The organism is Limosilactobacillus gastricus DSM 16045, from assembly GCF_001434365.1.
Taxonomy (GTDB): Bacteria; Bacillota; Bacilli; order Lactobacillales; family Lactobacillaceae; genus Limosilactobacillus; species Limosilactobacillus gastricus.
The window spans coordinates 1-41,751 of record NZ_AZFN01000020.1 but is presented as its reverse complement, the minus strand read 5'-3'; the positions used below and the strand labels follow the sequence as shown (position 1 = coordinate 41,751).

Sequence of the window (41,751 nt, the reverse complement as noted above, 5' to 3'; positions counted from 1 at the left end):
AGTGTCCAACTTTAAGGGTTCACTTCAGAGGAGCCTTTTCTTAATAGGATTAGTGATTGAGTTCATAGGCGACCCGGCGAGGTTCGATTAGGTCAGTTGGCACCTTAACGTAGCCACGTTGTTGAAAGCCTAATTTAGTGATTAGGTGCTGCATGACGACATTATTAAGACCAGTATCAATCCGATAATCTAAAATACCTTCATTCAGTGATTCTTGGATGAGGAGTTGCATAAATGGCGTCACCAGGTGTTTTCCTTGATGGGATTTTTCCACTGCAATCCGGTGAATCGCTACATAAGGTTGATCATTGATTTTCCAGGACCCATCAATTTTTTCATACGAAGGGTCGGGTCCGATAACCATAGCAGCATAACCAACTACTTGTTCTTGATGAACTAAGACCCAAGCGTGGTGCGCTGCTAAATCGTCGTTGATGGTGGATTGATTAGGATATTCACCCTGCCACTGAGTACTACCCGCCGCCTTTAAAGTTTGGCGGGCATCCTCGATGATGCCCATGATGGTAGCTAAATCAGCTGGTTGAGCTAATCTAATATATGTTTCCGTCATTCGACGACCTCCTTGAATTTTTTAGCTTTTCTATTATAAGAGATTCATTGCAGAAGGTCATTAGTTATGGCTTAAAATTTGATAAAATGTTGATAATATTTTAAGGGACAACCAATATGAAGTACGATAATTTAATTTTTGATTTGGATAATACCTTATTTGATTTCGATGCTGGGGAACACCAAGCACTTACGGAATTATTCCGGCGTCATCAGTGGTCGTTACCCGATGATCGGCGGCAACGCTATTTACAATATAATAAGGGGCTATGGCGGATGACCGAACGTGGAGAACTCACTAAAGATCAGCTCTTTCAAAACCGCTTTAAGGATTTTATTTGGGCGGAATTTGCGATCAAAATCGGCCCCGAAGTTGACCAAGAATACCTAAACTTATTAGCTCATCAAGCTCAATTACTTCCAGGAGCGATGGAAACGCTACGGCTCGCCAAGGAATTAGGATTTGAAATGAATGTGATTACTAATGGGGCTAAGTTGACCCAAGCCCAACGGTTAGAATTGTCAGGGATTAAACCCTATTTCAATACGATCATCATTTCAAGTGAGGTCGGAATTGAAAAACCGGACCCGCAGATTTTTGCGACCCTGTTTGAACAACAGCACTTACAGAAGCAGGGATCCTTAATGATTGTTGATGGGGTGGCTTCGGATTTGACCGGTGCACAACAGTTTGGGATTGACAGTCTTTGGTACAACATTCATCAAGAAACATTGCCAAAGGAGCTGTCGGTGAAGTATCAGGTCATGAATCATGACCAGCTGCAAGCGACCCTGCGGAAAATTGCGAAAAGCAATGCTTAAATGCGGTATAATAAAACATGAATTGAAATTAGAAAGGATCATGCATTATGGCAAAAATTGAAACCGAAGTTGAAAGTTTTGAATTAGATCATACGAAAGTAAAAGCTCCTTATGTGCGATTAATTACCGTGGAAGAAGGGCCAAAGGGCGATAAGATTTCTAACTTTGATCTACGACTGACCCAACCAAACGAAACAGCCATTCCAACGGGTGGTTTGCATACAATTGAACATCTTTTGGCCGGCTTATTACGTGACCGGATGGATGGGGTGATTGATTGTTCACCATTTGGTTGCCGGACTGGTTTCCACTTAATTATGTGGGGCGAACACTCGACAACTGAAGTGGCCAAGGCCTTGAAATCATCATTAGCAGCGATTGCTAATGATATCGAATGGTCAGATGTTCCAGGAACGACCATTGAAAGTTGTGGGAACTATCGGGACCACTCTTTGTTCTCCGCCAAGGAATGGAGTAAAGCGATCTTAGCTCAAGGCATTAGTGATGATCCATTCACGCGGCACGTGGTCGACTAAGCTGAGCTATGAATGATGAACCTCGAAGGATCGTGGTAGCCTCCGGGGTTCTATTATTGAATGAGGAATGCAGATGATAACATGGGTTGTGATCGTCGTTTTATTGGTTGGCTTTTTTACCATGATGATCGGAATTAATCGAGAATGGTGGCGAGGGCTTGACCAATGGGCTTTTTTGCATGTTACTAATCAACAAGATCAACGGTTCTGGCATCAAGTGGCTTTTTGGGGCCAGCCTTGGTTGACGGTAGCCTGGATCATTGCCATTAGTTTATGGTGGTTATTACAGGGGCAATGGCTGTTGACCACCTGGACTTTGGGTGTCCTGGGAATCGCCAATGTAATTGGGATCATTACCAAAAAAGTAGTTAGTCGTACCCGACCAGTGGGTCATTTGCCACATGATGATGATTTTAGCTTTCCCAGTGGACATGTCCTAGGACTAACACTTTTAGTGAACCTATTAATTTTTTATTGGCCATCTTGGTGGGTTGTTTTACTAGCTATCTTGTGGTGGCTGTTGGTGGCCAGCTCACGGTTAGTGTTGCGAGCGCATCATTTATCAGATTTAATCGGAACCCTTTGTTTTGCCCAGGCATGGTTCTTAATCTGTGATAAACTGTTATCATTAGTATGGTTAAAATTTTAAGAGGTACAAGATGGAAGCACAATTAGTCCAATTTCATATCGAACTAAATTATGGAAATATTCAAATGCCCCATGGCCCCCAAGGGATTAACCTAGAATTTTTGGCAGTTGATAAGTATGTTGCCATTAATCAGCAGGGAATTCCGCAATTTAAGGAGGCCTATGGTGAAAAATTAACTGCCATTATCAAAAAATTTGAAGAATTCTGTGGCTTTCAACTTAAACAAGCCCCAGATGTTCATCCAACTCCATCCTTTCACCGCTTAGAGATTTATAATGACTTGTTAAAATACATCGTGAACTTGATTCAGGATCAATTTAACGTGGCGAACGAAATGGAATTGATCGACGTTCACTTAATTGGGGACTTTTCCGTCTACCAGGGAGGGCAAGCGACATCATTGCAAAAAGAGGCTAACCGTCTCCGGGTTGCTTCGATCCAGGCGACCCAGCAACGTTTAATGGCTCTAAAAGCCCAAGCTAATCAAGCGAAGACCAACTAAAAGGAGTTGCCATTCGGCAACTCTTTTTTTAAATGAATTTTGTAATATTGACGCCAAAAATGTGGAAGTTTAAAATAGCGTTGGTATATATTTCTATATATTAATTAGGATTTGATAATCAATATAAAATGGAAATTGGGGATAAGAAGATTATGAAATATTGTCGGAAATGTGGAACGAAACTGGCAGAGGGAGATGCTTTTTGTACCCATTGTGGTGCAGTAGTGAATCCAAGTAAATCTCAATCAACTGGTAAAATAAATGTCGGTCGACGATCAGTAAAAAAATTATGGTGGATTACTGGACTGCTTGTCATTGTAGTAATACTAGCATTAATCCTTTTTGTTCGTGGAAATAAAGGATCCAGTAAGATTAGCCAAAATACCAGCTCCACTGAGATAAGTTCAAGTATTACTAGTAAGACATCAACTAGTTCCGATAAGACTAGTCAAACATCTAGTTCAAGTAGCAGTACAACAACGGCCGTTGATGACAAGACGGTTGGTGTTTTAGTGGCTTTGTTATATAGCCCAGATTGGTTTAAGGAATGGGTGAACCAAGGAGAGATGACGTATGGTGTAGCGAGTTCAGATTTTGGTGACCTCGAAGGTTATAGCTATATAACAGCAGGGGGGACGGCATCTAGCTATATGTACTACAAATTAGATGGCGATACGGTTACCTATAAATACTATCCGAGTGCTGTTGAAAGTATTACTAAAACTGTTTCCTTAGCTCAATTGGAAAAGGATTATTATGTAACCCAGTCGCAAAAGGATGAGGTTAACGGTTACGTTAATAAGTTGAAGACCGAGTAAAAAACGCTAAATTAGGTTAACTAGATACTAGTANTTGAAGACCGAGTAAAAAACGCTAAATTAGGTTAACTAGATACTAGTAAAAAAGAGTTGCCGATCGGCAACTCTTTTTAGTTAAGTTTCTTCATCACATCCGCCGTAGCTTGGGCGTAATCTTCAACCAAGTTTTCACCATTTTCTTGCGTGGCATTGTTATCAGTATAGATAGCAATGACGTAGTTTTGACCATTTGAAAGGGTGACCTGACCAATACTATTAATGATCCATTTAGTTTTGGCATTGTAGTATAGCCAGCCGTTTTTATTGTAATAGGATTTACTACCAGCAGAGATTCCCCAACGCTGGTCGGCTTCCACATTGTACATCAGGTCCTTAATGTAATCTTGAGAATCATCATTTAAATAAGATGATGAGTAAAAGATTTGGCGAAGGACCCGTAATTGGTCGGCTGCTGTAGTAGTGGTAACTCCAAAAGTTTTTCCAGCTTTTGAATTGGTCATTCCTAATTCGGTAAACATTTCTTGGAGCCCGGTACGATTGAGATAATTTTTACCATAAAACATTGAGGCCGCGTCATTATTAGAATTAACGATCATGGCCTCAGCACTACTTTTCTCACTATCAGTTAATTTACCATTTTGATTGTGAAGCACGGCGGCTAAGATATCAACTTTCACCGAACTAGCGGTATAAAATTTATGGTTTTTACTATTGGTGTAACTGTAGGTATTTTTAGTGGTAGGTGAATAGATGGCGATCGAAACACGTTGATTCGGGTTGGCTTTGGCTACTGATCGCCAAGCACGATGTAATTGAACTGATAATGTTAGATTGGTAATCGGCGAAGTGGTCTTTTGACTTGACTGCGATTTAGCACTAGAACTAGTACTAGTACTTGATGCTGTTTGGCTAGTCGAAGAGATGCGTGGCAAAGATGGATTAGTTAATACAAATGCGAGAATTGTTGCGATGACAATAAAAAGACCGCTGATAATATAGGGGAGTCGATGTGGAGTTGCACTCCCCTGAGCGGAATTCCGAGATCGTTCAAAGGGGCTTTTTGGCAAGGTTTTTTCTTCCTTCATTTTAGACTATTAAATTAGTTTATCACGAATATATTTGGACAATGGTAAAATAAGTTTGAAACTTAAATGAATTCCGGTGAGAGGATTGGGCATGAAAAAGAACTGGACACATTTTAAAAGAGTCCTATGGGATAATTTTATGGTACTCATGCAGCTGTTTGCTGGTGAGGATGATTTTATTCGCCAGGGTAGTAAAAAATGGCAACAACGCCAGCAAAAAAAGTGAAGAGCATGCGCTCTTCACTTTTTACATATCTGATAAGGGCCACCAAGTTCCAGTCGCTTGAACAGGATGGTCAAAAGCGAGCAGCTGATTGGCCTGGTTGTTAAAGTAACGCAAGGTCATCACCTTGGCCCCGTCATTAATAAAGACTTCTATGAGGGAATGATCAACGAAAATATCAAGGTTTAAGGCTTGATGGGCTGGTAAATCAACCGTTCGACTAGTTCCGTAGTCGAGGTTTGTTGGTTGATCGGTATGACCTCGATCAATGGTTAATTTTCCAGCTTGCGTATCAAAGTTGATGGCGACGCTCTTAGACAAATCTTCCTTAGCAGCCACATGTAGGGTACCGGTTTGATCGGCTGGTAAGGTAAGGTTTAATTCGAATTGTTGACCAGCTTCAGGATTGATGGTTTCGACTTGACCGTCAATATTTATGGCTTGGTCAGTCTGTCGTAGATCACGGATAGCCGGGACCGGATTTTGATAGAGTTGACCATCATGGTAGTGGAGTTCTTTCACCTGGCTCATACAATTAGCCCAGTTTTGATTATCCGTGGGATATTCTAAATCGGGTAAACCAACCCATGAGATCGCATAAGCTTTCCCATCTGCCGTATTCATGGCCTGAGTAGCGTAAACATCAAAACCATCGTCCAGGTTTTGCATGTGCGCATCTGGATTAATCATAGCCGGGTGATCGTAATCAAAGCTTTCGGCCGTTAAGTACATATCAGGGTAGATATTGTCGTACGGTGCCACTTGGGGGTCTAACCCTTGCGGACAAAAGATCATTACCTGACGACCATCCACGGTGATTAGGTTTGGACATTCAACCATATAACCTAGATCATCTTGTCCCAGGTCAACGTGACCAAGTTCATGCCAGCCGTGTTCAAGCTGATCACTTTCCCAGAGATCGATGTGTCCACGCTTGTTTTCAGCATCTTGAGAACCAATAATGGCATAAAAACGACCATCGTGTTCTAGTAATTGAGGATCCCGAAAATGTTCGGTGATGGTCGATGGATTGACGAATAATGGTTGATCGAATTTCGTGACTTGGTAATTATGGTCCATCCAAGCACCTAGTTGATAGGGGGTCCGAACCCAATCATCATCGCGGTGATTACCAGTATACATAAGGCAGAGCCGTCCATTTACCACCCGAGCAGATCCCGAATAAGCCCCATGACTGTCATATTCAGTATCAGGAGCTAGAGCAAGTCCATGGCTGCGCCAATGAACTAGGTCGGGTGATGTCATGTGCATCCAAGATTTCAAACCATGGGTGGCTCCAAAAGGAAATGACTGGTAAAAAACATGCCATTCCTTGTTAAAGTAGGAGAAACCGTTGGGGTCATTTAATAATCCGGATGTCGGACGAATGTGATATTTCAATTGTTCAGGTGAATTGTCAGCTTGTCGCTGTAATTTTAGAAGTTCTAGAGCGCTATGTTGGTCATAAGGTCGATAGCGCTGTTCACGAGTCCATTCCATGAAAATCCTCCAGTAAATTAAACATTAAATATGATTTAATTTTACTTTTTAACGAATGGATGTGCAAATGGTCTGTTGATAAATAGTGATACAATAAAACATATATAATTTATTTTTTAGGGGACAACAATGCAAACTGTGATTAAAAATGCCCACATTTACACGGGAGCAGAGGAATATCCGAAAGGCTATCTACGCTTTAACCAACGAGTAATTGATGTGGGACCGATGACCGATTTTATACCATCAGAGAATGACCAGACAGTTTTGGATGTCTCTGGACAGGTCATGGTCCCAGGATTTATTGACATTCATTGTCATGGCGGGTATGGGATTGATACTATGGATGCTGATCCCGATCAAATTGATCGGATGGTGAATCAGATGACGGTGAATGAGGGCGTAACCACGGTATTTCCCACAACCGTCACTCAATCGGTGGATCGCTTTGATCGTGCCGTGAAAGCCGTATCACAAGCCGCCTTAAAAAATCCGGTCATTCAGGGGATTCATTTAGAAGGACCGTTCATCAACGAGAAATATAAAGGTGCGCAACCGGCTCCCTTTATGAAAAATCCCGATCCAACCTTGTTAAGACAGTGGCAAAAATTAGCGAACGGGATGGTTAAAATTATTACTTATGCTCCGGAAATGCCGCAAGCGCGAGAATTAGAAAAGGCGTGTTTTGAAGATGAGGTTATTGCTTCGGCTGGGCATACGGATGCAACATACGAGCAAATGCAAAATTCTCAAGCAAGTCATGTGACCCATTTATACAATGCCCAACGGGGGCTACATCATCGTCAACCCGGGGTAACCGGATATGCCCTTTTAAATGATCAGATTACGGGAGAAATCATTGCTGATGGTTTTCACGTCGTGCCCGAGATGGTTAAATTAGCCTACTTAGTGATGGGTGCTAAACGACTGGAGTTGGTGACAGATGCCATGCGAGCCAAAGGATTACCAGATGGTGAATCTGAATTAGGAGGCCAAAAGGTAATTGTTAAAGAGGGTCAGGCCCGCTTAGAAAGTGGTAATTTGGCCGGATCGGTTTTACTCTTTAAGCATGCCTTTAAAAATATTATTGCTTTCACGGGCTGTTCGATTAACGGGGCGGTTCAGATGGCCTCAGTTAATCAAGCACGAGAATTTAATCTACCCCAAAAGGGTATTTTAGAATCTGGTCGTGATGCCGACTTTAATTTGTTAAGTGCGGATTTAGAATTAGCAGCTACCTATAGCTATGGTCAACTTGTTTAACATAAAATATGTTATCCGGTTGACTTTTTTTCGTTAATCGGCAATAATAGTACACAGATAAAACGCTTACATGCGTAAAATAGTAAGGAGAATGTATTATGGACCATAAGCAAGTTGCTGCTGATGTGGTAAAAGCGGTCGGTAAAGATAATATGATTGCCGCTGCTCACTGTGCTACACGGTTGCGGTTAGTATTAAAAGATGAGTCCAAGGTGGATCAAAAAGCCTTGGATGCCAATGATGGAGTTAAAGGGACATTCAGTACCAACGGTCAGTTCCAAATCATCATTGGACCTGGTGATGTTAACAATGTCTACGATTATTTAATTAAGGAAACTGGATTAAAAGAAGTTTCAACTGATGATTTAAAACAAATCGCAGCTAAGAACCAAAAGTTTAACCCAGTGATGGCCTTTATCAAACTCTTATCGGACATTTTCGTCCCGATTATTCCAGCCTTGGTTGCCGGTGGTTTGTTAATGGCTTTAAACAACGTCTTTACTTCGAAGTTTGGTTCTGAATCGATCATTCAGATGTACCCAGCTTTGAAGGGGATTTCATCCATGATTTCGGTCATGTCGGCGGCGCCATATACCTTCCTACCAATTTTGGTTGGGGTATCGGCGGCTAAGCGGTTTGGGGCTAACCAGTACTTGGGGGCCTTTGTCGGAATGATGATGACCATCACCGCTACCAATCCGGATGCCATTAAGGGAATAGCTTACTGGAATTTATTTGGTTTGCACGTTTCATATGCGGCATACACCAGCCAAGTTATTCCAGCATTAGCCGCAGTTTGGCTATTGTCAGTCTTTGAAAAGTGGTTCCACAAGCACTTGCCATCGGCCGTGGACTTTACCTTTACGCCACTGCTATCAGTGCTATTAACTGGTTTCTTGACCTTTATCATTGTCGGACCAGTCATGCGGGAACTTTCTAACTGGTTGACAGATGGAATTGTTTGGGTATACAACACCTTAGGATTTGTCGGAACCGGTATTTTTGGGGCGGTTTACTCGCCAATTGTTTTGACCGGGCTGCACCAAAGTTTCCCAGCCATCGAAACACAATTGGTATTAGCCTTTGCTAACGGTAAAGGTTCTGGTGACTTTATCTTCGTGGTGGCTTCCATGGCCAACGTTGCGCAAGGGGCTGCTACCACAGCGGTTTACTTCTTAACCAAAGATTCCAAGATGAAGGGACTTTCGAGTTCTTCAGCGGTTTCCGCTTTACTTGGGATTACTGAACCAGCTATCTTCGGGGTTAACTTGAAGTTGCGGTTCCCATTCTTCTGTGCCTTAGTTGGATCATGTGTGGCTTCAACTTTAGCCGGATTATTCCACGTTATTGCGGCTTCTATGGGTTCAGCCGGTTTCATTGGATTTATTTCCATCTATCCAAAGTCCATTCCATTCTACTTAATCTGTGAATTAATTAGTTTTGCGATTGCCTTTATCATTACCTACCTTTACGGGAAATCACATATGCAATTAGTTGATGGTGATGTGGTTGCCGGTGCGGATGACAATGCCGCTACGGTAGCTGCAGCTGAAGAAACCACGACAACAGCTCCAAGTGCTGGTGCCGATGTTGTGACAATTGCCAGTCCAGTTTCTGGTCAAGTGGAAGATCTTTCGCAAGTTAACGATGAAGTCTTCTCCCAAAAGATGATGGGGGATGGGGCAGCCGTAGTACCAAGTGATGGGACGATTTATGCTCCAGCTGATGGGACTTTATCAGTAGCATATGCTACCAAGCATGCTTACGGAATTACGGCTGATAACGGGGCCGAAATTTTAATCCACGCTGGGATTGACACGGTTAATCTAGAAGGTCAACACATGGAAAGTTTCGTCGAACAAGGTCAAACCGTTAAGAAGGGTGACAAGCTCGGAACGATTGATCTTGAGGCTGTAAAGGCGGCTGGTTATGACACTACAGTGATGGTTATTTTAACTAACACCGCTAACTACCAAACTGTTTCACGGGATGCTGATGGTGAAGTTACGCATGGTGATGACTTATTCACCGCAGCAAAATAGTTGATAATTAAAGCATTTGATTGACTTTTTAAGAAAGTTAGTTAAATGCTTTTTAATTCATTTTTAATTTTTCTCTTGATTTTATAATTTAATTCTGTATATAATACTCACCAATCAAAGAAAGGAGTTCGACTCATGACGAAAGTTTCCAAATTAGCTCAAACATCTGCGACTGTTGTCGTCGTCTTATTATTATCATGAGTGGACTCTACATTTTATGTCGAGTCCTGTTTGTGTTGATAACGAACAAGGCGACGACGAATAAATTCTCAAGCGTCTTGTTCAATTGAACGAGGCGTTTTTATTTTGCGAAAAGAAAGTGAGAAGTGACGATGACAAAGATTATCAAGAAATTCCATGCTGCTACAGATGTTGATCCACATGCTGAAATTTACTATGTCGACCCAACGGATTTTACGCAACAATTTTTAGGTTCACCAAATGAAGGTTTAATTTCGGGATCAGAATATATTAAGTTTTTTGGCTATCTGCGCCAACAAACTAACCAGCCAATGATTGCGGATGGACAATCAGGATTTGGAAATCCCCTGAACACTTACTTTACCGTCAAGGAATTTGAATATTACGGGGCGGACATTATTACCATCAATGATCAAATTTTTCCTTCATCTACTAACCAGCCCAAGGCTGCTGATAAATATGATTTTGCTGGTCGAATTAAGGCAGCGATTGATGCCCACCAGGCTGCCAGTAGTGAAATTTGGGCGAAGTTCGACTGCTTTGAAGAATATGGTGAAGCAGGCTTAATGGAACGGTTTCAAATGGCAGAGCAATTAGGAATTGATGGAGCAATATTTAACCGGATACCGACGGATACTATCAATAAAATTACGAGCTCCATTAAGATTGCCACAATGAATGGTGACCAGGCCGGTCAGTATCACTTTGAATAGCGAGGTAAGATCATGCGAACATTCGAAAAAGAACGACAAACTTTCAAGCAATTAATTGATGATCCCCAAATTTTAAATATGGTGGTCGTCCCGGATGTCTTAGCGGCCAAGGTCGCCGTGTCGGTTGGTTTTGATGCCCTCTTCATGGCTGGTTATGCGGCCAGCGCTGATTTATTAGGGCAACCAGATCGCGGAATCTTGGATTATGGTCAAGTCTTAGATCAATTACGCCGCATTATTGCCGCAGTTGATGTGCCAGTTTTCGCCGACGCTGATACTGGCTATGGTGACATTGAAAATGTAAAACGGACCGTTCGAGAATTTGAACAGGCCGGGGCAGCCGGTTTATTCATCGAAGATCAGGTCTGGCCAAAACGTTGTGGTCACATGGCAGGTAAGAGCGTTGTTCCAACCGAAGAATTAGTTGCAAAAATCGAAGCCGCGGTTGAGGCACGCCAAAATGATGACTTCTTAATTATGTCTCGGACCGATGCTCGCCAGGTTTATGGACTTGAAGAGGCGATTGCACGGAGTAAAGCTTATCATGAAGCTGGAGCTGACATGGTCTTTGTGGAAGCACCACAAAGTAAAGATGAGTTACGTCAAGTTGTTGCGGCCTTTCCGGACGTCCCTTTGATGGCGAACATGATTGAAGATGGTGATACTCCCCTTTGTACCATTCAAGAACTGGAAGCGATGGGCTACGCCTTAGTAGTTCACCCGAATGCCTTAACTTATGCTGATACTTATGCGGATCGGGAATTGATGACCGAACTATATCAAACTGGTAAGACGGAACATGCCCGGGAGCACATGGTGCAATTTAATGACTTCAATAATTTCGTGAACTTACCAGGCTTAAATCAATTGGAACAAAATTATTCTAAAGAAAGCATGGCCCAGATATTTGAGAAATGAGGTAAAGAATGATGGATCTTAGTGCTGAACAAATAACTATAACTCGCTTGAATAATGCTAAAGAAAGTCCCACCTTTTATAAGGTTTTTACCTTGGTGGGCTTAGGATTAATGATTGATGCGGCCGATGTCTATATGGCTAGTTCAACCAATACAGCTATGATTACCTCCAAATTTGCGACCGAAGCCCAAGGTTCAACCTTTTTGTCGGCAGGTTTTCTGGGTCTCTTTATTGGCTCAATTATTGCTGGTTACTTTGGGGACTACTTTGGTCGCCGCAAAGCCTACCAGGCAAATCTCTTTATTTTTGGAGCAGCTACATTATTAGGTGGCTTTGCTCCCAATATTGCGATTCTGTCGATTTTGCGATTTATTGCGACGATCGGTTTGGGGGCGGAAATTGTGACCGCCTTTGCGACCATTAATGAATTTGCTCCCACTAAACACCGGGGACGGTGGAGTGGTGCGATCTCTGTGATTGGTAATATTGGTTCACCCCTTGGCTTTCTCCTTTGTATGTTGATCATTCCTGATTTTGGCTGGCGGCCACTCTTCTTCATTATTGGGATTGCCGCTTTGATTCTTTGGGCTGTTCGGCGCCACAATTTTCCAGAGTCACCGCGGTGGTTGATTTCCAAAGGACGCCATGAGGAAGCAGAAAAAATAATTGAAGAAATGTCGATTAATGGTTACTATGACCCGATGCAAGCACAGGAAACCAATGGAAAGGAAAGTCGAACTATTCATGTAGGACTGAAACGGGCCTTTATTGTTGGTATCATCGTGGCCATGGCGACAACCGTTTGCCAGTATACCTTCACCAGTTGGGTACCGACGATCTTGGTTAAAGAAGGGGTTGATATTTTCCATTCCTTGATGTACTCCACGGTTATGATGATTGGGGCCCCATTAGGAGCTTTGGTCGGAGCGAGCGTCGTTGATCGGGCTGGTCGGAAGTGGACAATCGGCATCGGTTTCTTGGTCATTGCCATTCTTGGTATTATTTATACCTACCAAAAATCGGATGCGGCCGTAATGATAATTGGTTTTTGCTTGACGATGGCGATGTACGCGATGAATGCAAGTATCCTGTCAGTTTACGTTCCAGAACTTTTCCCGACTAAATATCGGTTCCGTGGCGAAGGGTATGCAGCTGGGGCTGGGAAATTAATGAATGTTTTGATGCCCTACTTTATTGTTTGGCTGATGACGAATTTTGCAACTTCTTACATTTTTTATAGTATTGCAATCTTAGCGATTATTGCTTCAATCGTTACCTTTGCCTTTGGACCAGAGACTAAACAGCGCTACATTCGTTAGATTTAATCGAATAACTGGAATTAAGGCCCGCTCCTTTGATATGATTAAATCATCATAAATAAAGAGGTAAGATTAATGAGTGAATTTCCACAGTTATCATTAGAAGTGGCCAATGGTCCAAAAGCAACCATCAAGACTAATCAGGGGGACATCACAGTTCAATTATTCCCTGAGCAAGCACCCAAGACGGTGAAGAATTTTGTCGAACTAGCCCAACAAGGCTACTATGATGGTGTAATTTTCCATCGGGTGATTCCAGAATTTATGATTCAAGGTGGTGACCCAACCGGGACTGGTACAGGGGGTGAAAGCATTTATGGAGCAGCCTTTGAAGATGAATTTTCCAATGAATTATTCAACTTTAATGGGGCCCTTTCGATGGCTAATGCCGGTCCGAATACCAATGGTAGTCAATTTTTTATCGTTACGAGTACTGAGATGCCTGCATCGATGATCGATCAAATGCGCAATGCTGGCTACCCAGAAGAAGTAGTTAGCCAATACCAACAAGGGGGGACCCCTTGGCTTGATCATCGGCACACAGTGTTTGGACAAGTGATTGATGGGATGGATGTAGCTGTAAAGATTAGTCAGGTTCAACGAGACTATGCTGATAAGCCCGTTGAAGACGTTGTAATGGAAACGATCGAGATCAACTAAATAAATTTAACGGATGGTGAATCATTTTGATTGATCATCCGTTTTTTATAACAGTAAGAAAAAATATTTTTACTTATCAGAAAAAGATTGTGAAAAGGTGAATTAACTATTCGTTAAAGTCACTAGTGACAGTTAAGTCAAGCTTCTCTATAAGTGAATCAATAGCTTTTGTTAGCTTTTGACAATATTATTTAATACAAGCTATTATAAGCACATAGATGTGTAATGCTTCACAAAGTAAAAACCATTGGAGGTTTATCATGGTTGAATATCGTACTGAAGAAGATACTTTAGGTTCAGTTAAGATCCCAGCAGATGCATTATGGGGACCCCAAACGGAACGGAGTCGGCATAATTTCCCAACCGGCCAATACATGCCACTACCAGTAATTCGAGCCTTGCTTAACATTAAGAAGGCAGCAGCCCAAGCTAATTTGGAACTAGCTCAAATTGACGAAGTACGGGGCAACTTAATCATTGAAGCAATCGATAGTTTGCTGGCTTTAGATGATGAAGAATTACGTAAGGACTTCCCGTTAAAGGTTTATCAAACGGGTTCGGGGACGCAAACCAATATGAACACGAATGAAGTCGTCGCTCATAAGGCCCACGAATTAAATCCAGATGTTGAAATCTTACCGAATGACCACGTTAACATGGGACAAAGCTCGAACGATACCTTTCCAACTGCTATGAATATGGCAGCGGTGGATGCGGTCGCAAAGCTTGAAAAAGCTACCCAACATTTAATTGATGAGTTGAAGGTAAAGCAAGATCAATACTGGCGGACAGTTAAGGTAGGGCGGACGCACTTACAAGATGCCACGCCATTAACCTTTGGTCAAGAAGTTTCGGGCTACGTCTCAGCTTTAGAACATGACTTAACTTATTTAGAGAATTTACGACCAACCTTATTAGAATTAGCAATTGGGGGAACGGCCGTGGGGACCGGCTTAAACGCTGCTCCAGGCATGCCCGAAAAGATTGCTGAGAAGGTTTCAGCAGTTTATGGTCACGAATTTACTGCCAAATCTAATAAATTTTACGGTTTGGCCCATCATTCTGGCTTGAACGTTGTGCATGGGGCCATTAAGACCTTAGCAGCTGATGTCTTCAAGATTTCTCAAGATATTCGCTTTTTAGCTTCTGGTCCACGGGCCGGTTATGGCGAATTAAATATTCCGGCCAATGAACCAGGCTCTTCCATTATGCCAGGGAAAGTGAACCCAACTCAGGCCGAGGCAGTTACCATGGCCGCTATGCGGGTCTCTGGTAACGATGTCGTGGTTTCGATGTCGTCATCGCAAGGTAATTTTGAAATGAATGTCTACAAGCCGGTATTAATCGATGCTTTCTTAGAATCAGCTGATTTATTGGCTGGAACGATGACGGGCTTTGCAGACAAGATGATTCATGGTTTAACAGTTAATGAAGAACGGATGGCTGAACTGTTGGATAACTCCTTAATGACGGTTACCGCTCTTTCACCACATATTGGTTATCACGATAGTGCTGTGATTGCCCAAACAGCAGATCGAGAAGGCACTACCTTACGAGAGGCAGCCTTGAAATCAGGAAAGGTAACCGAAGCACAATATGATGAATGGATGGACTACACGAAAATGACCAACATTGATCGGGAAAACTAAGAGGTATTAGACATGGCAAGTGAATTTCAAACTACTCCCCATGACCAAATTAAAGCGACCTATGATGCCGTGATTGTCGGTTCAGGTGGAACTGGGTTGACGGCCGCCATCCAAGCGCATGAATCAGGCTTAGACGTTGCCGTTTTTGAAAAAAATGTCGAATTAGGTGGCAATACTAATCGGGCTTCATCAGGGATGAACGCGGCGGAAACCAACGTTCAATTACATCATGGGGTGATTGATAATGTGGCGGACTTCTATCGCGAAACTTATAAAGATGGCGGAAAGCTCAATGATAAGGATATGCTTGGCTACTTTGTCTATCATTCAGCCCCCGCAATCAGTTGGTTGGCCGATCATGGGATTAAACTGGATGATATTACGGTTACTGGTGGAATGTCTAAAAAGCGGACGCACCGACCAGCTAGCATGGCGCCAATTGGTGGCTTCTTAGTGAAGAGCTTATTAAACGTTGCGGCGCAACAAAATATTCCAGTATTTAATGAGACCAAAGTGGATCAATTATTGCAGGATGCAACGGGGCGCGTTAATGGAATTAAGCTTTCCTTAGATGGTCATAGTCAAGAGGTTAAGGCCAAAGCCGTTATTCTTGCTACAGGTGGGTTTGGAGCCTCAAAAGCCTATATGAAGCGTTACCGGCCGGATCTGATTGATTACAAGACGACTAACCAACCCGGTGCCACTGGTGATGGACTTGAATTAGCCGAAGGGGTTGGGGCGGAATTAATGCAAATGGATTTGATTCAAGTGCATCCAACCGTCCAACAAGATAATCCACATGTTTATTTAATCGGCGAAGCGGTACGGGGTGAAGGAGCGATCCTTGTAAATGCGCAAGGACAACGTTTTGTCAATGAGTTAAATACACGCAAGATCGTTTCGAATGCGATCACGGCCTTGCCAGAACAAAGCGCTTATTTAATCTTTGATCAAGGGATCCGCGATCGGGTGAAAGCCATTGAATTCTATGATAAAACGGGTCTGGTAGAGCACGGTGACACGATCGAAGCCTTAGCACAAACCTTAAAGATGGATCCAACGGTCTTAAAGCAAACCGTTAGTGATTGGAATCAAGCTGTTCAGGATCAAAATGATGAGCAATTTGGTCGGACTACGGGGATGGAACGAGACATTTCTCAACCGGGCTTCTTTGCCATTCATATTGCGCCAGCCATTCATTACACTATGGGTGGTCTTCACATTGACTCCAAAACCCATGTGTTGGATGGGAACGGGGACGTGATTGAAGGCTTGTACGCCGCTGGTGAGGTTGCCGGTGGTTTGCATGGAAATAATCGGGTTGGTGGCAATTCCATTGCCGAAACGATTATCTTTGGGCGTCAAGCTGGACTGCAAGTAGCCCTATGGAACAGTCAAAAATAATTTAAAAATGTTAAAAATATAGTTAGAATTTTTAAATAATTAAAACAAAGTTGAGATTTGTGGTATGATCTTTGTGAATAAAGTTTCAAACGTTGAAACAAATTTACAGAATGAAGGTAGCAGAAATTGAAGAATCGGAAGGTAGTTTTAGTCGGTGATGGTGCAGTGGGTTCAACCTTTGCCTACTCGTTAATCCAAAGTGTTAAAACGGTTGAAGAATTAGTGATCGTTGATCTGAATAAAGAACGTTCGCAAGGCGATGCAATGGATCTACAGGATGTAACCCCATTGACCGCAGATATTGATATCCATATTGGAGATTATCAGGATGCGGCGGATGCGGCAATTGTAGTCATTACTGCTGGAGTACCGCGCCGGCCTGGAGAAACCCGGATTGATCTCGTTAATAAGAACGTCAAGATCTTACGCTCGATTGTAGAGCCAATTGTGGAAAGTGGTTTTAAAGGAATTTTCGTCGTTTCCGCCAACCCAGTTGATATTTTGACGACATTAACGCAAAAGATTTCCGGCTTCCCACGCGAACGGGTCATTGGGACGGGGACTTTCTTAGACAAAGCCCGCTTAAACGTCATTCTTGGTGATCATTTTGGCTTTAAGCCGAGTGAAATTGACGCCCTAGTCTTAGGTGAACATGGTGATACTTCGTTCGTCAATTTTGATGAAGCCAGGGTCAACGGACGGCCTTTAAAAGACCAGGTTGATTTGACTCCGGAAGTGAAAAATCAAATTGAAACTGAAGTTCGTCAACGGGGCGGTAAGATTATTGGCACTAAAGGCGCAACTTTCTATGGCGTGGCTTATGGGCTGTCCACTATCTGTCGGGCCATTCTCGAAAACAATTACAAGATGATGGTGATTTCAGCGCCTTTGAGTGGTCAATATGGGATTAAGGATCTTTATCTGGGGACTCCAGCAGTAATTAATTCCAGTGGCATTGCGCAAGTCATTCAAACCCACTTATCTCCAGAAGAGCACGAAAAAATGAAACGTTCAGCAGAACAAATGCAAGCAGTCATTGATGGGGTTTCATCAATGGATGAATAGCAAGAGATGAATAACCAAATTCATCAAGGAGAAAATAATGAAAACCATAGAGAAGGTTAATTATAAAGGCTTTATTTGGCCTTTAGTGGTTGGGGTAATTATGTGGTGCATGACACCAATTCGCCCCGATGGTTTATCGGCAATTGCATGGCAAATGTTTACGGTCTTTGTGGCAACGATTATTGGTTGTATTACCAAACCCTTACCAATTTCAGGGACCACCTTGTTGGGGTTAGTGGTTACCGTATTGCTTGGTTTAGCGCCGGTTGAATCGACAAAATCAGCGAGCGGGGTTGTTACTAATAGTGGGATCTTATCCGCCTTTAGTAACTCGGCTTCCTGGTTGATTGCGATGGCTTTTATCATGGCAGCGGGGATCACCAAGACAGGCTTAGGAAATCGGATTGCTTACAATATGATTAAGCTATTCGGAAAACGCTCCATTGGGATCGCTTATGCCATTACCGGCCTAGAACTAATTATGGGTGGCTTAATTCCTTCCAATAGTGCTCGGTCAGGTGGGGTGGTTTGGCCAATTGTGGAATCTATTTCGGAAACTTATGATTCCAAACCTGATGAAAAGTCACGGAAGAAAATTGGGGCCTTTCTAGATTTCATGGCTTTCCACGCCAACATTATCTCTACGGCCTTATTCGTTACGGGGGCTGCACCTAATATTGTGGCACAAGCGATGGCCGCTAAAGCTCATTATCAAATGACTTGGATTGGCTGGTTTACGACCGCCATTGTTCCAGTTGTTATTTGTGCGGTTGTCATTCCGTGGTTAATCTATAAGATGTTTCCACCAGAAATTAAAGAGACACCCAATGCTAAAGCCTGGTCGGAAGGTAAGTTAGCTGAAATGGGAAAGATGTCCGTGCCCGAAAAGATTATGACGGCCGTCTTTGTGATGGCGATCTTAATGTGGGTCTTAGCAGGATTCTTTGATATTCAACAATTCGAAGCGGCCTATGTCGCCTTTCTAGCTGTGGTGATCTTACTGATTACTGGGGTGCTGAAAGTGGATGATCTCTTAAAAGAAAAAGGTGCCTGGAATATCTTAATCTGGCTTTCCATCCTGGTCTTCATGGCAAGTAAGTTAACGGACTATGGTTTCATTGTCTGGTTTGCGAAGACGGTTCAAAGTGGTTTACACGGCATTAGTTGGGGCGTAGTCTTGGCAGTCTTGGTGCTGGTAATGTTCTACAGTCACTACTTCTTTGCCAGTGGGACGGCCCATGTGACGGCTCTTTACTTACCATTCTTGACGGTTTCCGTTGCTGCGGGAGCACCGTTAGCACTGTCAGCAATGATGCTTGCATTGACGACAACGATTATGGCTTCTACTACGCACTATGCGAATGGACCTGCATCAATCTTAGCTTCGACGGGTTACGTAAGCCAGAGTGAATGGTGGAAATACAACTTTATCTTAGGTCTGGTTTACTTAGTAATCTTTGGAGTAACCGTTCCACTTTGGGGTAAAGTAATTGGTCTCTGGTAACATGTTGGAATAACAATGAGGGTAGCAAGGAACCATAAATGAGTTTCTTACTACCCTCTATTTTTAATCACTTATTTCTAATTCATGGCAAATTAACAAGGCAATCGATTCGGTGATTATTAAATCGGTGAATAGCTCGCCACGTAAAGCACCAAGGGCTGCTTGGTATTTTGATTTGCGTTTGATAATGCCAAACCGTCGTGGTACCTGCCGGATTGTTTCTAGTGGAATGGAAAAAGTCGTGTCATGTCCTAAGTTTAAAAAATTACCATTTAGGTCAAAGGGGCGTCCATAGGCCATGCCGGCAATTTGATCAAGGTCGACTTGAGGGAAAATTTGGGCTTTGTGATCACGCCAGGGTTGAATCGAATCAATGGAAGCAAGAGTTCCCAAGCCACAGACTACGAGATCCATTTGGTTAGCTACATTGAAAACCCGTTCCATCGCTGGTTCATGAACTAGTTGTTGACGAACCTGATCGCTTACAATATATAAAGGAGCCGGGATAATATAGTAGGGCGCATTATACTTAGCCGCCGCATTTTGCACCATCCGCATTGAGCCAGCTTGGGAACGATATTTCATGTTTTCACCGGTGAATTGCGTGAAGGTAATTTCAGGTTGGACGGATTGCTTAAACTCCGTAATAACATCCGCCACCGTTTCTCCCCAGGCGATCCCGACGGTGGTGCCGGGTTTAATGGCGGCCTGGACTTGAGTGGCGGCAAAAGATGAAATGATCTTTTCTTGCGTGATGGTATTATCGGTTTCCTTAATTACATATAGATTCTTAATTGCGAACTCTTGGTGTAACCGGCGCTCCAATTCTGGATTGCGATCTAAGCCGGAATGAATATTGATGGTAACAATCTGTTTATTAATGGCCTCATCCAGGTATTTCATGATGAGGTAACGACTGAGATTATATTTTTTTGAAATGTCGTTAATTGACATCTTACTAAGGTAGTAGTCTTCAGCTAGTTTTCCGAGTAATAGGTTGTGATCAATATCCATCGTCAAGGCCCCCTGATTGCATTTAAATTATTATATCATGATTAAAATATGGAGATTCTTTTTAAATTTTTAAAAATATCAATTATAATTTGAAAAAGTTAAAATAAGTGGTATGATGATCAATGAAAAAGGGGGGCAACGAAAATGACAGATGAAGAAATTCTTTCGCTCCATGCTCAACATCATGGGGTCTTAAATATGGCTCCGCAGATGGCCGTGCATAATCGTGAAGAACTTGGTAAAGCTTATACACCAGGTGTGGCGGTAATTTCGAAACTAATTGAACGGTATCCCGAATTAAAGGACAAATATACCTTAAGTGGGAAATTAGTAGCGATGGTTACTGATGGTTCAGCGGTCTTAGGGTTAGGTAACATTGGCCCGGCAGGTGGGTTGCCGATTGTCGAAGGAAAAGCACTTTTATATAAAGATTTAGCGGGGGTTGATGCGATTCCTTTAACCTTAGATCAGGTTCCGGTAGCAGAGTTTGTCCAAACCTTAAAAAACATCTCCAAATCCTTTGCCGGTTTTCATTTAGAAGATATTGAGGCCCCCCGTTGTTTTGAAATAGAAGAACAATTAAGGCAGGCGGTTGATATCCCGGTTTATCATGATGATCAAGAAGGAACGGCGATTGTGGTGCTGGCCGGTTTGATTAATGCGGCGAAAGTCGTGCAAAAGCCCTTGACCGATTTAAAGGTGGTCTTGAATGGCCTCGGGGCTTCGGGGGTTGCCACGGCCCGGTTATTAATTAAAATGGGAGTCAAGCAGCTCACCCTCTTTGATATTGATGGGCAAGTCCATCCAGATAGTCCCGAATATAATCAGTATCAACGTGAAGTAGCGCAAGAAAGCTTGGTACAAGAGCATTTTGATGATTTATCAAGTGCTATGGTGGGGCAAGATGTCTTCATTGGGTTATCTACTGCGGATGTTTTGACGGCTGCGGATGTGCGGACGATGGCGAAGGACCCAATTATTTTCGCTTTAGCCAATCCTAAACCAGAAATTGATCCAGCTGTGGCCAAAGATGGTGGAGCGACGATAATCGCGACAGGATCGAGTCAGTACCCCAATCAAGTTAATAATATCTTAGCTTTTCCGGGCTTATATAAGGGCCTGTTACAAACCGATTTGAAACAAGTAACCTGGGAATTGGAAGCCCAAATTGCCCAAGCCTTAGCACAAATGATTTCACAACCTGAGCCCGCTAAGATTATTCCAGGAGTATTTGATGATGGGGTGGTGACGACGGTGGCCCAATCTGTCATTGATTTTGCCAAGAGCCAACATAGAAAGGGTGATTGATTGGAAATCCAAACGCTAAATCTAAAGATAAAACGTCATTATCAAAAATGGCGTCATTTTCTGGAAGTAAATGGGATTCAACATTTTGAATCCAGTGAAGTTGATCAAATTGAGCAGACTTTTGTTTGGATCGAAGGTCAAGCGATTGCGGCAACTGGATCGCTAGCCGGCAAGGTGTTGAAGTATATTGCAGTTGACCGGCGATATGCAGCGGAAGGGGCACTTTTTAACCAAGTCATTAGTCAGTTGATGCAAGCGGCTGCTACGAATGGTCAGTATCATTTATTTGTCTTTACCAAGCCTCAGTATCAAGCAAGCTTCGAGTATGTTGGTTTTCATACTTTAGCTGCAACCAGTGATGGGGTGATTCTCGAAGCAGGGACTCCTGATATTAACAGCTTTATCAAGGAAATTCCTAAAGCAAAAGCGCATCAGCAAGTAGCCGCGATTGTCATGAATGCCAACCCCTTCACCTTAGGTCACCGCGCTTTAGTTGAGGCGGCGAGTCAGGAAAATGATTTGGTATATCTTTTTATTGTCCAGGCGGAGCGATCGCTGTTTACCTTTCAGGAACGGTGGCAGTTGGTTAAAGAAGGGGTAGCAGATTTAACTAATGTTAAACCGGTCGCGAGCGGTGATTATCTGATCAGTGCAGCGACTTTTCCGGCATACTTCTTGAAGGACGATCAGGATTTAGGTACTTATCAAGCGGCTTTAGATATTACTTTATTTAAAAATCAATTTGTCCCTGCCTTGCAGATTAAGCGCAGGTATGTGGGTACGGAACCATTATCAAAAACCACGAATAGCTATAATGAAGTCATGAAGCGATTGTTACCACCAGAAGTTAAAGTCGTCGAAATGGCACGAAAGCTGGACCAAACTGGTCAACCGATTTCGGCCACACGAGTCCGACAAGCCATTTTAACTGGTGATCAACAAAGCTTACAGGCATTATTGCCGACCAGTAGTTATAACTATATCAAGGAACACTTAGCGACATTACAAGAACGAATGTTAAAGATAGGAAGGAAGTAAAAGATGGAGATTAAACAAACTGCTCTAGCAGGGACATTAGAATCATCAGATGTCCAGATTACTTTAAGTCAAGGTCAAGGAATTACGATTGATCTGGATTCTTCTGTGGCAGATCTATATGGTGATCAAATCGAGCAAGTGATAAAAGACACTTTAGCTGCTTATGACATTACCGATGCACAAGTTAAGGTTGTTGATAAAGGGGCGCTAGATTGTGTCATTAAGGCGCGGATGATGGCTGTTATCCAACGGTCTTTAGATACCGTGGATCAACCAAACTGGGAGGTGCTTTAAAAGATGGAAGAACGATTACGACGGACGATGATGTTCGTACCTGGTAATAACGCCGGGATGGTGAAAGATGCTGGGATTTACGGCGCTGATTCGATCATGTTTGACTTGGAAGATTCGGTTTCCATGGCCGAAAAGGATGCCGCTCGGATGTTGGTTTATGAAGCGTTACAAACCCAAGATTATGGGGATGCTGAATTAGTGGTCCGGGTCAATGGCATCGATACCCCATACTTTCGTAATGATGTCTTTGCGATGGTAAAAGCGGGGATCGAGGTAGTCCGTTTGCCAAAGGTTGAATCTGCTCAAATGATGCAGGACCTGGTTAAAGTAGTTGAAGAAGCAGAAGCAAAATTCGGCCGTGAACCAGGCAGTACCCATGTTATGGCTGCTATCGAAAGCGCCCGAGGAGTTTTAAAGTCCTTAGAAATTGCGGAAAGTACGGACCGCATGATTGGGTTAGCGCTCTCGGCTGAAGATTATACGACCGATATGAAAACCCACCGTTACCCGGACGGAGCGGAATTGGAGTTTGCCCGGAATATGATTTTGCATGCGGCGCGGGCAGCAGGAATTGCCGCCTTTGATACGGTCTTTACTAATATGAATGATGTTGAAGGTTTCCAACGCGAAACGGAACATATTCATCAACTTGGTTTCGATGGAAAGTCACTGGTTAATCCACGTCAAATTGACTGGGTCAACAAAGTTTATGAACCAACCCGCAAGGAAATTGAAAATGCGCTGGATGTGGAAGCGGCTATTGAAGAGGCAAACCAAAAGGATTCAGGAGTAATCTCAATGAATGGTCAGATGGTCGATCGTCCGGTTGTCTTACGGGCACAACGAGTTATTCGATTGGCTAAAGCATCACATTTGATTAATGAGGAAGGTGAATACATTGAAGAATAAGGTCGGACGCGAAATTTCAGACGAAGTTTTAGCACAAACTGATTACCAACCATTTGAAACGACTGAAATCGGTCACCCAGTGGTTACCTACACTGATCACCAAGTAAGGGTCACTAAAGGTGATGACAAGCTAGTTGATTCATTAACGCAAGTGATTAAAGATACCCTTAAGGATGGCATGACGATTTCCTTCCACCACCATTTCCGGAATGGAGATTATGTCTTTAACATGGTCATGGATCAAATTATCAAATTAGGCTATCAAAACTTGACGCTAGCTCCGTCCTCATTAACAGGAGTGATGAATGATAAGGTGATTGAAGCGATTAAGGCCGGAACAGTTACTAATATTACTAGTTCGGGGATGCGGGGAAGCCTTGGGGAAGCGATCTCCCATGGTTTAATGAAGAATCCAGTGATCTTCCGTTCCCATGGGAATCGGGCCCGGTCAATTGAAAATGGTAACATTAAGATTGATGTCGCTTTCTTAGGGGTACCGAATGCTGACCGGATGGGAAACGCCAATGGGATGGAAGGTGAATCCGCCCTTGGTTCATTAGGTTATGCCTTAGTTGATGCGAAGTACGCTGATAAAGTTGTCCTTTTAACTGACACCATTGCCGATTACCCGAACACCCCGGCTTCCATTCAACAAACCCAAGTTGACTACGTCGTGAAGGTCGACAAAGTTGGGGATCCTGACCGAATTGGGAGTGGGGCAACGCGCTTCACTAAGAACCCGAAAGAATTAAAAATTGCTAAGATGGTCAATGATGTCATTGTTAACTCACCTTATTTTAAGCAAGACTTTTCTTTCCAAACGGGGACTGGTGGCGCATCCTTAGCGGTTGCCCGTTTCTTACGACAATCAATGTTAGACCATGATATTACTGCTTCCTTTACTTGTGGGGGGACGACCTCGCCAATCGTGGAATTGCTAGAAGAAGGTCTTGTCAAGAAAGTCATGGACGTCCAAGACTTTGATAAAGGGGCCGCTGCAAGTATGAAGAAGAATCCTGGTCAAACTGAAATTGACGGTTCCTGGTATGCTGATCCAGATAATAAAGGTGCAATGGTGGATCAATTAGATATTGCAATCTTATCGGCCTTAGAAATTGATACCGACTTTAATGTCAATGTGTTAACTGGATCGAATGGTGAAATTCGGGGTGCTGTTGGTGGACACCAAGATGCGGGGACGGCCAAGATGACCATTATTTCGGCCCCATTAACCCGGGGACGGATCGCTACGATTGTTCCGGCAGTTAATTCCGTGACGACACCAGGATCGTCAATTGATGTGGTGGTGACTGAAGTTGGGGTTGCCGTTAACCCTGCTCGTCAAGATTTGATTGAAGCTTTCAAAGCTCATCCATCAATACCGTTAGTATCGATTGAAGAATTACAGGCGCGGGCCGCTAAGATTGTTGGTCAACCCAAACCAGTTGAATATACTGATCGGACAGTAGCATTAGTTGAATACCGTGATGGTACCTTAATTGATGAAATCAAGCAGATTAAGGATTAACTATTAAGTCCCTAAACATTCTAGGTGAATGCTTAGGGGCTTTTTGTTGTATGATAGAAGCATTATTTAAAAAGAGGAATTGTCATGGAAATTTTTAACCAATCCCCAGCGGTCAACATTGAGCAGGTTTTGGCTAATCGAGACCGACGGGTTAAATTGCAAGCCAGCTTTTTAACGGATGGGTATCCTACCGTCATTGCTATTAAGTTGAATATTCCGGGCCCCGTCAAAAACGGGCCAACTATTCGTCAATATTTTGAAAAAGTTAATCGTCAATTTGAGATGGTCTTAAAAGCGCAAGGTTGGCCTTATAAATTGGCCTTAATGGATTTGGGATCTGTAACGGGTCCCGAAAGTTTTTATCAGCTACATGCTGATCCTAAAGCTGCCAAGAAATTAACAAGTCAGTTTGAAGAAGATTCAGCTGATCACCGACTCTTAGATATGGACGTCATATATCAAGAGGGATCGCAAACGCGGTCAATCTCACGAGCAGATTTAAATTTGCCAGCGCGAACCTGCTTGATTTGTGGTCGCTTAGCTAAAGATTGTGGTCGGTCACGACGACATACGGTGGCTGAACTACAAGCCAAGGTTGCTGAACTAATTGAAGGGGCTCTCCAGTGACAATTAAATTACGTGATGGTAAGCGGTTGAATATTCATCGAGAAGGAAATGGAATTCCGCTAGTTATGATCCATGGCTTTGGAGGTTACCAACAGATCTGGACGGATCAATGGCCATTGATTGACCAATTATCCTTAATGGGGATTAGCTATGATCTTCGGGATCACGGGGCATCAAGTCGAGATCCACACTTAACCAAGGTTAGAACACTCGTTGATGATTTAGCAGAATTTTTACAATCTTACCAATTAGATCGGCCAATTTTGATGGGGCATTCAATGGGGGCTAGTATCATTTACGGTCTAATGCAGCTTTATCCCGAGATTGATCTACGCGGGGTGATTGCGATTGATCAATCACCGAAAATGATTAGTAGTCCGACTTGGGCATATGGATATTGTGGGGCCACCAGGGCTAATTACCGTCTGTTACTGCAAACAAGGGGAAACGTTTCTGAAACCTATCAAGGACTGGACTCAAAGGTCTTAAATCAATTAGCAATCGTCAAAGCCCAATTTCCTTTTGATCGGCGTGACCACCTGCCTTTACTCTATGATCATGCTCGCCAGGATTGGCGAGCCGGGTTGGTGACAACTACTACGCCAACCCTTTTGGTTACTGGTCAACATAGTCCTTATTTTAACGGGGATTTTGTAGAAGTATTAAAAGCGCAAAACGCGTGCTTGCAACATGTTGTAGTTAGACAAAGTGGTCATTGTCCGATGGCTGAGCAGCCAGCAATCTTTAATGAAGCTATTAGGAATTTCATACAAAGCTTAGATTGAAATGCAGGCTTGATTAGCTTTATAATAACAAGGATATTAAGCCCTGAGTAAGGAGGGATGGTAGATGAATAGTCGGGATCTAAAATATTTTATTGAATTAGTCGAATTGAGAAATTATACCCAAGTTGCGAAGGCTTTTAAGGTTTCCCAACCAACGATTACCCAAGCCGTTCAACGCCTGGAAAAAGAATTTCAAACCAAATTAGTTAATTCCGAGCGGAATCATCGTGATGATATGATCACTCGGAGTGGGATTTTGTTGTACGAAAATGCGAAGGTGATGCTGGGCCAATTATCGACGACTCATCAAGAAATTGAACGTTCTAAGCACCGGCAAATTCAAATTGGGATCCCGCCGATTATTGGAAAAATGGTAATTTCGCAAGTGGTTGAGAAATTACAGCCGCAATTATTAAAGCGGCTAAAAATTATCTCGATGGGATCACACGAACTATTAACTGAAGTCACCAAAGGTCATTTAGATTTAGCCCTGATTGCTTCCACGGAGCCCTTACACATTTCACAAATTACGGCTTATCCTTTAGCCGCCTTACCCTTTAAATTAATTGTTAGTGAACATCATCCCCTAGCCCAATACGATCGGCTTACCTTTGCCCAGTTAGGTCAGGAACGGTTTATTAATTTTGATCAACAATATATTCATCAGCTGGCTTTTCAGACTTATTGTGATTATACGGGAGTGAAACCATCAATTGCGGTCTATCGCATTCCCGATATTTCCTGGGTCAAAGAATTGGTGCGGCAAAATTACGGAATCAGTTTAATGGTCGAGCAAGCGGTTCGGAACGAACCGGGGATTAAGGTAATTGAACTGACGGATGAAGTTCCGATCAAATTTTATATTTCGTTAGTGATTCGCCAAAGTTATGTGATGAGTCCGGAAGAACAGAATATTGTCGAAGATTTCAAAGCCATTGATTTCAGTTAAGGGGGAAACGACGGGCATGACTGCAACAGAAAATCAAACCGAAGAATATCGTCAACATATGGAGATGCCATGGGAACAGTTTGTGCAAAGTAATGATGATGTTCCGGCTAAAAAGGCCGCATTAATTGAGCGGACCGTGACGGTGGGCCGCATTGGCTTAATGATTTTAGCCTGCGGAACCGGGTCATGGCGGGTCCGGGATGCCATGAATATTGTCGCCCGTTCCTTAGGCTTGACCTGTACGGCCGATATTGGCTTAATGACGATTGAATACACTTGTGTGGAAGGGGCTCACAGTTATACGCAAGTCTTATCCTTACCATCATCAGGTGTGAATATGACGAGATTAAATCGGTTAGAAGGTTTAGTAAAAGAAATTGAATTATCTAATCGTCAATGGACTGTGCCCGAGATTCATGATCGTCTCTCACAAATTGAAAAAGAAAAAAGCTCTTATACTGCCATCCATCAAGGTTTGGCAGCTGGTTTAGCCTGTGCCGCCTTCGTGTTTTTGCTAGGCGGTGGACCGATTGAAATGTTGTGTTCTTTTATTGGGGCCGGTATTGGGAATTTTATTCGCCGTCAATTGATTGCACGGAAGATGATGCTCTTAGTCTGTGTTTCAATTGCTGTGGCGGTGGCTTGTCTGTGTTATGCCGGAGCTTTTTATTTGATTCATGCACTCTTTCAAGTTAGTGGTCGCCATGAGGCTGGTTATATTGGAGCTATGCTATTTATCATCCCGGGATTTCCATTTATTACTAGTGGCTTGGATATGTCGAAATTAGATATGCGCTCCGGTTTGGAACGCTTATCCTATGCGATTTTAATTATTTTGGTGGGGACCCTAGTAGGGTGGCTAATGGCTGTCATCGTAGGCTTAAAACCCGAAAATTTCATCGCCATCACCATGTCACCAGCCCTCTTAATGATCTTACGGTTGATTTGTAGTTTCTTTGGGGTATTTGGCTTTTCCATTATGTTCAATAGTTCGGTGCGGATGGCCAGTGTAGCGGGCTTGATCGGGGCCATTGCGAATACTTTGCGACTAACCCTCGTTGATCATCAAATTCTAGCGGGTGCGGCGGCCTTTTTAGGCGCATTAACGGCGGGATTATTAGCTTCAATTATCCGGCGGCGGGTTGGTTATCCCCGGATTTCGATAACGATTCCCTCAATTGTCATCATGGTACCGGGTCTGTATCTTTATCGAGCAGTTTATAATTTTGGTATGATGAATGTCGGTACCAGTGCGGAATGGATGATGAAGGCAATTCAAGTGATGGTCTTTTTGCCGCTGGGCTTAACGGCGGCGCGGGTACTGACGGATCCCAAATGGCGCCATACTAATTAAGGAAAGCTTAAATTTTATGCAAGCAAGATTGTGTTAGAATTAAATAAGAATAAATACTTGCATGAAAGAAGGATGTTGGTCGATGAAACTAAAAAAACAAGTGTTAACCAAGCCACGACACCGTTCACCCAAGGCCAACATGGTAGAATTAGGAATTCAATTATCGGGAATTAAGCGTCAGTTTGAAGATCCATCGAAATTAGCCGTGTATCTAAATCAGCAAGCTGCTAAGGTCAAGAAACCATTTGCCTTTCCGAAGGGAACTCATTTTCATGTTAATCATGAAATCAAGGCTTTTGAGGGGCTGTACTATATTGTTTTAAATCAACAATTACGACCCGCGAAACGGCTAGTATACTTTTGTGGTGGTGAATATGCCGAGTGGCCGACTAAGGAGCATTGGAACTTTTTAGATCAACTCGCCCAGGCGACTAAGGCCCAAATTTATGCGCCAATTGTCCCCACCATTGCTCAAGGCGGGGGGCCAGTGGCCTATCCTTGGGTCAGAAAATTTTACGAGCATTTATTAGATCTTGATCGGCATGTTCCTACCACGATGCTGGGCGATTCAGCTGGCGGTGGTCTTGCGGCTGGGTTCGTGAGTACCTTAATTGATCAAAATTTGTTGTTACCGAATCAATTGGTCTTGATTTCACCTTGGTTAGATTTGAGTTTAGCCAACTCAGCAATTTCTGATTATGAAAAATCGGATGTTTACTTATCGGTTGCCGGTCTACAACGCGTCGGTCAACGCTGGCAAGGCGAGTGGGAGCAAAATGATCCCCGCTTAAGTCCAGTCGAAGCTGATTGGACGCCGGAGGTTCCAGTTCAAATTTTTGTTGGTGATAAGGAGATTATGTATCCGGATTGCTTGCGATTTGCAGAAAATTTACGTCAACAACATGTTTCAGTAGATTTGCAGATTGGGCAACAGATGTTTCATGATTACCCGATTTACCCAACCCCAGAAGGTCAACATGTGATTAAAGAAATTGCAGACTTTATCGGATAGGAGGATCTGATGGCAAAAGAAGTAGCCGTAATTTTTGCGGATGGTTGTGAAGAAGTCGAAGGGTTAACGGTCGTAGATGTTCTACGGCGATTAGAAATTCCGACGAAAATGGTCGGTTTAACTGATCGACAAGTCATGGGGGCCCATCAAATTGCCTTAACTTGTGATGCGGTTGTTTCTGATGACTTGTTGACAGCGGATGTAGTCGCCTTTCCTGGTGGTCGCGGGGGTGCTGAAAGGCTCCGTGATCATAAAGCATTAAAATCTATCATGGTGCAACGGCAAAATGATGGTAAGTGGAATGCAGCTATGTGTGCGGCGCCAATTGCTTTTGCACGCTATGGGCTATTTAAAGACGCTGATTTTACTTGTTTCCCTGGGTTTGATCAAGTGATCTTGTCAGAGGAACCGAGTGCTCGTTTCCACGAAGATATAACGGTCGTCGACGATCAACGGCATTTAATCACTAGTCGGGGGCCAGCTACAGCAATGGCATATGCTTTTGCGATTGCTGAACAACTTGGGGTTGATACTCAAGAGATGCAACATGCGATGCTGTATGATTACTTACAAGCTGAATTTCAGCAAAAGTAGTGGTTGTCTTTGAGTTAGATTTTAGATAACCTTAAATTAGCCAAAGAGGCTGGTGAAGTTATTTCACCAGCCTCTATTAGTAAGGAGTCGAACATAATGGAAAATACCTGGGTTTATCGAGGCACGGAACCAATTAAAATCAAGCAGTATTTGCATTCCTTGGGAATGGGCCATCGCTTATTTAATGATATTAAGAATGGTCAAGGGGAATTTTTAGTTGATCATCGACCAGTGCGCCCAACAACCAAAATTTTACCTAATCAACCCCTAACCATTAAGGTCCAACCAGAACCGATTGATCCGACGGTGCAAGTTAGCACAGCTGACTTATCAGTAGTGTATGAGGACGATAACTGGTTAGTTGTTAATAAACCGGCGGGTGTCTCATCAGTGCCCGGACCTACACAACCAACTGACACCATCTTAAATCGAGTGACTGGTTATTTAAGACAGGGGCAGTCGCCTGATCAACGGCCCCATCTAGTGACCCGCTTGGATCGATATACGAGTGGGTTAATGTTGATCGCCAAACATAATGTAGCAACTAGTATGATCTCACCGCAAGTCCAGACTCATCAAATGCTAAAAGAATATTTGGCGGTGGTGCAGGGAAGATTGCCGGAGACCCATCAATTGATCACCAGTCCGATCGCGCGGGTTGTTGGACAAGCCCAACGAGTGGTTGACCCCGATGGGCAAAAGGCTGAAACAGAATATTGGGTTGAAGAGACTAAAGGTGACTATTCATTAGTTAGATTGCAACTACATAGTGGTCGGACCCACCAGATCAGGGTTCATTTGAGCTCGATTGGGTATCCAATTGTTGGGGATGCTTTATATGGTGGTGATTGTTCAATCGTCGATCATCAATTGCTTCAGGCCTTTAGTTTAGCCTTTGTCGATCCCTTTAGCGAAGAGCAACGGACATTTGAATTGCCAATGGATGAGCGCTTTAATCAGATCTGGACGAATTAAGCAAGAAGCTGGGAAAAAAGCAATCAGGCGTCCTATAGGGCTAACCTAGAACGAATGTTGGTATGAAACGGACCGACGTGAGTTCGTAGTAAGACTCGTGGGCGCGCTTTTTGACCGTAATTATGAGTGTGAACAAAAGCAATAAGGGTGAGAAGAAATGTTAGCATTTCTTCTCACCCTCTTTTTAATCTAAGTTAATTTATTAAGCATCCATAGGTTGACCGTTAACGTCTTGATGATCACCCTTTAAGATAAAGAAGGCGAAGATTAAGGCTAAAAAGACAATTCCGGAAATTACCAGGAAGGTTGATCGGTAGCCAATTTCATCGTGGAGCGAACCCAAAGGGGTTGAAAAAATGATTTGCCCTACCTGACCAGCAATTTGGCTGACAACCATGTACATGGTGGCCGAAAGGCGCGTGTCAAAGTGCAAGGTAATGTAACGAAAGATGGCTAAGGCAAAAATTGCGGTTTCTGGTGCGTGCAGAAGCTTAACGCAGGAGATACCAAGCGGATTCGTGACTAGTCCACACGCACCGATTCGGATAAACATGACGGTGATGCCGATTAAAACGGTGCGCCGGACACCGATCTTTTTCATCAACCAGGGGACCCAAGCCATCATAATAGCCTCTAAGAAAACTTCAATAGAATTTAAAATTCCATAAGCAGTGTCGCCAACAGCTTGGGTCTTGAAGAATTGGGTGAAAAATTCGGGAAACATTTGTTGATCGAATACGGTATAAAAGGATCCACTTAAGATAATCAAAATTACCAATTTCCAAAGATCAGCCAATTTAAAGACGTGAAGGATCTCTTTAAAAGATGGTTTGTCGGCTTCTTTAACTTCTTCGGCCTTATCTTCATATTGGTTAATGATAGTTGGATTTTTCGTTCGTCCTAAGGTTAACAAGAGCAAAGTCAAGCAACTCACGACGCTAGATAACCAGAAAACAATATAGGGACTAATGGTGAACAGGTAACCCGCACACAGGGCAGCGACGGCGTAACCAAAGGATCCCCATGATCGAGCCTGACCATATTCGAATCCATAGCGCCGACTCATCCGTTCGGCTAATGCTTCAAAAGTTGGTGAAGCAGCTAGAAAGGCTAAAGACAGATAAAAGGATCCTGCGATTGCTCCTAATAAGAAGTTGCTTTTCAGCATAGGGGCATAGATCCAGGTGAAGAAAGGTCCTAACAGCATTTCTAAAATAGTGATGACAATTAATAATTTGCGCTTCAGGCCTAATTTATCTTGGATGGAGCCATAGATAAACATTAAAACCAGAGTAATGGCCGAATCAAAAGTATAAATTGTCCCCACTTGAGCCCCAGAGAAGCCCAATCTAGTCGTTAACCAAATCTGGAAGAACGACCACCAGATTCCCCAAGCCGTGAAGAAGAAAAGTAGGCTAAGCGATGCCTGGATATAAAAAGGATTCTTAAAGACACTTTGTGAATGTTTCATAATCGGATACCTCTAGTCGGGAATGCCGAGTTGATAAGCAGCCAGTTGAGCCTTGGTTGGTTCTTGGGCGGATAAAATAACACTAGGCGCTTCTTCAACATAATAGCGTTCAGTAAAACAAGCTTCACCATCATTAATAAAGATTTCTACGGAACTAGTATCAATGATGATCTGAAGATGATGAGTTGGTTGCGGAGTGATGGTGACATAACGTTTTCCACCGTGATGAGGTCGATCTAAAGTGAATTCATTTTGTGCAGGATCAAAAGTTAAAGACATGATGACCTGATCTTGATTCCGGAAGCTCCATTGGTAATTCTGAGGATGCTCTAAAGTTAGGTCTAATTCAGCATGTTGGGCATCGTTGTATGCAATGGTTACCGGATGATTTAGTTGGAGCGTTTCAGAGACGATGGTCTGTTGACGCAATTGCGCTAGTTCGGCGACGGGGATCATTCCTAAGTGATGGTTTTTAATCACGTATTCACGGGGAACGGTCAGACAGCCACACCAACCATCGGCTTGTTCTGGATATGGATCGTCAAAAGAACTCATCCATCCATACATCATTTGGCGACCATCGGGAGCTAAAAAGGATTGGGGCGCATAAAAATTATGACCATGATCAATTTCAAAAAGGGACCCACGGTTAAGAGTTTGGGTTGAATAATTTAAGTTACCCATTACAGAAGCAACCTGATTGAGATTTAAGAAATTATGCCCCTGAGGAGCAATCCCCATCGGGGAAAAGACAAGGATATCTTGGCCATTCAGGTGGAAGAGATCAGGACATTCCCACATAAAGCCTTCTGAATCGGTCGAATTTGCGTTGGTAATTGGCCCTAGTAATTGCCAGTTAAATAGGTCTGCGGATTGATATAAAAGCACGCGGCCAGTTCGACTTGATTGGGCTTGACTACCGACAATTAAATAATATTGACCATCATGAGCCCATACTTTAGGATCACGAAAATCTTGACCATTATCATCAGGGACCTCAATGACCGGATTTCCTGCGTATTTAGTGAAGTGAATCCCGTCATCGCTATAAGCGACATTTTGATTTTCCCAGAAGTGATCTTGATCACCATCATCATAATAATGGTGACCAGTGTAAATTAGATAGAGACGATTATCTTTAACGATGGCCGAACCGGAAAAGCAGCCACCAGTATCTTCTGGATCACCGGGGGTTAGGGCAATTGGTAATTCTTCCCAATGTAGTAAATCCTGACTCCGGGCATGTCCCCAATGCATCGGTCCCCATTCGGCAGAATAGGGATGATATTGATAGAAGACATGATAATAACCTTGGAAGTAACAAAGACCATTGGGGTCGTTAAGCCAGCCACCAGGAGTTTGTAGATGATAATGCTGACGGTAACGAGTATTGGTGATAGTGATCGATTCTTTAGCTTTTTCAAGTGACATAAGTTGCCTCCTTTCGTTTTGTAAACGTTTACAATTTGAATTATAAAAAGCAATTTAAACTTGTCAATGTATATTAGCCGTAAAAAAAGTCCCAGCTCTTTCGAACTAGGACCTAAGATGATGACTTATTGTTGTGTCATTTGTTGTAATTGATTGGTGCTAAGCACTAACCAGTCAGTGTTGACATAGAAGTGATAATTAGTGGATTTGGTCTCGTTATCAGTACTCAGAATGCCAAACATCCATTGACTAAGTTTGTTTGCATAACGATATTTGATCGTCGTGACTTTGACTTGCGGCTTGGTCGAAGTAATCGAAACCTTTGTGGTGGCGTTAGTATCGGCCTTAGTGTGTTGAGTTTTATCTTTGGTTGTCGTCTTATATACGTAGACCTTTTCTTTCCCATTCCCTAAAGAGCGGTAGGCGAGCAACTTAGCACGTGGACTTAGAGAGGATAACTGTTGGGTGCGGACACTGGACTGGGTAGTCATCCCCAAATGATAGTTATCATGTAAGACGAAGGCGGTCACATTAGCGATTAAAAAGATTAAACAGATGATCCCATAAGCAATATGGTGGCGCATGGTTTGTTTAACTGCGGTGAACCAATAAAAGCCTAGTGCCCAAATAATGGTAAAAATAATAATCATTAATCGTGCACCTCCGGTTTAATTTGATCAAGGTTGAGATCGCGAGTCCGGTTACCTGATTTCAAGAAACAGGCCATGACGGCAGCAACCAAAGCAAACAGGGTCGCCGTGGCAAAAGCAGCATGGAACCCATTAATGGTTGCGTTAATGTATTGGTGCCGATAAAGTAATGGCGTATTCACTAAAACGCTATGGGCTGGCTTAGTAAGGTTGGTAACGTTCGTTAAAACTGTTGTCATGATCGCGGTCCCAATCGAACTCAGAGCTTGCCGGAAGGTGTTATTGACCGCGGTCCCATGCGACATGTCGGTTAGTGGCAAGACGTTCATCCCCGAGGTCGTGACAGGCATAAAGACCATCGTGACTCCGAACATCCGAATGGCATAAAAAATAATAATGGAGATAACCGGCGTCTTATTGGTTAAGGTTAGGAAAGGAATCGTCCCGACTAACAAAAGGGTTAAGCCGGTTAAGGCCAAATACCGTGCCCCAAAACGATCAAATAACCGTCCTGTCACTGGGGACATGATTCCCATCATTAGAGCCCCCGGTAGCAGCATTAAACCAGAATGGAAGGCGGTTTCCCCGCGAACATTTTGGATATATAAAGGTAATAACATTTCCACCCCGATCATGGCGAGGTTAGCGACACTAGAGATGACAGAAGCTAACGCAAATTCGGGATATTTAAAGACCGAGATCTTCAGGAAAGGATCCTCAAGCTTGAACTGTCTTCTGACAAAGAGGACAATAAAAATCAGCCCGATGATAATAAAACTAAGCACTAAAGGATCAGTCCAACCCCGGCTTGAGGCATCCGAAACTCCGTAGAGAAGAGCGCCAAAGCCGACCGTTGAGGTGATCACCGACCAAACATCCAATGGTTGTTGGTGAGTTTTAAGGACTGGTCGCATCAAAAAGAAGGCGAGGGCAATGACGATAATGACAGGAATGATCATAAAACCAAATAGATCCCGCCAACTTAAGTTATCAACCACCAGCCCTGATAAGGTTGGCCCGATGGCTGGGGCTAGTCCCGTTGCCATCCCGACGATTCCCATGGCAGCTCCCCGTTTGTTAGGCGGGAAAATTGAAAGCATGATGGTTTGTTGCAAGGGCATGGAAACCCCGACCCCAATTGACTGAATAATTCGTCCTAATAATAAGGTTTGGAAATTTGGTGAGACAAATGCGGTGATGGTTCCCAAGAGGAAACATGATTCTGCCACTATGTACATCACGCGCGAGTTTAACTTATTGATTAACCAAGCCGAAACGGGGATCATAATCCCGTTAACCAGCATAAAACTAGTGGTTAACCATTGTACTGTTGAAGTCGAAATATCAAAAGTACGCATGATCGCAGGGTAAGCAGTTGCTAAAAAGGTCCCCGTTAGAAAGTTACAAAAGGTCCCGATGGTCAAAACGATGACGAGAAGGGTCCGATTGTAGGAGTGACCGTTAATATCTGTCTGCATTTAAACGCCTTCTTTCTAAAAAGTTGATTGAAATTTAACCTTTCTATTCTAGTCCTTTTGTTCATTGATAGTAAAGCATTTGGATCGAATTAAATCAGAAAATTGTGTTCATAAAACTACTCATTTCAGAGCCTTTATGATAAGATTAGACATAGTTTAGTCTGTACGAATAAATAATGATTACATTCCATTTTGTGATCATGTAATTGATGAAAACTGAATACTTAAAGGAAAGAAAGGTTATTATGCGTAAACTAAAAATTAATAATAATGAAGTTGCCTTCTTTGCAGTTGGTGGATTAGGCGAAATTGGAAAGAATATGTATGCGGTTCAGTTCCAAGACGAAATCGTCATTATTGACTGTGGGGTCTTGTTCCCTGAAGACGACTTACTAGGGGTCGACTATGTTATTCAAAATTATGACTACCTAGTGGAAAATAAGGACAAGATCAAAGGGATTTTTATTACTCACGGTCATGAAGATCATATTGGGGGCTTGCCCTTCTTCTTGCAAAAGGTGAAGGCACCGATATACTCGGGTCCTTTTGCCATTTCGTTAATTAAAGGGAAGCTGGAAGAAAAGCATTTACTCCGTGAAACAGAATTTCATGAAGTTGATGAATTTTCCGAAGTTCACTTTAAAAAGCTGTGGGTTAGTTTCTTTCGAACGACGCACTCAATTCCTGATACCTTGGGGATTGCTGTTCATACTCCTCAAGGAACGATTGTTCAAACGGGGGACTTTAAGTTTGACTTAACACCAGTCGGGAATTTACCAGCCCCGAATATGCAACAAATGGCTAAGTTAGGTGAAGAAGGGGTATTGCTGCTGACGTCTGATAGTACCAACGCCGAACGACCAGAATTTACTAAGTCTGAACGGTGGGTTGACATTCACGTGCGGAAAGTCTTTCAACGGATTAAGGGGCGGATCATTTTTGCCTCCTTTGCTTCTAACGTTTATCGACTTCGGGAAGCTAGTGATGAAGCTATTCGACAAGGACGGAAGATCGCTGTCGTTGGTCGGAGTATGGAAAATGCCATCGTGGCCGGTCGGGAATTAGGTTATCTGAAAATCCCTGATGATGCCTTAATCGATCCTTCAGAGCTAAACTCATATCCACCGGAACAGGTGATGATTATGTGTACGGGGTCGCAAGGGGAACCAATGGCGGCCTTAAGTCGGATTGCCAATGGCACGCATCGACAAATTGCGATTCAACCGGGTGATACCGTGGTCTTCTCCAGTAGTCCAATTCCGGGGAACACCACGAGTGTGAACAATTTGATTAACCGCTTGGAAGAAGCCGGGGCTAATGTGGTTCACGGATATGTGAACAATATCCATACGTCGGGACACGGTGGCCAAGTGGACGAAGAGATTATGTTACGCTTGATGAAGCCGAAATACTTCGCTCCCGTCCACGGTGAATACCGGATGCAAAAGATCCATACTGAGTTAGCCCAATTAACGGGGGTACCAAAGCAAAACACCTTTATTTTAGAAAATGGGGATGTATTAGCTTTAACAAAAGACTCAGCGCGGATTGCTGATCATATTGAATCGATGGGCAATGTTTATATTGATGGTCGCGACGTTAACGATTCCGTTGGGGATCCAGAAATTCGGGAACGACGGATGTTATCGGAAGAGGGGGTCGTGACCGCTATTGCGGTAGTTGATCTCAAGGACTTCCAAATTGTGGCGGGCCCAGATATTGTATCGCGTGGTTTTGTTTACATGCATGAGTCACAAGACTTGATTCGAGCAGCTAATCACGAAGTCTTCTGGGCAATTCTAAATACCTTTAAGAATCATAAAAATATTGATCGGCGGATCTTAAACCGGACAATTGTCAGTCGGCTACAAAAACTTTTGTATGACCGGACGGGACGGCATCCTGTTATTATTCCAATGGTTACAATTATTAATGGTGATAGTGGGAAGAGTAAACACCACAAAAAAGGCCATTCGAAAAAACAGGAAGATAAATCAAAAGCTGAAACTCCGGTGACAGCTGAATAATATAAAGAGCGTTATCTAGCCAAGTTCTAGATGGCGCTCTTTTATATAGAGAAACATCATCGTAAAATATATAAATATATTTATATATTGGATATAAACAAAAAAATGGACAAATTTTCTTCATGTATATCAATGTATATAACCTATGATTAGTTGACCATTGGAAATACTGTTAAATTGGGCTTTTTAAAAATAACACAGGACGTTTTCCGAACGTTTTTACGTGAAGCTTAGATTGAATCTAAATTTTTTATAAATTATTTTAATTATTTTAGATATATCGACCGATAAACTAACCCAAATCGGCTTGAATTCATCACGGAAGCTTAGTAATATCTTCATCATACATTCTATCTATATCTTAATATACATCTAATAAAGAAATAGAGATAGGGATTAAAGACGAGATGGAGGATGCGTATGAATAAGAAGCGTGATCGGTACTTCGGTAAATATGAAGAAACAAGTCGGGATTCACGGGTCAAAATGTATAAATCCGGGAAGCAATGGGTTAGTGCCTTGCTATCACGGATCGCCTTATTACGGGTGCTGGGTAAAGATGCTTCACAAGAGGTAAAAGCTGATACGACGGAGATTCAAAGTGGTTTATCGGCTAAGAGTAAGGAGTTAATCAAAGGGATTGCAGCCGTGGGGGCAATAACTGGTGGTGCCTATGCGATGCAACAAACGGCTTTTGCCGATACGACTGCAACTAGTGCGGTAACTTCTACTACTAGTGAAAGTACCTTGGCTAATGCTGATACGGTTAATTTGGCTTCTGGATCTACCACTTCCACTTCTGCTACAAGTACGTCATCGTCAGATGAATCGGTGAGTGCGTCTAAGTCGGCCAGTGAAAGTACTTCGATTAGTGAAAGTAAGAGTGAGAGTGTTTCGACGTCGGTTTCCACTTCGGATTCAAAGGCTAAGACTAGCACTTCTTCCACGAGTGATGAAAAGTCAACTGGTGATACTTCAACTACTAGCACGAATAGTACGACTGAAGCAGCCACTAGCACGGCATCAGATGCATCTACTGAAGAAGCTTCAACTGGTTCTACTATTGCTGCCAGCAACAGTGAGCTTGAAGCGACGGTTACTGATGTAAATACGACCGCTGGAACGGCGGTGGCTACAGCAACCATTGCCAATACCAGTTCCTCATTAACGCAAACGCAAATTAATCGCATTTTGCGGAGTATGAAGTTAGTCACCACCAATACGAGTTCTGATGGGACGACTACCTATACCTTTACGCAAGATGATTTACAATTTGCTAAATCAACAGACAATCTTAAAGCTACCTCAACAGTTCGCACTAGCAGTTATCAAGTCCAATTAATTACTTCGCTTACGGCAGTATATAATCCAACAACTCATACCATTGAATGGACGGCAGTATATAATCCAAATCTTGCTACGACGGATTATACGAACGGATGGCTTTCAAAATCTGTCAACCCGACGGTGTATGATAGTTTTTATATTGCAGTTAATACCAATACCGGATTGAGCAATCCCACAAACGTAACTATTAATGATATTAGCGCAAGTAATCTAACATTTGATCAAGTTAAAGGTTATGTAACTTCACAAGGGACAACTTTCTCTGGTAGTACAGAACCTGTATATGGTAGACAATATTACACAAATGTAGCTACCACACTAAGTGATGCAGCGACCATCAAATTTACTACCAGTTATAGTGGTGATTTAGCAGGTCTTTCTAATATTCAGATCTCAATTATTGGGACGGTAGCTACTTCACCAGAGGGGAATGGACACTATACCTATGAAGCTGGTTCCACATTAGTTAGACCGAATAATAGAACGGTAACTTATGCGCAACCAGATAGTAATTCACTAACTGCCATTTCAGGATATACAATTAATGGGATTAATACTACTCAAGTTGTATCAGAAAGTGAGAGTACTAGCGCCTCTAAGAGTACTTCAAAGAGTAAAGCAGAGAGCGAGAGCACTTCAGCAAGCAAGTCAGATTCCGAAAGTTTAAGTACCTCTAAGGAGAACAGTGAATCGATCTCGACCTCGTTCCTTCACACTACTTCTTACAGCACATCGAACTACCGCAGTGAGGTTGAGAGCCAGATTAAGAGTGCTAGTGATTTAGCCAGCCAAGCTAGTGCTACTTCGACAAATGAATCACGGGTTAAGTCGATTAGCGAAGAGAATTCGACTAGTTTGAACGTCAGTGAATCAAACGCCAGCAAGTCGGATTCTGAATTGAATTCGAGTGCTTCCACTAGTGCTGCAAGTTTAATCAGTCAAGTAAAGAGTGCTTCCGAAAGTGCTTCAAAGAGCAAGTCTAATTCGCTTGTAATTTCAGCCTCCTTATCAACCGGTGGTGGTAGCTTAACCAGTGATCAACAGAAATCGATTTCTGAAGCCAGCGAATCAGCATCAACATCGGTAAGTAATCAAAGTACTAGTTTGAGTGAAGCTTCTGAATCGGCAAGTATCTCTCTTTCAAGTCTTCAGAAATCAATATCAGAGGCTAGCCAATCTGCTTCAACATCATTAAGTGAAGCTCTTAAGAGTTTATCTGAGACTATTGCTAGTGATAGTGCAAGTACCAGTGCTTCGACGAGCTTCAGTGAGAGTGCTTCGACTAGTGCAAGTATTAGTACTAGCGAAAGCGCAAGTACAAGTAAATCAACAAGTACGTCCTTAAGTACATCCACGAGTGAATCGCTCAGCGCATCAACGAGTGAGTCCTTAAGCGCCTCAACCAGTGAATCACTAAGTGCTTCGACCAGTGAGTCCTTAAGTGCCTCAACCAGTGAATCCTTAAGTGCATCCACAAGTGAATCCCTCAGTGCCTCGACGAGTGAATCCTTAAGTGC

At 42.9% G+C, this 41,751-nt stretch carries 38 protein-coding genes; 30 read left to right on the top strand and 8 right to left on the bottom strand.

Annotated features, from left to right (window positions below):
* Window positions 1-49: 49 nt before the first annotated feature.
* Window positions 50-571, bottom strand: coding sequence for a GNAT family N-acetyltransferase (locus tag FC60_RS07300; protein ID WP_056937761.1), 522 nt, complete (start codon window positions 569-571; stop codon window positions 50-52).
* 116 nt (window positions 572-687) lie between these two features.
* On the opposite strand from FC60_RS07300, the gene FC60_RS07295 reads away from it, so the two are divergent.
* The 5 genes from FC60_RS07295 to FC60_RS07275 all read left to right on the top strand — a co-directional run bounded on the left by FC60_RS07295 (window position 688) and on the right by FC60_RS07275 (window position 3,897).
* Window positions 688-1,392: a YjjG family noncanonical pyrimidine nucleotidase gene (locus tag FC60_RS07295; protein WP_056937760.1), complete on the top strand. Its 705-nt coding sequence runs from the start codon at window positions 688-690 to the stop codon at window positions 1,390-1,392.
* A gap of 47 nt (window positions 1,393-1,439) precedes the next feature.
* Complete coding sequence (locus FC60_RS07290) at window positions 1,440-1,928, top strand: S-ribosylhomocysteine lyase (protein ID WP_007122486.1); 489 nt, start codon at window positions 1,440-1,442, stop codon at window positions 1,926-1,928.
* A 73-nt stretch (window positions 1,929-2,001) separates the two neighbouring features.
* Window positions 2,002-2,577 carry a phosphatase PAP2 family protein gene (locus FC60_RS07285; protein ID WP_056937759.1) on the top strand — a complete coding sequence of 192 codons (576 nt, stop codon included), beginning with the start codon at window positions 2,002-2,004 and terminating at the stop codon, window positions 2,575-2,577.
* 10 nt (window positions 2,578-2,587) lie between these two features.
* A complete protein-coding gene (locus FC60_RS07280; protein WP_056937758.1) occupies window positions 2,588-3,079 on the top strand; it encodes a hypothetical protein in 492 nt (163 codons plus the stop codon).
* A gap of 128 nt (window positions 3,080-3,207) precedes the next feature.
* Window positions 3,208-3,897: an Lreu_0056 family protein gene (locus tag FC60_RS07275; protein WP_082601369.1), complete on the top strand. Its 690-nt coding sequence runs from the start codon at window positions 3,208-3,210 to the stop codon at window positions 3,895-3,897.
* Between the two features lie 110 nt (window positions 3,898-4,007).
* Here the strand turns inward: FC60_RS07275 and FC60_RS07270 are convergent, their stop codons facing one another.
* Entirely contained in the window at window positions 4,008-4,982 is a 975-nt protein-coding gene (locus tag FC60_RS07270; RefSeq protein ID WP_156399311.1) for a serine hydrolase, read from the bottom strand.
* A gap of 91 nt (window positions 4,983-5,073) precedes the next feature.
* Between FC60_RS07270 and FC60_RS09765 the strand changes: the two genes are divergently transcribed.
* Window positions 5,074-5,208 carry a hypothetical protein gene (locus FC60_RS09765; RefSeq protein ID WP_268871581.1) on the top strand — a complete coding sequence of 45 codons (135 nt, stop codon included), beginning with the start codon at window positions 5,074-5,076 and terminating at the stop codon, window positions 5,206-5,208.
* Between the two features lie 21 nt (window positions 5,209-5,229).
* On the opposite strand, the gene FC60_RS07265 is transcribed toward FC60_RS09765, so the two are convergent.
* Complete coding sequence (locus FC60_RS07265) at window positions 5,230-6,705, bottom strand: sucrose-6-phosphate hydrolase (RefSeq protein ID WP_056937756.1); 1,476 nt, start codon at window positions 6,703-6,705, stop codon at window positions 5,230-5,232.
* Between the two features lie 129 nt (window positions 6,706-6,834).
* Between FC60_RS07265 and nagA the strand changes: the two genes are divergently transcribed.
* The 10 genes from nagA to FC60_RS07215 all read left to right on the top strand — a co-directional run bounded on the left by nagA (window position 6,835) and on the right by FC60_RS07215 (window position 19,443).
* Window positions 6,835-7,968 carry an N-acetylglucosamine-6-phosphate deacetylase gene (gene nagA, locus FC60_RS07260; protein ID WP_056937755.1) on the top strand — a complete coding sequence of 378 codons (1,134 nt, stop codon included), beginning with the start codon at window positions 6,835-6,837 and terminating at the stop codon, window positions 7,966-7,968.
* 98 nt (window positions 7,969-8,066) lie between these two features.
* The gene (locus FC60_RS07255) at window positions 8,067-10,010 is read left to right on the top strand and encodes a sucrose-specific PTS transporter subunit IIBC (RefSeq protein ID WP_056937754.1); all 1,944 of its coding nucleotides are present in this window, start codon (window positions 8,067-8,069) and stop codon (window positions 10,008-10,010) included.
* Between the two features lie 332 nt (window positions 10,011-10,342).
* On the top strand, window positions 10,343-10,924 hold the full coding sequence (locus tag FC60_RS07250; RefSeq protein ID WP_056937753.1) for an isocitrate lyase/phosphoenolpyruvate mutase family protein: 582 nt from the start codon (window positions 10,343-10,345) through the stop codon (window positions 10,922-10,924).
* Between the two features lie 12 nt (window positions 10,925-10,936).
* On the top strand, window positions 10,937-11,842 hold the full coding sequence (locus tag FC60_RS07245; protein ID WP_056937752.1) for an isocitrate lyase/PEP mutase family protein: 906 nt from the start codon (window positions 10,937-10,939) through the stop codon (window positions 11,840-11,842).
* An 11-nt stretch (window positions 11,843-11,853) separates the two neighbouring features.
* Entirely contained in the window at window positions 11,854-13,161 is a 1,308-nt protein-coding gene (locus FC60_RS07240) for an MFS transporter (RefSeq protein WP_056937763.1), read from the top strand.
* A 75-nt stretch (window positions 13,162-13,236) separates the two neighbouring features.
* Window positions 13,237-13,821, top strand: coding sequence for a peptidylprolyl isomerase (locus FC60_RS07235; protein WP_056937751.1), 585 nt, complete (start codon window positions 13,237-13,239; stop codon window positions 13,819-13,821).
* 260 nt (window positions 13,822-14,081) lie between these two features.
* Window positions 14,082-15,470 carry a class II fumarate hydratase gene (locus FC60_RS07230; RefSeq protein WP_056937750.1) on the top strand — a complete coding sequence of 463 codons (1,389 nt, stop codon included), beginning with the start codon at window positions 14,082-14,084 and terminating at the stop codon, window positions 15,468-15,470.
* A gap of 12 nt (window positions 15,471-15,482) precedes the next feature.
* Window positions 15,483-16,874, top strand: coding sequence for a flavocytochrome c (locus FC60_RS07225; protein ID WP_056937749.1), 1,392 nt, complete (start codon window positions 15,483-15,485; stop codon window positions 16,872-16,874).
* Between the two features lie 126 nt (window positions 16,875-17,000).
* Window positions 17,001-17,939 (top strand): L-lactate dehydrogenase, encoded by a 939-nt coding sequence (locus FC60_RS07220; protein ID WP_056937748.1) that lies wholly within the window; start codon window positions 17,001-17,003, stop codon window positions 17,937-17,939.
* Between the two features lie 37 nt (window positions 17,940-17,976).
* Window positions 17,977-19,443 (top strand): DASS family sodium-coupled anion symporter, encoded by a 1,467-nt coding sequence (locus tag FC60_RS07215; RefSeq protein WP_056937747.1) that lies wholly within the window; start codon window positions 17,977-17,979, stop codon window positions 19,441-19,443.
* Window positions 19,444-19,506: 63 nt separating this feature from the next.
* Here FC60_RS07215 and FC60_RS07210 read toward each other — a convergent pair whose 3' ends face one another.
* Window positions 19,507-20,457, bottom strand: a complete 951-nt coding sequence (locus FC60_RS07210) for a sugar-binding transcriptional regulator (protein ID WP_056937746.1) — start codon at window positions 20,455-20,457, stop codon at window positions 19,507-19,509.
* A gap of 144 nt (window positions 20,458-20,601) precedes the next feature.
* Here FC60_RS07210 and FC60_RS07205 point away from each other — a divergent pair, with 144 nt between their 5' ends.
* The 12 genes from FC60_RS07205 to FC60_RS07150 all read left to right on the top strand — a co-directional run bounded on the left by FC60_RS07205 (window position 20,602) and on the right by FC60_RS07150 (window position 31,830).
* Window positions 20,602-21,765, top strand: coding sequence for an NAD(P)-dependent malic enzyme (locus FC60_RS07205; RefSeq protein ID WP_056937745.1), 1,164 nt, complete (start codon window positions 20,602-20,604; stop codon window positions 21,763-21,765).
* Complete coding sequence (gene citC, locus FC60_RS07200; protein ID WP_056937744.1) at window positions 21,766-22,803, top strand: [citrate (pro-3S)-lyase] ligase; 1,038 nt, start codon at window positions 21,766-21,768, stop codon at window positions 22,801-22,803. It abuts the gene before it with no gap.
* Window positions 22,804-22,806: 3 nt separating this feature from the next.
* Complete coding sequence (gene citD, locus FC60_RS07195; protein ID WP_056937743.1) at window positions 22,807-23,097, top strand: citrate lyase acyl carrier protein; 291 nt, start codon at window positions 22,807-22,809, stop codon at window positions 23,095-23,097.
* Between the two features lie 3 nt (window positions 23,098-23,100).
* Window positions 23,101-24,006: a citrate (pro-3S)-lyase subunit beta gene (gene citE, locus FC60_RS07190; RefSeq protein ID WP_056937742.1), complete on the top strand. Its 906-nt coding sequence runs from the start codon at window positions 23,101-23,103 to the stop codon at window positions 24,004-24,006.
* The gene (gene citF / locus FC60_RS07185; RefSeq protein WP_056937741.1) at window positions 23,996-25,534 is read left to right on the top strand and encodes a citrate lyase subunit alpha; all 1,539 of its coding nucleotides are present in this window, start codon (window positions 23,996-23,998) and stop codon (window positions 25,532-25,534) included. The genes citE and citF overlap by 11 nt, the downstream gene beginning before the upstream one ends.
* An 84-nt stretch (window positions 25,535-25,618) precedes the next feature.
* Complete coding sequence (gene citX, locus FC60_RS07180) at window positions 25,619-26,161, top strand: citrate lyase holo-[acyl-carrier protein] synthase (protein WP_056937740.1); 543 nt, start codon at window positions 25,619-25,621, stop codon at window positions 26,159-26,161.
* The gene (locus FC60_RS07175) at window positions 26,158-26,946 is read left to right on the top strand and encodes an alpha/beta fold hydrolase (protein WP_056937739.1); all 789 of its coding nucleotides are present in this window, start codon (window positions 26,158-26,160) and stop codon (window positions 26,944-26,946) included. Before citX ends, FC60_RS07175 begins: the two co-directional genes overlap by 4 nt.
* A 64-nt stretch (window positions 26,947-27,010) precedes the next feature.
* Window positions 27,011-27,895: a LysR substrate-binding domain-containing protein gene (locus tag FC60_RS07170; protein WP_056937738.1), complete on the top strand. Its 885-nt coding sequence runs from the start codon at window positions 27,011-27,013 to the stop codon at window positions 27,893-27,895.
* A 16-nt stretch (window positions 27,896-27,911) separates the two neighbouring features.
* Complete coding sequence (locus tag FC60_RS07165) at window positions 27,912-29,249, top strand: threonine/serine exporter family protein (RefSeq protein WP_056937762.1); 1,338 nt, start codon at window positions 27,912-27,914, stop codon at window positions 29,247-29,249.
* A gap of 82 nt (window positions 29,250-29,331) precedes the next feature.
* The gene (locus tag FC60_RS07160) at window positions 29,332-30,261 is read left to right on the top strand and encodes an alpha/beta hydrolase (protein ID WP_056937737.1); all 930 of its coding nucleotides are present in this window, start codon (window positions 29,332-29,334) and stop codon (window positions 30,259-30,261) included.
* A gap of 9 nt (window positions 30,262-30,270) precedes the next feature.
* A complete protein-coding gene (locus FC60_RS07155) occupies window positions 30,271-30,855 on the top strand; it encodes a DJ-1 family glyoxalase III (RefSeq protein ID WP_056937736.1) in 585 nt (194 codons plus the stop codon).
* 96 nt (window positions 30,856-30,951) lie between these two features.
* The gene (locus FC60_RS07150; protein WP_056937735.1) at window positions 30,952-31,830 is read left to right on the top strand and encodes an RluA family pseudouridine synthase; all 879 of its coding nucleotides are present in this window, start codon (window positions 30,952-30,954) and stop codon (window positions 31,828-31,830) included.
* Between the two features lie 202 nt (window positions 31,831-32,032).
* Here FC60_RS07150 and FC60_RS07145 read toward each other — a convergent pair whose 3' ends face one another.
* The 4 genes from FC60_RS07145 to FC60_RS07130 form a co-directional block, all read right to left on the bottom strand.
* Window positions 32,033-33,301 (bottom strand): oligosaccharide MFS transporter, encoded by a 1,269-nt coding sequence (locus tag FC60_RS07145; protein WP_056937734.1) that lies wholly within the window; start codon window positions 33,299-33,301, stop codon window positions 32,033-32,035.
* 12 nt (window positions 33,302-33,313) lie between these two features.
* Window positions 33,314-34,732: a glycoside hydrolase family 32 protein gene (locus FC60_RS07140; RefSeq protein ID WP_056937733.1), complete on the bottom strand. Its 1,419-nt coding sequence runs from the start codon at window positions 34,730-34,732 to the stop codon at window positions 33,314-33,316.
* A gap of 125 nt (window positions 34,733-34,857) precedes the next feature.
* Window positions 34,858-35,382, bottom strand: coding sequence for a DUF4811 domain-containing protein (locus FC60_RS07135; RefSeq protein ID WP_056937732.1), 525 nt, complete (start codon window positions 35,380-35,382; stop codon window positions 34,858-34,860).
* Window positions 35,382-36,860, bottom strand: a complete 1,479-nt coding sequence (locus tag FC60_RS07130; RefSeq protein WP_056937731.1) for a DHA2 family efflux MFS transporter permease subunit — start codon at window positions 36,858-36,860, stop codon at window positions 35,382-35,384. The genes FC60_RS07135 and FC60_RS07130 overlap by 1 nt, the downstream gene beginning before the upstream one ends.
* Window positions 36,861-37,105: 245 nt before the next feature.
* Between FC60_RS07130 and rnjA the strand changes: the two genes are divergently transcribed.
* Both rnjA and FC60_RS07120 read left to right on the top strand, forming a co-directional pair.
* Window positions 37,106-38,887 carry a ribonuclease J1 gene (gene rnjA, locus FC60_RS07125; protein WP_056937730.1) on the top strand — a complete coding sequence of 594 codons (1,782 nt, stop codon included), beginning with the start codon at window positions 37,106-37,108 and terminating at the stop codon, window positions 38,885-38,887.
* Between the two features lie 420 nt (window positions 38,888-39,307).
* Window positions 39,308-41,751: accessory Sec-dependent serine-rich glycoprotein adhesin (locus FC60_RS07120; RefSeq protein ID WP_056937729.1), on the top strand; the 2,444-nt coding region annotated here is incomplete at its 3' end.

What these genes read in the sequence shown, in the direction of transcription:
- FC60_RS07300 (WP_056937761.1), bottom strand. Translation starts at nt 571, where the DNA reads ATGACGGAAACATATATTAGATTAGCTCAACCAGCTGATTTAGCTACC.
- FC60_RS07295 (WP_056937760.1), top strand. Translation starts at nt 688, where the DNA reads ATGAAGTACGATAATTTAATTTTTGATTTGGATAATACCTTATTTGAT.
- FC60_RS07290 (WP_007122486.1), top strand. Translation starts at nt 1,440, where the DNA reads ATGGCAAAAATTGAAACCGAAGTTGAAAGTTTTGAATTAGATCATACG.
- FC60_RS07285 (WP_056937759.1), top strand. Translation starts at nt 2,002, where the DNA reads ATGATAACATGGGTTGTGATCGTCGTTTTATTGGTTGGCTTTTTTACC.
- FC60_RS07280 (WP_056937758.1), top strand. Translation starts at nt 2,588, where the DNA reads ATGGAAGCACAATTAGTCCAATTTCATATCGAACTAAATTATGGAAAT.
- FC60_RS07275 (WP_082601369.1), top strand. Translation starts at nt 3,208, where the DNA reads ATGGAAATTGGGGATAAGAAGATTATGAAATATTGTCGGAAATGTGGA.
- FC60_RS07270 (WP_156399311.1), bottom strand. Translation starts at nt 4,982, where the DNA reads ATGAAGGAAGAAAAAACCTTGCCAAAAAGCCCCTTTGAACGATCTCGG.
- FC60_RS09765 (WP_268871581.1), top strand. Translation starts at nt 5,074, where the DNA reads ATGAAAAAGAACTGGACACATTTTAAAAGAGTCCTATGGGATAATTTT.
- FC60_RS07265 (WP_056937756.1), bottom strand. Translation starts at nt 6,705, where the DNA reads ATGGAATGGACTCGTGAACAGCGCTATCGACCTTATGACCAACATAGC.
- nagA (WP_056937755.1), top strand. Translation starts at nt 6,835, where the DNA reads ATGCAAACTGTGATTAAAAATGCCCACATTTACACGGGAGCAGAGGAA.
- FC60_RS07255 (WP_056937754.1), top strand. Translation starts at nt 8,067, where the DNA reads ATGGACCATAAGCAAGTTGCTGCTGATGTGGTAAAAGCGGTCGGTAAA.
- FC60_RS07250 (WP_056937753.1), top strand. Translation starts at nt 10,343, where the DNA reads ATGACAAAGATTATCAAGAAATTCCATGCTGCTACAGATGTTGATCCA.
- FC60_RS07245 (WP_056937752.1), top strand. Translation starts at nt 10,937, where the DNA reads ATGCGAACATTCGAAAAAGAACGACAAACTTTCAAGCAATTAATTGAT.
- FC60_RS07240 (WP_056937763.1), top strand. Translation starts at nt 11,854, where the DNA reads ATGGATCTTAGTGCTGAACAAATAACTATAACTCGCTTGAATAATGCT.
- FC60_RS07235 (WP_056937751.1), top strand. Translation starts at nt 13,237, where the DNA reads ATGAGTGAATTTCCACAGTTATCATTAGAAGTGGCCAATGGTCCAAAA.
- FC60_RS07230 (WP_056937750.1), top strand. Translation starts at nt 14,082, where the DNA reads ATGGTTGAATATCGTACTGAAGAAGATACTTTAGGTTCAGTTAAGATC.
- FC60_RS07225 (WP_056937749.1), top strand. Translation starts at nt 15,483, where the DNA reads ATGGCAAGTGAATTTCAAACTACTCCCCATGACCAAATTAAAGCGACC.
- FC60_RS07215 (WP_056937747.1), top strand. Translation starts at nt 17,977, where the DNA reads ATGAAAACCATAGAGAAGGTTAATTATAAAGGCTTTATTTGGCCTTTA.
- FC60_RS07210 (WP_056937746.1), bottom strand. Translation starts at nt 20,457, where the DNA reads ATGGATATTGATCACAACCTATTACTCGGAAAACTAGCTGAAGACTAC.
- FC60_RS07205 (WP_056937745.1), top strand. Translation starts at nt 20,602, where the DNA reads ATGACAGATGAAGAAATTCTTTCGCTCCATGCTCAACATCATGGGGTC.
- citD (WP_056937743.1), top strand. Translation starts at nt 22,807, where the DNA reads ATGGAGATTAAACAAACTGCTCTAGCAGGGACATTAGAATCATCAGAT.
- citE (WP_056937742.1), top strand. Translation starts at nt 23,101, where the DNA reads ATGGAAGAACGATTACGACGGACGATGATGTTCGTACCTGGTAATAAC.
- citX (WP_056937740.1), top strand. Translation starts at nt 25,619, where the DNA reads ATGGAAATTTTTAACCAATCCCCAGCGGTCAACATTGAGCAGGTTTTG.
- FC60_RS07170 (WP_056937738.1), top strand. Translation starts at nt 27,011, where the DNA reads ATGAATAGTCGGGATCTAAAATATTTTATTGAATTAGTCGAATTGAGA.
- FC60_RS07165 (WP_056937762.1), top strand. Translation starts at nt 27,912, where the DNA reads ATGACTGCAACAGAAAATCAAACCGAAGAATATCGTCAACATATGGAG.
- FC60_RS07160 (WP_056937737.1), top strand. Translation starts at nt 29,332, where the DNA reads ATGAAACTAAAAAAACAAGTGTTAACCAAGCCACGACACCGTTCACCC.
- FC60_RS07155 (WP_056937736.1), top strand. Translation starts at nt 30,271, where the DNA reads ATGGCAAAAGAAGTAGCCGTAATTTTTGCGGATGGTTGTGAAGAAGTC.
- FC60_RS07150 (WP_056937735.1), top strand. Translation starts at nt 30,952, where the DNA reads ATGGAAAATACCTGGGTTTATCGAGGCACGGAACCAATTAAAATCAAG.
- FC60_RS07145 (WP_056937734.1), bottom strand. Translation starts at nt 33,301, where the DNA reads ATGAAACATTCACAAAGTGTCTTTAAGAATCCTTTTTATATCCAGGCA.
- FC60_RS07140 (WP_056937733.1), bottom strand. Translation starts at nt 34,732, where the DNA reads ATGTCACTTGAAAAAGCTAAAGAATCGATCACTATCACCAATACTCGT.
- FC60_RS07135 (WP_056937732.1), bottom strand. Translation starts at nt 35,382, where the DNA reads ATGATTATTATTTTTACCATTATTTGGGCACTAGGCTTTTATTGGTTC.
- FC60_RS07130 (WP_056937731.1), bottom strand. Translation starts at nt 36,860, where the DNA reads ATGCAGACAGATATTAACGGTCACTCCTACAATCGGACCCTTCTCGTC.
- rnjA (WP_056937730.1), top strand. Translation starts at nt 37,106, where the DNA reads ATGCGTAAACTAAAAATTAATAATAATGAAGTTGCCTTCTTTGCAGTT.